A 57,671-nucleotide genomic window follows, 5' to 3' on the forward strand; every position below is an offset into this window, starting at 1 on the left:
CACTTGCCGATGACACCTATGACATCAGCTACACCATTACCGATGCTGCCGGTAACGTGAGTGAAGCGTCTCCTGCGGCCACCATAACAGTAGATACCGTGGCGCCTGGCGGCGAAGCAGATGCCGCTATCGCAGCACCAGTCGTGGTCATTGACGACGAAGCAGATGATGGGGTCAATGCCGCAGAGTTTGCAGATGGTGTTCAAACCCAAGTGACCTTGCCATCTGGCACCGTTGCAGGCGACACAGTGACCTTAACAGTAACCCCTGATGGTGGTGATCCGATCACCGTTGAGTACGAAGTGACTGAAGATGACCTTGATGCCAACGGTGGTAACGGGGTTGCTGACGTGACCATTGCAAATGATGCAGACGATGGCATCACTGCCGATGGTGAGTATAGTGTGACCGCCACCGTAACCGACGCGGCTGGTAACGTGAGTGCGCCTAGTAACGCGGTGAGCTTTACCGTTGACACCACAGCGCCAGGTCAACCAACTGTGATCATTGGTAATGGTGATGATTTAGTTAACGGCTTTGACTTAAACGACGATGGATTGGTTGAAGTTACTGTGGTTTTACCAGATAACGCTGAGGTTGATGACATTGTAACGGTCGATGGTATGGCGACTTTGATTACTCAAAATATGCTAGACAATGGTTATAACTTTGCGGTTGAAGTTCCACCACAAGGGGCAGTACTAACAGTTACCGCGAATGTGACTGATCAGGCGGGGAACGTTGGTTCGATAGGTACCGACAGTGCTACAGTTGGTGATACTACGGTGCCTGCGGTATTGATTCCTGAAGCGCTTGATGGCGTCAATGCGGAAGAGTTTGCAGATGGCATTCAAACCCAAGTGACTCTGCCATCTGGCACGGTTGCAGGCGACACAGTGACCTTAACAGTGACGCCTGATGCTGGTAACCCTATTACCGTCGAATATGAAGTGACCGCAGCTGACCTTGATGTCAATGATGGAGATGGTATCGCTGAAATCACGATTCCAAATGGCGTTGATGGTATCAGTGATAATGGTGCCTATACGGTAGTTGCTACGGTGACAGATGCAAATGAAAATGTCAGTGCTCCGAGTGCTGCTGTCGAATTCGATCTTAATACGACCTTTACTGCCCGTGATGATCTGGATGATCTTGATTTAGGAGCGTTGCAAGTTACGTACTATGATCCGATCAGTGAATCTGACTTAGATGTTTTGGGGGTTGCTGAAGGTACTGGTGGTGCCGATAGCAGTCTTGGCTTTACTGTGAGTGCAGGTACAAATGGCACAGTCAGTATCGAAGTTAGTCAGACGGCATTAGTTACAGTAGCGGATGCAATTAATATAGAGGTTTATAATAGTAACAATGAGCTTGTTTACGTTGGCACTACTGGTAGTGAGCCATTGGTAGGTAATGTTATTGGAATCGAGTTATTGGGATTAACTGGCAATGATACATTGACTGCGACAGTTTCTGGTTTAGAACCAGATGACTATACTATTGTGGTGCGAAATAGTGAGAGCGCATTAGGAGCTTTAGTCGATGGTCTTACCTTAGCCGAGTTGGGTGAAGCAGGAGTTGTACTGGGTCCTGATAACCAAGAAGTTGTTTTTACCACAATCAATAATGCATTAGGTCCAGTTTTAGGAGGCACTGTTAATGGTCTTCTCAATATTGCATTAACTGCGGCTGGGGATGAAGGTTTAGGTCTCGATGCTGTAGTAGATATACTGGAAGATAATGTATTAGGATTAGGTGTTTTAGACCCATTACTTGATGACATTACTGCTGTGCTTCTTAGCAATACCCTAACCCTACTTGAAACCACAGATATTACAGCGACAGTGACTGAGTTTGATTATGCCGATGATACTGTCATTACTGGTAATGTGATTGATCCTGATGTATCGAGCTCAGGTGAGTTGGGCGAAGATACGGTAACGGTGGATACAGTACTGACTGATATCGATAGTAACGATAGCCAATCGGAACCTACCTTTGCGGTAGTCAATGGTACAACGGTGTTTACGATACAAGGTCAGTATGGTGTCTTAGTTATTGATGAAAATGGTGACTATACGTATACGGCAAATGGTGATTTTGCGTCGTCAGGTCAATCGGAGACATTTACTTATACAGTTTCTGATGGCGTTATTAGTGATACAGCAGAGCTGGTGATTAATCTTGATGCAATCGTTGATACGACGCCACCAGAGGCCCCAACGATTGATGAGCCTATCGCTGGCGACAACATCGTTAATGGTACCGAAGCTGCGGCAAGTTTTGCTGTAACAGGTACGGGGGTTTCAGGCGACACAATTACGTTGACTGACGGCTCAAACAATATCTTAGGTACGGCTATTGTCGACGCAGCTGGTGACTGGAGTATCAATGTCGATGAGGCAGAAGTAAGGGCAATGGGTGAGGGTGCTGAGCAATTGAGCGCTACCGCAACAGACCCTGCTGGAAATACGGGCACCGCCGCGACTGCTACTATTACTGTTGACACGACTGTACCAATAGCGTTCGATAATGAGGTGACATTAGATATAGGTTTTGAGTCATCTACCACCAATGCACCTTTACAAAGTACTGAAGTGGGAGGGCTTCTCAATATCGGTGTGCTCGCAGATACCATTAACGTAGGTTTACTGAGTGTTGGTAATGCGCTGTCTTTCACTGTGGCTGACAATACCACTCGCCAAGTAACCGTTGATGGCAGTGGGTCTGCTACACTGAGTCTAGGTGGACTTTTTGATCTCTTGGCTCTTGGAGATAATGATTTTGATCTTTTAGTCTATCGAGTAGAGAACGACAGCTCTGAGGCTACGCTAACCTTTACGCAGGAGAATTGGCTTCAGGGTTCAGGTGTCTTGCCCGCTAGGTGGAGCGCAGATGATCTAGTTTTACCAGAGTTTCAAGATGGTGGCACATATTATGTGACGCTAGGTAACAGTAGCGGACTTTTAGATGCTTCATTATTAAGTAGCCTTACTATTCGTACCACCTCTGATGTCATTACCAACTATACGCCGCCTGATACAGTCAGTGCTTTCATAGGTGGAAATGTTATTACTGACATAGGTTCTGATGGTGCAGATACGATTACTTCTGGTACCGTTGTCTCATTAGTAGATGGTTTGCCTGTCGAGGTTGGTGGTAGTGCCATTGATGGTATATATGGCACACTTACTATCAATCCAGACGGTAGTTATAATTATGTTGCTGACGCGACATTTACAGGCACTTATGGTGATGTAGATAGCTTTGAGTATACGATCACTGCAGAGAATGGTGAGTCTTCTACTGCAAATCTGGATATTACGCTCGATTACAGTACCAATAGTGGAACGTTTGCTGCACGGAGCATATCGTTAGATGAAAGTTTCACACTTGCCATCGATGACACTATAGAATTACCTGATACGCTACTAACCACTTCGAGCGAAGGGATCGATACTCTAAGCTTTGAGGGTTCAGGTCAAATCATTAGCCTCTCTGACATGATGCAGCCTGATATCATTGATATTAGCGGTATTGGTGCGAATACTTTAAATATAGCAGACAAAGATGTTGAAGCCACTATCTATGTCAAAGGTGATAACGATGATACAGTCAATCTAGAAGGTGATAGTTGGACCAATACTGGACAGACTACCTCAGAAGGTGAGGTGTATAACGTATGGCAGTCATCTAATGAGACACAGGTTCATATTGATACTGACATCGTCAATATTATCTAAGACTGGCTGATCTTATTTTAATGCACAGAACGCTTCCAAAATGGAGGCGTTTTTTACGACGTTTTTATAGATATTTTTGAGATAGAGTAAAGTATATTAGGCAATAAATATAATAGCCTGGTTTTTAAATAAGAAAGTAAAAAACCATAAGGCATAATTAAGACATGGACGAACAGAGAGCTACCTGATTGATGAATAGTTATTTCTTTCCAAAAATTGCTATGTTTTATAAAGTACTGCAAACGATCTTGTACAGATTTTTATTCGTCAGCATTCGCTTAGAGAGTCAATCGATGATGTAGAGCGTGATTTATCAGGGATTGTTTACTATCAACAAAAATAGGTGGTACTTATCTTAAGTGAGCAAAGTGAACTCAATGAAAAAGGTAAATTTAAGTAAAAAGAACCAGGTATGACTTAGCTTTATATATGTATGGAAAGCTCAGAAAGTTTCATCTGATATCGCATATGAATTGTTGCCTTATAGACTAAGGTCTAGTAAGGTTTAGTGCATAGATGTTGTATACTTCTTCAAGAGCATATCAATAAGAGCGTTCATTGAAAACTAATATGAAAAAATCGCCAAATATAAAACAGTTAACCAGCCGTCATGCAGTGCATCATCTTATGACTGTTCTAATAACGAGCATGTGTTTTACCATGACGGCCCAAGCAGCAGTAGAGGATTTTCAAATCAACAGTCTGGTCGCGCAAGCGATTCAAACTCATCCGCTGGTAGGATCAGCCCGCGCCAGTCAACAAGCAACGACTGAAGGTATCAACGCAGCTAAATTAAACCTTTTACCGACACCAAGCGTTAGCTCGGGCTATGACAGAGACAATGACTTTGTCTCACAGGTCACTCTTCGTCAGCCTCTATGGACGGGTGGTAAACTCACAGCAGATGTGAACCAAGCCATATTTGATGACAAAGCCGCTGTAGAATATATCTATGAGCAGCAAAACTCGGTGGCCAAAACGACGATCGGTGCTTGGCAGAGCTATATACAAGCTGTCGCCACACAAAGTGTCCATGTTGAGAATCTAGAAGAGCTTGGTGATTTTGAGGCTATGATGCAGCGCCGTGTTGGTCAGGGTGTATCAGCCCGTATTGAGCTTGACCTAGTGACGAACCGGATTTTGCAAGAGCAGACGTCTTATCAAGCAGCAGTTGAGCAGCAACGTATTGCCGCTGCTCGGCTCGAGCAAATTATTGGTCAGCCGTTGTCTCAAATGAGCGTGACGAGCATACCGAATATCAAAGTATTGGTCGAGCAGGCCAAGCGTCAATCTGTTGATTTTGAGAGAATGGCTTTTGATAGGGCAGGATTCTACAATCCTACTGTTGTAAAAGAGCACTATCAAATCGAATCTGCTAAGCAAGGGGTTGAGTCACAACAAGCGGCGCGCTACCCAACGGTCTATGCTCAGTACGAGCAAGCTTATTACCATGAAGATAATGAAAATGATGGGCAGTTTTCTTTGGGGCTAACCTATGAACCAGGTGCGGGGTTTTCCAACTTTGCACTAGCACGAGCATCACAGGCAGAAGTCAACAGTTTGGTGCAAAACCAAGAAGCATCGCGGCGTAACGTGATAGAAAATATTCAAGTACAGTATCAGCAGTTCGTCAGTGCAAAAGACAGAGAGACATCACTGGTGGCTGCTGTAGCTGGCGCTCAGATTGTGGTCAACTCTTATCGCAGACAGTTTATCGCAGGTCGTAAGTCATGGCTTGAGGTACTTAACGCCGTACGTGAGCACAATGATTATCAAGTACAGCTGGTGCAGACCCGAGCAGAGATGTTGGGCGCATTTTATAGTCTCCAAGTAGACTTTGGTATCATGCAGTGGCAGCAGTTTTCTCACAACCGTCAGCCTGTGATTTTGTTCAATCCCGTAGATTCTGTAAAACAGTGGTTCAATAAGCAAGACAAAAGCAGCGACAGTCGTGAGTTTGGTTATGGCAGAAACGATGTAGAAGAAGAGTATATTGAGATTAGTTTGCCGGCAACTGCTGAGCAGGGACTAAATGATGGCGAGTATCTCATGCTGAATGATTACTACAGCATCACGCCGATAACGGAACAAAGAAATATGACAAACCGTTAGATAGTCATTTAAGCGCACGTTATATCTTGCATAGGCAACCATCTAAAATATTAAATAAGTGATTCATATGAGTGCACAATTACAAAAGACATCATCTCAGTCTGTTGGTCACAATGAGTTGCAGCACGCAGAGCAAGTTGATCTGACTGAAACGCTGACCGAGGCTATCAAGCACTTACTTGGTCAGCAAGGCTATCCGGTAGACAATATTCGTCTGCATGATGTTGTCAAGCGCCATAGTGAGCAATCGGACAGGCAAGGTCAAAGCATTCATGAGCTGGGCGGTGTCATTGCTGTGTTACAAGGGATTGGTGTTACTGATACCCCTGAGATATTAGAGCAGCCTGACGCGGCCTTTTTGCCTCTATTGGCATATCGATCAGATTTGGGATGGGGCGTCATCGACGGTCAGACGCCGCAAAAAAGCTGGAACTTTAGACAAGCGGATAAGCAGGTACATACCCGTGTCGATGAGCTAGCTTTGGTATTACGGATTCGTTTAAAAGAAGACCATATTAAGCAGCGTAAAGCGTCATTTTCTGACTTACTAAAGTCTGACTTGGGCAACTATAAAGGCATTCTAGCTGAAGCTGTTATTGCAACCTTTTTGATTAATATGTTGGCACTAGCGGTCTCTCTATTTTCGATGCAGGTGTATGACCGGGTCATACCGACTCGTAGCGAATACACCCTCATTATCTTGGCGAGTGGTGTGTTTTTAGTCATTGTCTTTGAAGCATTCATGAAATTCTCACGATCGAGAATCATGGATAAAGTGGTGGTCGGTCTTGATCAGTACTTATCTAGAGAAGTATTCCAACGATTATTAAAAGTACGTATCGACCAGATGCCAGGGTCGGTTGGCTCTATGGCAGCACAGCTACGCGGCTATGAGCAAGTACGCAGCTTTTTTACGGCAAGCACGCTGTTCGGTTTGGTCGACTTGCCGATGACCATTATCTTTATCAGTTTGATCGCCTTTATCGGATCGCCGCTAGTGGCTGTTGTGCCAGTGGTGGCCGCAGTCATTGCGATTACGATGGGGCTGGTTGCGCGCAAACGCATTGATGCCATTGCGTCAGAAGGTGCGACTGCCTCTTATTATAAAACAGGACTGTTGGTTGAAGCAGTAGAAGGTGTTGAGACCATAAAAGCGGGGGCGGGCAGTTGGAAGTTCCTCTCGCGTTGGCTTGATGTGATGAACGTCACTATCAAAAACGATTTGGATATGAAGCATGCTAATGACAATTTAACGTACTTCACGCAGATGCTGCAGCAAGTCAGCTATGTGGGTATCGTGATTGTTGGCTCGTTTGTAGTGATGCAAGGCGACATGACGATGGGTGGATTGATTGCTTGTTCGATCCTAGGTGGTAGAGTGCTAGCGCCTGTTATGTCTATACCCAACTTACTGGTGCAGTACGCTCATGCCAAAGCTGCCAAGTTGAATATTGAGAGTCTATTTGCATTAGAGCAAGATAATCAAGGCGTTGCCTATCCATTGTCACCCACACATATCAAAGGCGCTTATCAGTGTGATAGTTTGGCATTCAACTATAAAGACAACGACCGTCCAGCCATTAGTGTTCCGCAGCTCTCTATCAAGCCAGGAGAACGTATCGCGATACTCGGACCTATCGGTTCCGGTAAATCTACCTTACTTAAAGTACTGGCAGGGCTGTATGCGCCGACCCAAGGGCGTGTGCTATTAGACGGTCTTGATATCCATCAAATCAGCCGAGAGACCCTCAGTGAACGCTTGGGCTATTTGCAACAAGACCATCGACTGTTTCAGGGTACGCTGCGCGAAAACCTGCTAATCGGTATGGCAGCACCTAATGATGACATTCTACAAGACACGTTAAATAGGACAGGGCTCATCAATTTGGTATCGAGTCACTCAAGCGGTTTGGATTTGCCGATTAGTGAAGGCGGTAAAGGGTTGTCAGGTGGACAAAAACAACTGGTTGCATTTACGCGCTTATTATTGACCAAGCCTGATGTGTTCTTGTTGGATGAACCGACTGCGTCTATGGACAATCGACAAGAACAGCGTTGCCTGCAGGTCCTGCGTCAGGAGTTGACACAGGGGCAGACATTTATCGTCGCCACTCACAAAACCGCCTTGCTAGATTTGGTTGACCGACTCATTATTATGGACAATCAGCGTATTATTATTGACGGTCCAAAACAGGCGGTGCTCGATGAGCTTCGAAAAAACGACCAAGCAAGAAACAAGACAACCGTACAGCAAAAAGACAAAATTATTCACAAAACCAATCAACCATCATCAGAGCATGCTGATAACACCAAACCTGCAGCATCTAGAGTTAGAAATATCAGTATAAAACCGACCAAAGCCAAAAACTCAACAGATGATCAAGGGAAGTAGGCATGTCAGAGTATAAGTACACACCCACCAAGCCCAAGGTTAATCGTTCAAGATTGAGCATTTGGATTGCACTCGTTGGTATTATCTGCTTGATTGTTTGGGCGTCATTTGCCAAGATTGATCAAGTTACCCGTGCTCAAGCAACCGTCATCGCCAGTGCTCGAACCCAAGAAATTCAAGCGTCAGAAGGCGGCGTGTTGACACAGTTGGCTGTCTCAGAAGGCGAAGACGTCAAGGCAGGTCAGTTACTGGTCGTTCTAGAAGAGGAGCGCGCCAAAGCTGCTGTTGATAACTCGGCATCCAAAACAGCAGCATTGACGGCTAAGCTTGCAAGATTAAATGCTGAGATTTTTGAGAAGCCATTAGTATTTCCTGAAGGGGTGCAACAGTATCCTGAATATGTCCAAAACCAAAGAGCGCTATACGATAGACGTCGTCAAGCTATCAATGAAGAAGTCTCTTCTCTTGAAAAAATGCTGGTGCTGGCACGTCAAGAGCTACGTATGAATGAGCCATTGCTAGAGTATGGCGATGTCAGTCAGGCTGACGTTATCAAGCTGAGTCGCCAAGTGGCTGATATTGAAGCGCAAATAAATAATAAACGTAATAAGTACTTTGAAGAAGCACAGGCTGAAATGACCAAAGCTCAAGAAGAGCTGGATACTGAGCTTGAGCAGTTACGAGATCGGGCGCAAGTGCTAGAAGAGAAGCGGCTGATGGCACCAACAGAAGGTAAAATAAAAAATATTAACGTGACCACTATTGGCGGTGTCGTCAAGCCAGGTGAAGTCATTATGCAAATTCTGCCGACCAGTAGTGATTTGGTCATTGATGCCAAGGTCAGCCCTGCCGATATTGCTTATGTCAAAGAAGGTCAAGAAGCAACGGTTAAGCTCGATGCCTATGATTACTCTATCTTTGGTGCGATGGAAGGAACTGTCAACTATATCAGCCCAGATACCCTGATGGAGCAAACGCCTAAAGGAGAAGAGCCTTATTACCGTGTACTTATTGTGATTAATGGCGCAGAATTTAAGGGTCGCGGTGATGAAATTGTTATTAAGCCGGGTATGACCGCTTCTGTTGACATCAAAGCCATGGAAAGAACCGTGTTATCATATCTCACTAAGCCAATTACCAAGACATTGTCAGAAGGTCTAGGTGAGCGCTAATTCATTCATATCAAATCATGACTAACAACAATACAAAAACCCCTAGTTAATCGCTATGGGTTTTTGTATGTGAACGTAACCGCTTAGATGTCTCAAGTATTCACCATATGGTTACTCAGAGTTTCTACTGTTTTGGTTAGACTGATTGATTGGTATCTCGCTATCTTGAATATTTGCCTCACTTCTTAATTGCTGCCGCTCATCGATTCTTTGTTGATTGCGCTTCTTGACTTCGTTGATGGCTGCACTCAACTGATCGTTAACTGCTTCCACTTCAGATTTTGCTGAGAGATAGTCTTTATCTACTTTTATATTGCTCTTTTGTGTGGGAACATCCCGATCTAGCAACCCTGCATTATTTTTTGCTTGCTCCATATTATTTTCAGAGTTCGGGGGTATAGATTGAGGAGTGTTGTCTACTTGGTTTTCTAGAGCTTGGTTTCTTTGGGTTTGTTCTCTTTGGGCAGGAAGCCTGATTCTTTGCGGTGCTTCTACGGTGGTAGTAATAGACTGTTTAGCAGTGTTGGGTTGTCTAGTAACGTTAGCATTGCTATTAGACACCTCAGGCGAGTTGGTTTCTTCACTCTCTACGGTGATGATAGGTTTGCTGTTATTTGCAGTATTTTTTGAAGCGTTACTATTCTCAACGCCGTTATTGTTTACTATATCAACGTTTACTACCTCATCGCGACTATCGGTACCGCTACCTTCGTTGTCCAGCGTTTTAGTGCTGGTGACAGTGGTGGTATAGATTTTATCACTAGGCGCTGAGGGTGTACTGCTGATAGCGGCTGGCTGATCTATATTCATACTACTGTTAGCTATTTCTACCGTATCAGCGTGATTGGTATTGAAATAAAAAACGAGAAAAACGCCCACATGCACCAGTACCGCAAGAGCTAATGCCCAAAACCATTTTTCACGAAATTTCATCATTATATGGTGCTACCTATCTTATATTAGTACCTGCACTGATTACTTTGAGGTTATCAAATAATAAGGGTCATTGGTATAGAGCGTTTATTCTGTTTTTAGCTTAAGCATCTTGCATGGCGTCTTTGGTTTCAAATTCAGCCAGCATTTCTGTAATAAGCTGATCTTTTTTGTGCCATACCTGTTCAACCCAATCAAACATCTGTGCTTTTATCGCTTCATCTGTTTCGTAACCGCCGTTTTTGATCGCCGTAAATAGATCTTCTGGTATCTCGATATGGCGGACATCGACGCCTAGACGTTTGATGTTACCTTTCCATAGGTCACTATAGGTGGGTACGCCATCAGGATAGACAATCGTCATGTCTAGCATACCGTCGATCTCTGAGCCCAAAGCACTCAAAGCAAGTGATAATCCACCAGCACGCGGCTTTAGTAGATGCTTATAAGGCGAGTTTTGTTTGTCCCGTTTGCTAGGCGTAAAGCGGGTGCCTTCTAGATAGTTCAGTAGCGTAAAGGGCTTGTCTTTTAGTAAGGCGCAGGCACGTTTTGCTTCTTCAATATCTTTACCCTTTAACGCAGGGTTTTTGGCGATGGCTTCCTTAGAATGTCGACGCATCATCGGAAAGTCTAGAAAGTAAAAAGCCTGACCAATCACGGGAATATATATAAGTTCAAACTTGGTAAAAAAACGCGTCAATGGTAACCGCTTTTCACTGATATATTGAACGATACTGGTATCGACCCATGACTGATGGTTGCTGACCAGTAAGTACTTACCATCTGTATGTACGTCATCAGGTAAGCTGATGCGCCAGTCTTTGCGCGGCAATACATTATCGATGACGGCATTGTTGCTATTGATCCAATAATTAGTGACATCGATGACGGCTTTGTCAGCGATAGCTGCTCCAGTAATGGCCTTGGCTGCACCCATGATCCATACCGGCGGGCCTGCTAACATACTATTAAAAGTAATGACACCTGTTGCCGTCGTTAGAGATGCCGCTTTGCCCAAGATTGGGGCGCGTTCGTGTAGCTTTTGGACGATTGATTTCAATCGCATAGTAGATCCTTTTGCTCATACGGATGATGAGATGTTAATAGTATTTGAATGATAAGATATTGGTAGTGTTGTTATCAATTTTAGCAGAAATAAATCCCAGTGTACGAGTGCTAACAACAAATAATAAATAGCGTCTTTGGCAAAAAAATTTCATTTCTAACGTAAAAAGAGCGTACCAAGGAATGACCTTGATACGCTCTTTAGAAGCTGTTGCCTATATTTTTTCGTCTATATAGAGTAGGACTGATTAGACATGCATGCCGCGAATAGGATAGTTGTTTTCTGGTTTTCTGACAAATACCAAACCGTTTGCAAGCGCTTCAAGATCAGGTCTAGAAAAAGGTGCATTTGAGATGTCAACAATTTGTATATTGCCTTCACCGTTCACTACAAACACAGCAGGTTCTGCAAATGGATGATCTGTCTCTTTCGCTGAACGTGGATCAGAGATATAAAGTCCTAGCGTATTCATCTGCTCGACAGTTAACCCATAAGCGATAGGGAAGCTGATATCTAAGTCTTCTAAATGAGCTTCTAGCTGCTCTTTACTATCGCCAGATACAGCAATCACATCGACGCCGTTGTCATAAAATGATGGTAGCACAGTCTCTAATGTATTGAGGTACTTAGTGCAGATAGGGCAGTGTTTACCGCGGTATACAACCACCAGCTTCCAGTCATGACCATTCTCAGGTTTGCCAAGTTCTGTCAGCTCTCCATTGAGTACTTGTACTTTCATTTCAGGGAAAGTGGCACCGGCTTTGATTTTTTGAGCATAATTGTCTGACATGTTTTTATCCTTTTGATTTTTTATGATGGTGTGCTATCAGTGAGTGTATTCATTGCTTACTTTAACAACCACTATGGATAAGATGTTGATTTATTACAGTACGTTACAACACCACGTCATAACCGTACCTAACGGTATCAACATCGAGAGTAGAAATGATGAACACTCATTTCTAAAAAATAATATTTAATCTATATAAGTGCCGCTATTTTGCATCAGCACTATCAGCACTATCAGCACTATCAGCGATCAGCTTGTCTTGAGTCTTTAAGTCAAAATCTGAAGCATCATGACGCTCATGAAGCTGCTGGGAGGGCTCACCCCAAGTGCGGTTTACTTTGCGACCGCGCTGTACAGCAGGGCGCTCAAGAATTTCTTTGGCCCAGCGGCGCACGTTTTTATAGCTCTCAACTTGTAAGAACTCACCTGCCTCGTAGGCTTCTCCAAGTATCAGATTGCCATACCAAGGCCAAGTGGCAATATCCGCAATTGTGTATTCATCGCCACCTAGGTAGCGATTTTTTGCCAGCTCTCGATCCAACACATCTAATTGACGTTTGACTTCCATCGTAAAGCGATTGATAGGATACTCAAACTTCTCTGGTGCATAAAAATAGAAATGCCCAAAACCGCCGCCAAGATAGGGGGCAGAGCCCTGTAGCCAAAATAGCCAGTTCATCACTTCTGTGCGTGCCGCTGCATCTTTTGGAAGTAATTTTCCAAACTTTTCGGCCAGATAAAATAAGATGGAACCACTTTCAAATACTCGGCTACCGGTATCGGTATCAAACAAAGCTGGGATTTTTGAATTTGGATTGACATCAACAAACCCTGATGAGAACTGATCTCCCTCACCGATCTCGATCAGATGTGCATCGTACTCAGCTTCTACAACGCCCAAAGCCAGTAGCTCTTCTGCCATAATAGTGACTTTTTGCCCATTGGGCGTGCCTATTGAGTAAATTTGTAGAGGGTGCTTGCCACGAGGTAATTCGCCTTCGTGGGTTGGACCTGCGATAGGGCGGTTGACGCTGGCCCACTTGCCGCCACTTTCAGCATCCCATGTCCAAACGCTGGGCGGCTCGTAATGATTAGAATTTGACATAATTAGGATACCTTTTTGAGTGATATGTGTATTGTGAGACACGAGCTATTTCTATTAAATGCACTTAAGATTTAGTCTGGCATATCTGCTAATTGTTTTAAAATATTTTTATAATTCTCGACGCCTTGAGCACCGCTTACCAGATGGCGACCATTAAATATCACCGATGGCACACTTTGAATGCCTTGCTGTCTTGAATGCTGTACCGATTCACGTATCACATTAGCAAAGCGTTGATCTTCGATGACCGCAATTGCCTCAGCCCGATCCAGTCCAATATCTGCTGCAACATCCGCAAGTACTGTACTGTCACCTACGTTTCGATTATCGACGAAGTGTGCGACAAACAACGCTTGCTTTAAATCATGCATACGCCCTTGCTCATCTGCCCAGTGGAGTAGCTGATGAGTGTTAAAGGTATTGTAGGTACAAAAGTCATCTGTGAACTGAAAATTAAAGCCAACTTCCGCGCCTGCGGCTGTCATTCTAGCTCGGTTCTCTTTAACGCCCTCAGCAGTTGTACCGTATTTTCCCATGATATGCTCACGGTAGTTCCGTCCTTCAGCTGGTGTGTTGGGGTTGAGCTCAAAGGGATGCCAGTGAATCTCATGAGGGGTGTTGGTTTGTTTTAATGCCTCAGCCAGTTGACTGTAGCCAATGGCGCACCAAGGGCATACCACGTCTGACACGATGTCTATTTGTAAGGTTTTCTCTAAATGTTCCATGTCATCTCTCATTAGCGATATATTAAAATGAAAAACTGCTGCCCGAAGATGTTTCGAACAACAGTATGAAAACATCAAATTGACGGTGTCAGCGCTAGGCTGGTGCTGCTATTAACCAGCTTTATGCCACTCAAACTTTTGGAATGGTTTGTCTACAGGTGTATCAGCCAGATGGTTTGTGTAGTTGCTCATGACTTTTTGAGCTGCACCTAGAATAATTTCTAGAATCTGACGTTTGGTATAACCTGCATCCAAGAACGCTTGAACAGCGCTATCGTCTACATTACCACGACCACGTACAACAGAAAGTGTAAAATCACGCAGTGCTTCTAGACGTGCAGTTGGTAGTGGAGTCTCATCACGTAGCGCATCAGTGATAGCATCATCTACTTTCATGCTTTTGGCGATACCAGTGTGAGCAGGAACACAATAATGGCAGGCATGCTCGACGTTGATAGTTTGCCATACGACAGTGGTTTCTTCATCATCAAAGCTACTGTTCAAGAACAGCTCATGAAGACGCTGATAGCCTTCTAGTAAACCTGGTGCTTCAGCCATAACAGCATGTAGGTTTGGGATCATACCAAAAGCATTGATAGAGGTATCAAGCAGCGCTTTGCTTTCTTGTGGCGCGCTGTCTTTATCGTGTAGTGTAAATTCGGTCATAATACAATTCCTAGTAGTCGGTTTAAACTTAATGTATTTTAGGGTTTTAAGATAGCCCAAGAGTAATCGTTGATTTGATATCGATCATTATTTTGAATGATTACTCAAAACTGATGATTTTGCTTAGTAAGCGAATCAATAGAGACTACTATAAATGATATTGAGCAACCGCTCAATAATTATTTGAGTAATCGTTCAATTAAATTGTAATGGTCAAATTACATTTCTATGATCTGCAATGCTTATGGTAATAATATCAATAATTTAATGAAGTAACACTGTGTAAGTAAGCACATTTATAAAGTGAAAAAGTATATTAACGGGTCATAAATAGCAATGAAAAAAAAGATAATTGAGTCATCGCTGCACCATGACAGTATCAGGGCAAAGATGTACCAAAAAATAGGAGTAGAAATAGAAAAAGGAAGCAACTGGTTTTCCTTTTTCTATTTCTTTATGTTGACGTTAATACTTATCGAGTGGGTATGAGCTTTGGAGAGGAGATTAACGAACCTCAGTCATCTCATGCAGCACGAACGACTCGACAGCGCCTTCAGTCGCTGCTGAAAAATCTTTTAGATGCGGGTTTCCCATATGAACCTGCCATAATTCACGCGTTGCCCAACTTTCATGGAACATAAAATGAGCAGGATTGTCGTTATCTTGGAACAGATCATAATGAATACATCCTTCCTCATCACGTGTTATGGGTATCAGTTTTTCAAGTTCAGATTTGACAAGAGCAACGCCATTATCTTTTGCCGTTATATGAGCAATAATCGTTAATGCAGGCATGTTTAATCCTTTTTATTATGAGCTGGTGAGACAGTTAGAGTGGATTGTATGGGTACATAATTTATCATATCAACATATATTGCTACTTGAACGAACGTTCATTTATGGCTATAGTGTTTGCCAGACAATAAGAAAACGCTTCAAATCATGACGCCTATTTTTGTTCTCTCTACTATTTTTTATGTTTTTTCTACTGCCTTTTGTAGTCATCAAACGACTATTTCCCAATAGGATAAGATTATGCTTAAGTTTTATTTTCATCAAACCCCAAACCCAATGAAAGTGGCACTGTTTCTTGAAGAGACAGGTTTGCCATACGAACTCGTCGCTGTTGATACTCTAAAAGGTGAGCAACATACGCCTGAGTACCGTGCCATCAATCCAAATGGTAAAACTCCAGCGCTCGAAGATGATGGCAAACGTGTATTTGACTCTACTGCTATCTTGATGTACTTGTCGGAAAAGACAGGACAATTGGCAGGCAAGCCAGAAGACCGTAGCGAGATGCTGTCATGGCTTATGTTCATTGCATCAGGACTGGGTCCTTTTTCTGGTCAATCAGTTCACTTTAGACACAAAGCACCAGAAAAAATCGCTTATGCCATCAATCGCTATCTTCGTGAAGCTGAGCGTCATTACGAAGTGCTAGACACGCATCTACAAGATCGCGAATATCTGGTTGGGGATGAATATACAATTGCAGACATCTCTGCTTGGGGCTGGATTGATAAGGCAGCGGTCGTACTAGGTGATGCAGGATTGGACAACTATCCTAATCTAAAGCGTTGGTTTGCAAACATTGATGCCCGTCCTGCGGTACAAAAAGCCCGCGATATCCCTAAAGGTATTGATTTTAAAACTGACTTTGATGACGTTGCGGCACGCGCACTTTATCCACAAAATTTTGATAAAAACAGTTAATCAAAGCAAAAGCGGTCAATAAGCCTTATAATATAAAAAGTGATTAAAACCAAGAACTAAGGTTGATTCTACAAACTTTGCCTTAAAATAGGTTTTAAGGCAAAGCTATTAAGGTGAAAATTATGAGTGCTCCGATAAAATTCAATCGTGAGGATGTGATCGAAAAAGCCAAAAATCTCTATTGGGAAAAGGGCTATCACGCAACATCGATGCGCAACTTACAAGACGTCGTCAACATGCATCCTGGCAGTATCTATGCAGCTTTTGGTAGCAAAGACAAGCTATTTATAGAGTCATTAAATCGTTATGCAGCAGAAGGCGCAAAAAGACTGGCCAATTGTATGGCACAAAAAGACACGGTGCTTGGTGGACTAAGACACTTTATTCACACTGTGATCGTGTGTAATAAGGCAACAGCACCAAGCGGTATGTGTATGATCGTCAAAACGGTCGCCGAACTGACTCAGAATGATAGTCCAGAACTACTGGCACACGCGACAGGGATTTTAGAAGGAATAGAGACCTCATTTGCCACTTGGTTTGAGCAAGCTATTGAGAGCGGTGAAATCAGTGCAGAAAAAGAATCGACTGAATTGGCACGCTATCTTCAGATTCAGATCATAGGTCTGAGAACTTATGCTCAAGTGACTAGCGATGATGCTGCGGTCGAAAGGTACATCGATGATATTTTTAAAAATATAGTGTAAAGAAAGATATTTTCTAACAACAGCACCCTTATTACCATAGTGGTAGTAAGGGTGCTTTTTATTGATGATGCCTATATGGCGTCATGACTCAATTGCTTATTGAGAAGGTTTAGATTCATCAGGATTATCACGAATGAATTTGAGAAGCAGCTCAGCCAACCTTTCACCTTGATCTTCTTGTAGAAAATGTCCACCATTAACGATAGTTGTATGCTGCTGACCATTCGTACCAGGGATGAGTTTTTGCAAAATACGATCGCCACCGCCAGTCACTGGGTCAGAATCACTGAACAGCGTAATAAAAGGCTTTTCCCACTTACTAAGCTTTGTCCATGCGGCACGGTTTTTTTCTGAAGCAGGGTCATCTGGCGTAGTCGGCACCAGTAATGGGAACTGCCTAGCGCCTTCTTTGTATGACTCATCAGGGAAGGGCGCATCATAGGCATCAATCACCGCTTGCGATAGCGTCGTCGTGGTACCGCTTTTGATTGTACCTCCTGCATTGAACTGAGGCGTATCTTGTGAGAACTGTTGCCATTTACGAAACCCTTCACCAGGATCATGATCACCAGTTGGGAGCATGGTATTGCCAGCAGCTACTCGAGCAAACCTATCTGGATGCTCTGCTACTAATCGTAGACCGATTAGACCACCCCAGTCTTGACAAAATAACGTAATATTATTTAAGTCTAGCTGATCAAGTACAGATTGCATCCAGTCAACATGTCTTTGATAAGTGTAGTCAGTACGCGATGCAGGCTTGTCCGATCGACCAAAACCAGGGAGGTCTGGCGCAATGACACGGTGCCCTGCAGCCGTCAGTAGCGGAATGACCTTGCGATACAGATAACTCCAAGAAGGCTCGCCATGCAGTAGTAGTACAGGATCAGCATCTCTTGGACCTTCATCGAGGTAATGTACGCGCAGCTCACCGCCCTCGGTGTCATCGACCATCAGGTAGTTCGGGGAAAAATCATAATCGGGTAGATTAGTAAAACGGTCGTCAGGGGTTCTAAGGGTTTTCATATGTCGTCCTTGAATTGAATAAATAACCGTGCGTTCTTGCACAGAGGTTAGACAGTCTATTAGCAATGAGCATCTGCGTGCTATTCGACTATCATTTGTAATATTAGTGATAAAGCTGTCTGCCTATACACTATATTGATTAAACGTTCAAAATGAAAACTATACCCTACAAGCATTCGTTGCTGCAAACACTAATAGTGGATGCGTCAGTAGGCTTGACTATGTATAGGGTAGGCTTTGCATTTTATCTTATAGGGCTAAACTAATCGTGACGCCAATATACCTTAACCACGACATCGGTACGGCTGAGCGCCAGTCGGTCTTTTAATAGTGGGCGCAATGCTTTGGCAGTATTCGCTTCTAATGCCCCCCAGACTTTATCGATCTGTAGAGACTTATGAGTCAAATAATCCGCTAACTGACTGTCAATCAGAGTAGCCAATTCTGCTCCCGAGTTTGCTTGATTGGTCACTATAGGCAATACGGTAAAGTGATCGTCCTTGCGGCTTTCAGTATTGCAATCACTATCAGTGTCACTGTTGTCGTTATCAATACCATCAAGGCTGCTACGCATTTTTACAGCATCAAAATAACGTTGATCGGCTATATGCTGCGTCACACAAACAACCAATGGTGGTTTAGGGTTTTTCCATAGCTCCAGTAGACGAGCGACCGTCGGCATAGACGTTTCATCCGCAATCAGTAACGCCTGTCCGTCACGCAAATGCTCAGTTTTTTCGGGAAACTCTCTTTTGGTCACCACGGTGTCACCTGATTGTAGCGACTGAGCCCAACTGCCGCCTGGCGTATCCCCATGCAAAAACACATCGACCAAAGCCTGCATATCTGTAGACGTTTGCCACGCTTTTCTCAAAGTGTAATAACAATGAGATCGAGCAGGGCGTAGATTGTTTTCTTCACTACTATCAGTAGTGTCAGCTGTTGCCTCCTGAGTCAACGCGTTGTGATCCAAATCAAATAAGTAAGCGTAGCCGGCTTCGTTTGTAGGTACTGAGGCGGCGCGTTCGACCTTACTGGCATTGCTGGGTATGGGCATGCTTAACTGGAGGCGCAGCATATTTTTGCTGACTCTATAACTGTCTTGTACATCAAATACTTGCTTGGTCAGTTTGATTGTTTTTTTGCCCAGTTTTTTATCGGCTTTTTGTTTGAGCGCAATATATTGAACTTGCAGCTCATCAGGATGCGTAATGGAGTCGGCAAAAGCGATAAAAAAAGTCTGACTCTGCTCAAACTGGTTTTGAGCCATAATCGATTGATACTCTACGTTTTTTGGTTGCACTTGTATGTCGATACCTTCAGCGTAAACCGTCGTCAATCGTACCTCTATATTATTTAATTCAGCGGTGGATATAGGAGTGAATACCTGTAAAAACCCTAACAGCTCATCTATGTGTTCTTCATTAATATGACTGATGATGTCTTGTAATTCAGGGGCGTTTAGGGGGGTGTATGGTCTGTCTGTACTATAACTATTACGTTCAGAAGATAAGAGGATATTGGCCATATTGATACTCATCAGAAATTATGGAATAGGGAGTTAAACATTCAATTAGTTAATGATAATTGTTTTTATTATCATTTACGAGTAAAATCATCTTAATTGTCGTTTTCGTTTTGAGAGAGCGATTGCGACTGTCCCTTACTTTTCTCAATTTTGACCAACAACGAGTGCCTATATGTTACGTGCAAACCAACTGACCATCAGACGTCAAGACAATACTTTACTAGACAATGTGAGTTGTGAGATTGACCCCAAGCAGTTGGTGGCGCTAGTTGGGCACAATGGGTCAGGCAAGTCGACTCTGATCAAGGCACTGGCAGGGGAGATGAAGAGTAGTGGGGGTACGATCACATTAGATGAGACCAATATTAGCGATTACGGTAGTAAAGAGCTGGCACGGCAAATGGCATATCTGCCGCAGCAACTGCCTGACGCTGCTGGATTCACTGTTCGTGAGCTGGTGATGCTGGGGCGTTATCCGCATCAAAAATGGCTACAAAAGCCAACTCAGACTGATAGAGATAAAGTCGAGCAAGCGCTAAAGGTTACTCAAACAGAGGCATTCGCGGATCGTATTACGGCAACACTATCAGGCGGTGAGCGCGCTCGTGCTTGGCTTGCCATGTGCTTAGCTCAAGATACTCGCTACTTATTACTCGATGAGCCACTTGCTGCTCTTGATATGCACTATCAAATTGAGGTCATTCAGCTTATTCGTCGCTTGGTAGATGAGCAAGGCTTGAGTGTGGTGATTATCATTCACGACATCAATTTGGCCGCGCAGTATGCGGATCGCATTATCGCCCTAAAAAACGGACACGTGTGTCACAGCGGCGATATCGCAAGCACCATGCAACCTACTGTATTACACGATATTTTTAATGTCGATATGCAGCTGCTCAGTCATCCTATAACAGGACAGCTCGTCGCTGTCGCTTAATATCGCATTGCCTCTCTTCTTTTCTCACTCGTCTAAAAAGATATGCCTTTATGCTTTGTGTTCATTATCAGTATCCATTCTTCAAACGCTTGATAGTCATGTTGATGTTAGTTAAGCCATTAGCATTTGTAGGCTCCATAGCAGTAATACTAATGTTGAGTGCTTGTAGTCACTCAGCATCCGAAAAAAGCATTACCCAACTTGATGAGACTCACTCTGAAGATAGCTTTAAATCCCAGAAAAATGAGCCACAACGTAACAAGTCAAAAAATAACACCAGTGACAGGCTCAATATTGTCTCCCCTGACTGGGGCAATGCGGCGACACTGACCGCGATGGGACATGCACCGATTGCGACAGGTGACGTCAGAGTGTGGGATAGATGGGTTGGTAGTCCTAAGCTACCAGCATCTATCACAGATTTAGGCATTCGCTATCAACCCAATGCTGAGCTAGTCGCGCAGCTACCAGTTGATATGGTCATAGATAATTATTTTTATGAGCATGCTCGCAACCTATATGGCGATGTCCCAGCTGAATCAGTGATGTTTGCAGCGAAAGGCGAGATAGCAACATGGGCTGATTATACCGAACCGACGCGGGAGCTTGGCGTACTTATTGATAATCCCAAAATGGCTGAAGACTATATCTTACAGAGTGAAAAAGAGATACAGCTTGCCAGTCAGCAGTTCCAAAAGCGTTATCCAAAAGCAAAAAAGTTCGCTGTTGTACAGTTTGCCGATGCCAACAACATGCGTATGTATGTGGATAACAGTCTATTCAAAGTGGCATTAGACAAAATGAATAAAGAACTTGTGGTCTTAGGGGAGGGTAATCAATGGGGATTTGTCCCTATAAGAATGGGAGATTTGGCTCAGTTAGACGACGAGACTTGCTTACTTATCATAGATCCGCTTAGTCCGATAACCAAAGCTGAGATCAAAGACAGTTTGGTGTGGCAGCGTTTAGGTTACGGAGCTGATCGCTGTATGGCGGAGCTACCGCCAGTATGGATTTATGGGGGCATGTCGTCACTAGTCAGTTTGGCACATAACCTGTCGGAAGTTTCACTAAAAGGCGGGGCAACACTATGAGCGCCAATACCACGAATCATATCAATAGTAACATCGATAATAACGTTGACAGTGTTCATGCTATGACATCACCTTCTCAAACGGAAACGGTTGCGAATTCGCCATCATCGCTATCCGCGTCGACCTCATCAAAACACGCATCGCCGCAGCTACCAAATCGACCAAAACCTTATGTGACGTCATCGAGCAATACACCATGGCGACTGTGGGTGACCTTTATTGGACTGATAGCTTTATCAGGATGGAGTGGTTGGGCACTACTAGATCGAGATTGGACGCGTCCAATCAGCGAGCTGTTTTTGCCAAGTTTGCAACTGGATATTGCCAGTATGGCGACACAGCTCCACTTAGTCGCCACCAGTGTGGTTGCGCTCTTAGCAGGTGGGTTACTGGGTGTTGTTAGTATTTTATTACAGCAGCTGGTCAAGAACCCTCTAGCATCAGACACCACGTTAGGTGTGGGAGTGGGTGCACAGTTAGCCATGCTTATCGTCACTCTATTTTTACCCAGTCTGGCGATTTATGGTGGACTTTATGTGGCCTTTGTGGGGGCTGTCATCAGTATGGGCTTGGTATTCGCCCTATCAGCACCTAGTCGATTTAATCCCCTTATTTTGATACTGGCAGGCTTGGTGGTCAATATTTTGCTCGTCGCAGTGGCCAATGTACTGGTATTGTTCTTTGCGGAGCGCAGTAATGGTATGTTGTCGTGGGCTGCTGGGTTTTTGGCTCAAAGCAGCTGGGATACGAGTTATGCGCTGATAACAACGGCTGTCCTAGCGATGTTAGTATGCTTGCCTTTGTTAAAACCGCTAACCCTGATGAGTTTGGATGACTCGCAAGCGAGACGTTTGGGCGTACCTATCAATGGTATTCGAGCTCTAGTGGTACTTGTCGTGGCGGTGGTGACGGCACTGGTTATTAGCGAAGTTGGTTTGATTGGTTTTATTGGGCTTGGCGCCGCAAGTTTGGTCAATGCGCTAGGTATTTCCTCTATTGGTAAGCGTTTGACAACCGCATTTGGACTTGGTGCGTTGCTATTGCTATTGACCAGCAACGTTGCGTTGTTGCTTGAACCGATATTGGATATGCAAATTCCAGCGGGTGCGATGACTGGTATTTTGGGAGCGCCGCTTATTATTTGGCTGATTTTGCGTCAGCGCCGCGCGCGGATAGAGACAGTGACACCTATGACCACTGGCCAAAATACAAGCATTATATTTTGGCGATGGGGTTTTGGTGTGATCGCTGTCATTGTAGCTGCTTGTTTATTTGTGCAAGATATCAACGGTTGGGGTCTCAGTACAGACTGGGCGCTCACGCAGCAATATCGTCTGCCTCGTAGCTTGAGCGCTGCGGCAACAGGGTTGATGCTGGCAGTCGCAGGGGTGTTGCTACAAACTCTAACGCGTAACCCTATGGCCAGTCCTGAGGTGTTGGGTGTCAGTTCAGGTGCCGCACTTGGGGTGATTTTAGGGTTTTTATTATTGCCAAGTTTAGGGCTGTCTGCAGGAGCAGGGACGTTACTGATATCAGGTCTGTCCGGTGCGATGGCGGTGTTGTTGCTGGTTATTTGGTTGGCACGTAGAGTCAGTTCAGGTTATCTATTACTGGTCGGTATCGGCATTGCCGCCATGATGGATGGGGTGATGCATATGGTCAAGCTCTCAGGCGACCCACGTTTAGAGGCGATGCTCAGCTGGCTATCGGGCACGACCTATAGCGCCCAGCCCAGTACGGTATGGTACCTCATTGGTATCGCGATTATCTTATTGGTACTGAGCGTGTTGATTATCAAGCCCTTGCGTGTCCTTGGCTTAGGTGCAGGAGTCGCTCGAAACTTGGGTGTGGCAGTGACGCCTGTGACGCTATCGCTATTGGTATTAGTAGCGGCACTTAGCACAGCCAGTACGCTTGCCGTTGGCCCATTGAGCTTTGTTGGTTTAATGGTACCTCACTTAGCGACTTCACTGGGCGCTGTGAAGCTTGAAAGGCAGTTGCCACTAGCAGCACTGTTAGGGGCAGGTGTTATGGTAATAGCGGATTGGATCGGACGTTATGTTATTTTTCCTTATGAGCTACCTGCAGGTACGGTTGCAGCGATCATCGGTGGTGGTTATTTCTTATGGCTCATTCGTAAGGTGCCAGCCTCAGCCAATAGATAACAGCTGTCTTTAGACAGCTATTAACCAACAATATAGTGAGCACAGATAGTCTGGAACTATTTGTGCTCAGTAGCTGTGCGTCACTGATCGGTTAACGGTTTTTGATAGTTTCCTTCATCTTTAAATTCATCATTCTTAACTTCGTGCTAACAGCTCTTTTTATCGTGCTCATTTACCGAAAAATTCTAAAACTGGGTTGACAGTAAGTTATTGGTAGTAGATACTACGCTTCATTAATAATAATGATTATCATTTACATTATCATTCAACATAAATGAGCAGTATTTTAAGAAGTAAGCGTCACAACTTACTTTTTAATGTTTATCCAAGACGACTGACAACAACAAGGCTGAAGCTATGGACACGATCTTATTAGACGAATCACTTGATAATGAATGCTACTTAAATCGTCAAGAACAATTTGAATCGAAGGTTCGTAGTTATCCACGTAAGCTGCCATTTGCGATCCAATCAGCTAAAGGTGCTTGGATTACCGATGTGGAAGGCAATGAATATATAGATTGCCTATCAGGCGCGGGCACGCTGGCACTTGGGCACAATCATCCTGTGGTCATAGAAAGTATCAAAGATCTATTAGACAGCAATTTACCAATGCATACATTGGATATCACCACGCCGTTAAAAGACAAATTTAGCGAATTCATGTACAAGTTACTCGCGACCAATAGCGATGAGTATTGCTTGCAGTTTTGCGGACCGACGGGTGCTGATGCGGTAGAAGCGGCTATTAAATTGGCCAAGCAAGTCACGGGTCGTTCAGGTGTTGTCAGTTTCAGCGGTGGCTATCATGGCATGACGCATGGTGCGCTGGCGGTGACAGGGAACTTAGCACCTAAACAAGGTATCGAAGGCTTGATGAGCTCGGTACAGTTTTTGCCTTATCCTAATATGTATCGCTGCGCATTTGGCTTGCCTTTTGAGCAAAGCATCCACGCCCATATGCGCTACTTCGAAAATTTCCTAAAAGATGTAGAAAGCGGTGTGGTGAAACCTGCCGCAGTCATTTTAGAAGTCATACAAGGGGAAGGTGGTGTCAATCCTGCGCCAATAGAATGGCTGAAGCATGTGCGCCGAGTGACAAAAGAGCTGGGCATCATGCTGATTATCGATGAAGTACAAACAGGGTTTTGCCGTACAGGACGTTGGTTCGCTTATCAACATGCGGATATCGATCCCGATATGATTGTGATGTCAAAGGCAATCGGTGGTGGGCTACCACTTGCGGTATTGGGTATCAAAAAACAATACGATGTATGGCAGGCAGGCAATCATTCTGGCACGTTTAGAGGCAATCAATTGGCGATGGCGACTGGCCTTGCCACTCTCAATTACTTAAAAGACAACAACGTTGCGGATTATGTTTTAGAAATAGGCGCGTGGTTTATGGCGCAGCTAAAAATATGCCAACAGCGCTATCCAAAAATAGGTCAAGTCAGAGGGCGTGGTCTCATGATTGGCATAGAAATCGTTAATCCAAACCTGCCTAAGCAAAATGACGGTAGTTATCCAGCAGACAGTGAGGTGGCTGCCAAAATCCAACAAGCGTGTTTTAAACATGGATTGGTGATTGAAAAGGGCGGACGCGGTGGCACAGTACTGCGGTTATTACCGCCACTCAATATAACCAAAGATGAGCTGCAGCAAGTCTTGCAAAGGCTTGATATGGCGCTAGAAGACAATCAATAGTCTTGCCAGCACCTTAGCATGATTCACACTTTTATAAAAAGCTCTGATAACGACTCTAATAACAAGTCACTTATTTGCGATTTATACCATCGTAGAATAAACAAGTGAGGACATTTTGCATTTATTAAACCAGCAAACCAGTGAGCAATATGTCACGCATATGCAAAAAACCAGCGCTGTCATCAAACAGTGGCTAGACGACAACAACGTATATTTGGGCGGCACACCGCAACAAGTGCAAGCAACCAATGCCTTTAGCATCCATCAGCAAGGCCGAGACATCGACACGATACTCGCTGATATTCAAAGTAATTTTTTACCCAGTTGTGTGTCGACGGCCAATGCGAATTGCTTAGCCCACTTGCATCCACCCACACTAGTCATCGGACAGATTGCTGAGATGATTATCGCGGCCACTAACCAAAGTATGGACTCATGGAATCAAAGTCCAGCAGCGACTTATATCGAAAAAGACTTAATACACTGGTTATGTCAATGTTGTCAGTTTGGTGACATCTCTGGTGCTCTCTTTGATGAACAGATAGGCCATAACGCTGGTGGTGTCTTTACCAGTGGTGGTACGCAAAGTAATCTGATGGGTTTACTGCTGGCACGCAATCGATTCTATAAGGCTAAGGGCGTTGATGTGCAAAAAGACGGCCTGATCGGTCAGCGAAGTGGCAAAATCCTGTGCTCAGCCCAGGCGCACTTTTCTATTGAAAAAAATGCGGCGCTACTAGGTCTGGGTCAACGTTCCGTCATTAAAGTAGCGACTGATGCATCAGGTGCCATGCTGATGTCTGACTTACAACATCAGATAAATCAGCTAGGTGCGGACAATGTGATGGCCATCATCGCAACGGCTGGCACAACGGACTTGGGTGCGATTGATCCTCTAATGTCTATCGGAAAGATCTGCCGTGATGCACAGATATGGCTACATATCGATGCAGCATGGGGCGGGGCATTGCTATTGTCACAGCGCTATCGACACTTGATTGAGGGGCTGAATCAGGCTGACTCTATTACCTTAGATTTTCACAAACATTTCTTCTTGCCGATCAGCTGCGGCGCTTTTCTTTTACGAGACAATCGGAATTTCGAGAGCATTCGCCATCATAGTGAGTATCTAAACTCTGCTGATGATGAACAAGACAATATCCCAAACTTGGTGACGTACTCTTTACAGACCACACGCCGATTCGATGCCTTAAAGCTGTGGATGGCGCTGGACTTACTAGGAACAGATGACTATGCAGCCTTGATTGATAACTGTCTAGATACCGCCAAGCAAGCGGCACAGCTGATTGATGCAAATGAAAATTTTGTACTGGTACATAAGCCTATTATCAGCAGTGTTTTGTTTTACTTTACACCCAAAGATACCGCGCTGTCTGATGACCAACTCGCACAGCTTAATCGTCACATTGCGCAAGCATTATTGGTCAATAATATTGCCAATGTGGCCACCACCCAGTTTGAGCAGCGCCTTTGCCTTAAATTCACCATTCTAAATCCCAATACCCAAATCAATGATATTGCAGACATCATTGAGCAGATGGATATTGCTGGTTTTAACCGACTTAATTCTGAAAGACTAAAAGCTGATGGGAAAAAATAATATGATGCAGCATAGAACGCTTGATCGACTCACACTACAAAATCTAATCAATGCTTACTGTTTTGAGACTGGGCGCGGCGATATTATTGCCTTAGCGCAGCAAGACGATATACAAAAGCAGGCCTCACAGAATAAGCCACTATTAGTTCTAAAGCTAGCGCCTTTAAACACGGTAATGGTTGTACCTATTGATAGAGTGAGTCAATTAGGTCAGCATCGTTTGGCAGACATGCCGCTTATATTAAATAAGCAGCTATCAAACAATCAAACGGATGTCTCATTACAAAATAGCCAATGGACAAAGTCCTCTGCTATGAGTTTGGCATCTTTGATTATTGAAGATATTGTGCATCGTTATAAAGATAAAGCGACGCTAGATGCCAATGGCGTATTAAAGCGCTGGATTGAGAGTTATGAGGGGCTGCAGACTATCTTAGAGCATCGTAATGATGAGATTGATGACATCGTTGACTATCAGCAAGACTTTATTCAAACCGAACAAAACCTTATTTACGGTCATGCTATGCACCCCACACCCAAAGGCCGCGCAGGATTTTATGGTGATGAGTGGGCGAAGTATGCGCCCGAGACCAGTAGCAAAACCCAGCTGCATTATTGGCTAGTGCACCCCAGTTGCATTGCAGAAGAATTCGTAGATGGCGATAGCATTACCACAGCGCTCAAATCTAAATTACAAGCTGATATGAGTGGCTATCAACAGCAGCTTGTGGCTGAGCATCCTGACTATAAGCTGTTGCCATTGCACCCTTGGCAAGCAAGGTTTTTGCAGCAGCAACCTTGGTACCAAAAGCTGTTAGAGAGTGGTCAGTTGTTTGACTTGGGTGAGCTTGGTTGGTATCTGCATCCAACGACATCAGTACGCACGCTAGCGGCCTTCGATGCGCCTTGGATGTTTAAACTGTCGTTGTCTGTGGCGATTACCAATTCGGTGCGGATTAACCTGCCCAAAGAATGTAAGCGCGGTATGCATGCCTGCCGAATCTGGCGTAGCGACTATGGTACTCAGCTCAAAACCGAGTACCCTACGATTGCGGTATTGAATGACCCCGCTTGGATTGCCTTACGTGTGGATGGAAAAATCATTGATGAAACCATCTGTATCTTACGTGACAATCCTTTCACAGAGGATACGCAAGTCACCAATCTTGCCAGCTTAAGCCAAGACCATCCCACTCGTCTCACCAATCGCTTAGAGACACTGTTTAAGTCTATCCATAAACGGACAGATGAGTCTTTAGAACAGGTGGCTGTCCAGTGGTTTGACACTTATTTGCAAGTTGGTTTTATACCGCTTATTCATATGTATTATCAGCATGGTATTGGTTTTGAGGTACATCAGCAAAACAGTCTCGTTGAGCTAACAGGCGGCTATCCTAGCAAATTTTGGGCCAGAGACAATCAAGGATTTGGCTATATTGCTGAGTATGCCACGCCGCTCATTGATGCTTACCCCGAGCTTATTAGCGAAGGAGAGTGTGTCATTCCAGAAGACTTTGCCGACTCAAGATTTGCCTATTATCTAGTTGGTAACAGTATATTTGGTCTTATCACTGCTATTGCTCGTACTCAGCTTGTGAATGAGGAGGCATTAATCACGATGTTTAAAGCGTGTTTAATGGCATTAGAGCAACAATACCCACATCGTCCGTTATTTGACTTGCTATTGCGCAGCCCTACATTGCCGTTCAAGGGCAATCTACTCACCAGACTCTATGCGCTCGATGAGCTGACCGCACCTGTTGAGACCCAGTCTATTTATGTCGATATCCCAAACCCTATGATGACGTAGCAAATCATATTGTGATGGCAAAGATAAGCACACGATATAAATTGGGGTTCGATAGAAACGAGCACCAGAATTAACGTAACTATCAAAGCACTACTACCAAATCACTAAGGGGCGACCGTGTCAGATATTATTGGGATTGGCGTAGGGCCGTTTAACTTAAGTTTGGCGGCATTACTGACAAAGACCGACGTAACCGCCAAGTTTTTTGAGCAAAAGGCTGAGTTTAATTGGCATAAAGGCATGATATTGCCGAGCACCACACTGCAAGTGCCTTTTATGGCAGACTTGGTGACACTGATAGACCCAACCAGTCCGTATTCTTTTTTGAATTATCTGCATACTCAGCAGCGATTGCTTAAGTTTTACTTTTTAGAAGAATTTAAAATTTATCGTAAAGAGTATAACCACTATTGCCAATGGGTAGCAGAGCAGCTAGATAGTCTGAATTTTGATGCGGCAGTGATCGACGTGGCGTTTGACGACAATAATGATGGGTTTTTAGTGACCGTCTGTGAGCAAGGCACGCAAAACACCTATCATGCTAAAAATTTAGTCATAGGAACGGGCACACAGGCCACGTTACCACCATCGCTGCAGGACATTGCCAAGCAAGCGCCTAACCGCTGTATGCACACCGCTCATTTTGCAGACAATTTTGACTTGGACAGCCTCAATGCGAGTAGCCTTGATGTGAATAGCACCAAGACTGAAGGCAAACTGACCAAAGTGTTAGTGTTGGGGTCTGGGCAGTCTTCCGCAGAGGTATATCGAACGCTGTTTGATCAACAGTTTGATGGCGATGATAGTACTAATGACGACCCTAAGTTTCAGCTAGATTGGATGACTCGCTCGGCAGGGTTTTTCCCCATGGAATACTCTCCATTAGGCTTGGAGCATTTTAGCCCGGCTTATACAGATTACTTTTATCATTTAGACTCAGCAACCAAGCCCCAAGTCACTGCCAAGCAAGACCTACTCTATAAAGGCATGGGATTTGAAACCATACGCGATATTTATCATCGTCTCTATGAGCGCAGTATTACCAATCAAGATCTGCATTCGACGTTGCTGTCGAACTGTGAAGTAATTGAGTCAACTCTGACAACAATGCTAGAAGAGCAAGAGCCGACAGACACCATAAAAATGGTGGTTAGACAGCGTGAACAGAATCAATCGTTTACTGCTGAATATGATTGTGTGATTGCTGGTACAGGCTATCGTTACGGTCTGCCTGAGTGCTTAAGTACGCTACTGCCTAGCATCGCACATGATGCGTTTGAGCAGCCAGTCATTGATCGAGACTATGCACTGAAATATGTGCTGACGCATCAAAAAGATATTGTGACTAATGGCAAGATTTTTGTACAAAATCAAGAGGTGCATACCCATGGTGTTGGGTCACCAGACTTGGGGCTGGGTGCTTATCGAGCAGGGTGCATCATCAATCAGTTGACAGGTGAGCAGACTTACGACACTGATGCCTTAAAAGTGTTTCAAAAATTTGGCACGTAGTGTTTTATAAAACTTATATTTAACAGAAACGATATTAAAGAACACTAACCACATAGCAAAATAATAACTAGGAGCAAGTCATGCCGACCATCACCCAAAACCTGCCCGACACTTTTAGCATTGAGGCTTATCAAAAGACGTTTGCGTTGAGACCTGTCAAATACCCAGATGATATGCCATTGCTGTATAAATGGATGCATGCCGAGCATGTGGTTGATCAGTGGCAGCTTCATCTTCCAATGCCGCAATTAAAAACCCATTTTGAAAAAATGCTGGCCGATGATCATCAGCGTCTCTACCTGATACTTTGTGATGATAAGCCGATTGGCTATACAGAAATTTATGAAACGGCTCGTGATCGCTTGTCTCAGTATTACAAAGCCAAAGAGACGGATATGGGTTGGCATATTTTACTTGGGGATCCGGCGGTGGTTGGCAAAGGCTATTTAAAACCAACGGGTATGATGATCAGCAAGTTTATATTTGAGCATACTGAAGCCAAGAAAATTGTGGTCGAGCCGGATAGTAAGGTTGAGGTATATCAGTGGATTGCTGATAGCTTCGCTTATCGCGTACAACGTCTGATTGAGATGCCAGAAAAGACCGCCTCATTGTATTTCTGCAATCGCGATGAGTTTTTGGAATCTAGAGGTTATCTGAATTTCTACGGTACTACGGCTTAATGAGCGACGCTCCTATAAATAGGGTATTTACCAATGAGTCGCCTATAAACGAAGCCTCTAAGAGTAGCAGTCATGGCTTGAACGATAAAAAGGTGCAGCAGGTATTACTGACATTACTACTCGGCGGTACGGTGGTGAGTTTTAGTAATAGTGCGCTCAATCCAGCAATTCCTGTTTTTATGTCGGTGTTTGACGTCGATATTGTGATGGGCGGCTGGGTGCTAAATGCGTATGTCTTAGCCATGAGTCTGGGGCTGATGCTGAGTGGCTATTTAAACAAAAAGTTCCCTTTTAAGCATGTTTATTTGGCGGCAATTTTTGGGTTTATGCTGGGCTCAGCCATTGGCATGCTGGCATCTAGTATGAGCTTTGTTATCATTGCCAGAGCCATACAAGGGCTGAGTGGTGGTCTGATTATTCCACTATCTATTGGTATGCTGTATCAGATTTATCCGAAGCAGCAGCATGGCAGAGTAATGGCGCTATGGGGCATTGTTATTATGATGTCGTTGGCCTTTGGCCCTTTGGTAGGGGCTTATTTGGTTGAGCAGTTTGCGTGGTGGACACTGTTTGCCATTACCTTGCCACTCAGTGCGGCAGTCATGGCGATGGTATGGCGCCTAATTCCTGACATACGCTCAAATGATAAAAAAAGCCCTTTCGATACTATCGGGTTTGTCAGTTTGCTCATTTGGCTGCTGGCCATGATGGTGTGGCTGAGCACGCTGAAAATAGATTTTACTGGTGGGTTACTCAGCAGTGACGGCTTATTAAAGATAGCCACATTGGGTTTATTGTCTGTCGGATTTTTACTATCTGCAATGGTTTGGTGGGCATATGAGCGTCGTCAGCGTCACCCGTTATTGAACGTGCGCTTGTTTAATAATAAAACCTATTTGCACAGCAATATCATCAGCATTAGCCAAACAGTCGGTTTGATGCTGTGTCTCTTGCTATTACCCGTTTTGATACAAGATGTGATGGGCGAAAGTGCGTTATGGACAGGTATTGTCCTGATGGTCGCGACGCTCATAGCCAGTATCACCACGCATTACGCTGGCAAGAAGGTAGATAAGCAAGGTGCCAGAGGGATTGGCATCGTGGGCATTGCGATTAGCGCTCTATCTACCTTGATGCTGGCATGGTGCTTGTATCAGCCAACGCTTTGGCTATTAATGCTAATTATGAGTATGCGCGGTATTGGAGTGGGTTTGGCGTATCTGCCGACCACGACGGTTGGTTTTAGTAGCTTACCCAAAGAATCAGTCACTGAAGGTGCCGCACTTAATAATATCAGTCGCCGCATCATCTCTACCATATTTATCACGCTGTCCACCATTTATATAGACAGTCGAGGTGCGCAGTTATTAGCAGCAGGCAGTAGCCAAGGTATGGCGAGAGCGATCCAAGAAATACTGGTAGTAATCGCGGTGCTTTTATTGCTCACGATTCCTTCAGCGTGCAAATTACCACGATCCCCATAAATAAATACCCCGTATAGGGGTTTACTTTAACTTATTAATGTAAATAATTATCATTCGCTTTAAATTTATACTTTTATTTGATTCGATTCGATTTTTAGACAGGAAGCTTATATCTATGACCAATAATCTAGCAAACTCTACCAAAAACAATAATAGCCATCATAGTACTGACGTTACTTGTGCGACTAAACCGTGGCAAGTGCCTGTCGATTCTAAAATTATGGCACGCGCTGAGCAACGAGTGATCAAGCAATTGCTACAGGCATTGTTATATGAAAATATTATTGATTTTGAATTTGAAAGTGCGAACAACGCTCATGACAGTGCTGATAATGAGACGCTGCTGAATTTTATTATAAAAGTAGGTAAAGCAGGTAATGATGTCCGTTATACCGCGCAAGGCTATATACATTATAGTTTTGACATCATACGTTTGAATGAGCTAAATGTGCAGCGAGTGGTTAATGGTGTTGCCCAAGACGCCATTCTTGAGCATGTGATTAGTGATATCTTGCTCAATATTGAAAGTGCAGAGCTCAGAGACAGCTTTATCAAAGAGCTGCGCCATACCTTAGTGAACGAAACACAATCTCAGATACTGGCTTCCAATATGCCTGTGCCTATTGATACGCTCACTTACGAGCAACTCGAAGGCTATTTGACGGCAGGGCATCCTTATCATCCGTGTTTTAAGTCTCGTATTGGTTTTGATTTGCAAGATAACTATGACTATGGCCCAGAGTTTGATCAAAACATCGGCGTAGTATGGTTGGCGGTCAAAAAAGAGCTAATGGTGAGCAATACCACTACTGGTATCGCTGTAAATGAATGGGTAAAAGATTATATAGGTGCGGATGAATTTTCTGCCCTCAATGCCAAACTCACAGAAGTATTTACAACCAAAAATAAGCAAGACGAAGGTACAGCTAGTAATGAAGTAGACGAGACGGCTAATAACTATTGCCTGATACCTGCGCACCCTTGGCAATGGCAAAACACCTTGATTCAAGCATTACAACCATTACTTGCCACGCAAGAGGTTATCTATTTGGGTGATGCAGGTCATCAGTACCGTGCTCAGCAGTCTATTCGCTCATTGACGATGCTTGGTAATGCTGATGGCAATGTTAACGGTGATACTGATGCCATTAATAATAAAGCCTACCTAAAGCTAAGTATGCATCTGATTAATACCTCAAGCACACGAATATTGGCAAAGCACACCGTGATGAATGCCGCTGTTGTCACCACTTGGTTGAATCAACTAATTGCAGATGATAAGACCGCCCAAGCATTACCCATTGCGTTTTTAGGTGAGACCGTTGGCGTTAGTCTAGACCATGAGGCGTTACGCGCGCGTGGCTATCAGCATCCAAATATGTATGGCGGGCTAGCTGCCGTTTGGCGAGAAAACGTGAACCAATATTTATCAGAAGGTCAAACAGCATTTCCGCTCAACGGTGTAAGCTATATTAATGCTGATGGCTCGCATCTGATAGCTCCTTGGCTTGATAAATATAGCGTAGAGACATGGATTGCGCAGTTAATTAAGGTCACTGTCACCCCTTTATTGCATATCTTATTTGGTTATGGTGTGGCACTAGAATGCCATGCGCAAAACATCGTCTTGGTACATGAAGATGGCTATCCTGTAAAAGTCTTATTAAAAGATTTGCATGACGGGGTTCGCTATTCACCTGAGCACTTAACCCAACAACACTTACGCCCAGATTTTTATAGCTTGCCACCTGCACATGCAGCCTTGAATAGAGGCTCATTCATCGAGACCGAAGATACCGACGGCATTCGGGATATGACGGTTGCTTGCTTATTCTTTGTGGCGTTGTCAGACATCGCAATTTTTATGCAGACGCATTATCACTATTCTGAAGTTGCATTTTGGCAACAGGTTGCTGACTGCGTGACCGACTATCAAACCTCCCATCCAGAGCATCAAGTGCGGTTTGACTTGTTTGATGTATTCGCCGAACAAACGCGCATTGAATCATTGGCCAAGCGCCGATTATTCGGAGACAAAGCATTCCCGATTAAATACATCAATAACCCACTGTTTAAAAATCGGGGGTAAGACGATGCATACATTATTCCCTGTGCAGAATTCTGCGAAAAACAGCCACCTTGATGCAAACCCTGAGCTAGATGTCGAGGCTGTTCAATGGTCGCTGATTAATCATTTGGTAGAGTGTTTCTTATTAGAGCAGTGGATGGATGAGCATTTTATTCAAGTGACAACCACCCATGAGTATTTAGCAAATCATCAGACGATTCAAGCGTCTCAAGCTCAAGACGCGCATCAATTTTTAGCGTCGCTACCACAGCAGTATCAAGACTTCTTTGACCAAGATAACCCATTGATGGTGATGCAGGTTGACCAAGAGAGACAGTTATTACTATTGGTAGAGCCTGCTTACGCGTCACCATGGCGACTGTCTAAATCCTGTCTGCCTGTCGTACATAACCATAAGGGCAATCTCAATAAAAACCATCATGTAGATGGCGCTTTGCTCCAGCCAGTAAGCTCAGCACAGCACTTGTTAGATACTTTTTTGTCAATGATGGCTAGTGACAGCTTATCTGACGTCGGTGTATTAAAGCTAAAAGAGAGCTTAGAGGCTTCTTTTATAGCTCAGCAACAATCAGCCACGGCAAATATCACAACGGCAGTTTGTCAGTATCCGCATTGGCATCAAACCTTGATTGCGGCGGAGCAGTGGGCATCACTCATGGATCGTCCGTTTCATCCATTGGCTAAAGGCAAGTTAGGCTTTACGGCAATAGAATACCAACGTTATATGGCAGAGTTTAATCAGCCTATCACGCTGGTATGGGTTGCCATTGCCAAAAGCCATGTCATGATGGCAGAGCATGTCAAAGACATGACTATACAAAATCCAGCGGCCTACCTTTTGGACACTACGCAGCAGCAGAGTTTGATGCGAGAGCTAGATGACAAAGGAATAGCGGATACGCACATTGCGATGCCCGTACACCCTTGGCAAATGACTCATGTGGTTGATGACATGTATGCCGACGATCTTGCCAGTGGCACAGTTGTCGCCCTGACTTTTGAAGCCCTCATCACTTATGCCAGCTCATCCATGCGTAGTATGCTGATTGATACTAATACGCCAAATAGTATTAAGCTGCCTATAGGTGTGTACGCACTGAATTCAAAGCGCTACTTACCAGCCCTCAAGCTGATCAATGGTGAAAAAAACCAAGCCATATTGATGCAGGCAAGAACAATAGACCCTGTATTATCAGCACAGCTACGGTTATGGGATGAACGTCTGTGGTGGGGTTACATGTCGCCCACTCATTTGCATGATAAAAGCGCTATCAATCCTTACTTTTATCAAGAAAAGCCCACGCATCTAGGCGCGATGCTACGCCAACTACCAGCAGATCTGTGTGACGATTCGATTCGACTGTTTCCTATGGCAAGCTTGGGTATGTTGGTTTACAAGCAGGGTGTCAGCCATCACATTTTTGACGGGATTGTTCAGAATAGTGGTGGTCAAGACAGCTTTCAAGAAGGTTCGACACAAGACAAAACACTTGCTGTCATAGCGTGTTTTAAAAATCTTTGTGATATATTTTTGGGTACGATGCTGCGCTGTTTACGCCTAGGGTTCGCACCTGAGATGCACGGGCAAAATATTGTTATCGTATTAAAATACAATCATTTTACCAGTCTGTTATTGCGTGACCATGACTCCGTACGCATTCATCTACCATGGCTGGCACGTCATCAAATAGCAAATCCTGAGTATCTTAGCCCACCAGATTTTAAAAACCGTTTATATCGAGAGACGCCGCAAGCGCTGATATTTTATCTACAGTCGCTAGGATTACTGGTTAATCTTCGGGCGATTATTGAGTCATTGGTTGAGCACTATCATATCAATGAAGAGACGCTGTGGCACGAGGTAATGACCAGTATTGAGGAATCCTTGGTGACTATCGATTTTGATGACGATCAACGTCAGATACTTCGTAATGAGCTACTGAACAGTTCACATTACCCGCATAAAACATTGCTATTGCCCGTTATTGCCCGTGGTTCTGATCCTCATGGCAGTATGCCAGCTGGAGAAAGCAAAACGATCAATCCGTTCAAGCGTGTTAAAAAATCAGCTAGCCAACGAACCCATTTAACTAACTAATAGCTAATTAGCAATTAGCAATGCGATAAAAGTTATCGAGAAACAAAAAAGCTAAAAAGTGCGATAGTGAGAACATTATGACTGAAATCGATATTCACGACCTTATAGATAGCTATAAAGAGATAGGTACTTCAACTATTGGTCATCTGACTGAGGAAGGGTATTTACCAGATATCAAAGCACTCAATCCCTGCACGGCTACCATAGTCGGCCGAGTGTTAACAGTCCAACTAACCTCGGACAACACGGATGTGATCAACCAGGCATTGATTCAAGCAGCGCCTAATGATGTGTTATGTATTGATGCTCAAATATTAGGCATCAAGGCATGTTGGGGAGCACTGCGTACTTGCGCAGCTATCTATGAGAAGCTATCCGCCGTCATTGTCATTGGACAGGCAACGGACTCGGTACAAATTCAACAATTGGGATTTCCTGTATTTGCACAAGGTATCAGTGCTGTGACCACATTTAAAAGCGATCATATACAAGGCACGCTAGCATCCGATATTGCCTATCATTTTGGTGAGCAGACCACGACGATTCATTCAGGCGATATCGCCATTATGGACAATGACGGGATCTTCGTGTTGCCCATTAATGTCGCACAGCAGCTATTACCAGATTTCCAAAAAAAGCATAGAGAGGATGAGGTAAAGTTCCAATTATTTTTTGAGGCATATAGTAACGATGAGTTAGATAAACTGTTCAATAGCTCATCAAATTCCTAACGGGAAGTTGTACAGTTAAACTTATGATAGCCATAATCTTCACCCGCTAGTAGTGTAAAAATACATATGGAAATAAAAATGATTATCATTTAGAATATCATTCACAAAGTTAGTACATGCAGTAATATTAGCTAAATATGACTCATACCACTATTTATCTATCAACTCATTGAAATAATCTAAGTGAAACAATCATGAAAAGCCATCATCAAGTCGCTCTATCTGTTCTTACCCTCTGCATTAGCCAACAGTTATATGCTCAAACCAATACTAGTGAAGCGGATACCGTATTAGATACGCAGATTTTGACAGAACTAACGTCAAATTCAGCATCAGATGAGACACCTAATGTGACTTTAGACACTATCAATGTTACGGCTAAAGCGAGAACAGGTACGGCACTGGCACAAAAAATCAGTGAGATGCCATCAGTCACCCAAGTAATCACCGAAAACGAGATTCAGGTGCAGGCAACAGGTGACCGTACGACTGGTGATATTTTGGCACAGCTGATTCCAAGTCTAGGTGCTAGTAGTGGCTCAACCAGTAATTATGGCACCACTATGCACGGTCGTCCTGTGCAGTTTTTGCTAAATGGTGTACCTCTGAGCAGCTCACGCAGTCTTTCACGCGAGTTAAACAGTATTGATCCTGCGCAGCTTGAGCGAGTAGAGGTACTCTCGGGCGCTACCAGTATCTACGGTGCTGGTGCAGCAGGTGGTTTGATTAATTTTGTGACCAAATCTCTCGTAGGTTACGGTCCCATCAGACAGACCAGAGTGGGTGTCAGTAGCAGTCGTGATTTCGAGTCTGACTCATTGGGTTATCATGTGGGGCAGACGTTAGGATATGGCGGTGAGCGGATGTATGGTCGCCTAGACGTCGACTATGATAGCAAAGGCGGCAAATTCGATAGCCATGGCGATCGTATCAGTCCAGATGTGAACCAAACGGATCAACAAGATACTGAATCGCTGAGTGTGAATGGTAGCCTAGGTATAGAGCTAACGGATACCCAACGTCTTGATCTTGCAGCGACTTATTACAAAGATAAGCAAGATACTGACTATGGCCCAGACTACGGTGATGGCTTGGCAGTATTATTTGGTGCCAGCCCGTCTTTAGAAGCCATTGATGGTGCCAATGTGGAAAATGAGCCTTATACCGAAAAAAGCTCGATAAATTTAAATTATAGTGATGATGATTTTGTGGGATCAGGGTCTAGCTTAAGCTTGACGGGTTACTACCGAGATGAAAAAGGCCGTTTTTACCCTTCTGGTAAAACCGCAGGAGACCAAGCGACTGAGGTATGGCAAGCCAATGGCCTAACTGATGAAGACACGTTGAAGAAACTGGCAAGTGCTGCAACATTTGTCACTCAGTCAGAAGCTGATATTGAAGTAATGGGTTTGCGAGCAGCCATGCAAACCGAAACGGAAATTGCAGGACAAAAGACACTATTTAGCTACGGTGCTGATTTCGAACGCGAAAATAGTGCGCAAACTTACTACGGTCAAGACCTAAATACGTTCCTTGCTAGTAATGGCTTGACCGCCCAAACCAATGGGCTTACTTATAACGGTGGACCAGATACGACCATCGATAAATGGGGCGCTTTTGTCAATGCAGACGTAGACATAACTGACAAATGGCATACCAGTGCTGGCGTACGTTACCAAAAATTGAAGTCTGAGACTGATACCTTTACGCCCATCTATGAGCAGCTGCTTGAAGAGTATTTTAATAGTTCTGCTATCAGTGCGACAAGCGCAGCTTATGGCATTGAGTATCAAGCAGGCGACGTAGAAAAAGGCAGTACCGACCATGACAAAACCTTGTTCAATCTTGGTACCAGCTATCAGATAACCCCAAATGATCAAGTATTTGCCAATTTTTCACAAGGGTTTACGACAGCAGATATACAACGCGCGCTGCGTGATGTGCGTGCAGGCTTTGTGGTCAACTCAGACAACGTACAACCGATTGCGATCAACAACTACGAGTTTGGCTGGCAAGGCAAGCATGGTGATACAGCAGCACGCTTGAGTGGATTCTATAACGAATCAGACAAAGTCGTGCGCTTTACTGATAGCTATACCGTAGAAGTTGTCGATACCGATGAGCGTATCTATGGGGTAGAGGGCTCGCTGAGTCATGATATCAATGATAAGTGGCAAGTGGGCGGTAGTGTCGCCTATACCCGTGGTCAGTATGACAAAGATGGCGACTGGTTGGAATTGGATGCAGTACGTCTAACCCCGCTCAAAGGTACCGCATTTGCCCAGTACCAGTTTGATGAAGGCAGCAATATTCGCCTGCAAGCATTAGCAATTGGCGGTGATGATGAAGCTTTTAAAGACCAACAACAAGACCCTGACTCTAGTGCATTGCCAGTTACAGGTTACATGACTCTCGATGTATTGGGACAAGTAAAAATGCCAGTCGGCCGAGTAGACTATGGCGTTTATAATTTGCTCAATAAAGACTATCTAACCGTCTATCATCAAACGACCTTTGGTGATTTGAACCGCCTACCTGCCTCAGGTACGACTTATGGTTTGAGCTATACCGTTGATTACTAAACAGTAATATTGTCCAAGAAGTATCAATATTAAAAACCTTTCGTGCTAATTTTTAGTATGAAAGGTTTTTCAGTATAAAAAATTAAATGTTGATAGCGCTTTAATAGGTGTATGTAGCCAGTAAGTATTTACTAGCGCTATATGTTTTTAACCATATCAGGTCAAACACTTGCTAGGTTGATATTTTATGATTGACTTATAGCGTATAGATGGTAGTCTAAGCGTTCTTTGGGGAGTAGCCTGTTTTCGTTCTACGAAAGCGTCCGTATCAACATACTTGGCCACATGCCATGGTACGAACACCTCTCGGTTGGCGAGACCATCGATATATCTACACTGCAGGTCGAGGGTGTGGCTATGTCGTGGACTCTATACTCGACCAGAGATACTCAAATGAACCCTATTGCTCTTCTTTTACTTGCCCTTTCTATGTCTACTGATGCCTTTTCTGTGGCAATTGGTAAAGGCGCAAATCTAAAAAATCCTCGTTTTACCGAAGCTCTGAGAATGGGTGTTATCTTTGGCACTATTGAAGCCATCACACCTATCATTGGCTGGCTTATCGGTCGTTCTGCCACCTCTTTTGTAGACACTGCTTTCATTGAAGCATGGGATCACTGGGTCGCCTTTGTTATTCTTGCTGCTCTCGGTATGCATATGCTGTATGAGGGCTTCAAGCCAAGTAACGAATCAATAGAAGCACCGCGTAGACATTCGTTCTTTAAACTTGCTATAACGGCATTTGGTACCAGTATCGATGCGATGGCTGTCGGTGTGAGCTTGGCGTTTATAGAGGTCAATATTTTCTTAGCGGCAGGTCTCATCGGCTTAGCCACCACGGTAATGGTCACGCTGGGCGTGATGTTAGGCAGGATATTAGGCTCACTAATCGGTCATAGAGCCGAAGTGTTTGGTGGTTTTATGCTGATCGCTATCGGCACGTGGATCTTATTAAGCCATCTTCAATAACCACATAAAAACTGCCAACTGCGGACAGATAGTGATGATATCAATCTATTACTGACTTGCAGAAGCAGAGCGCTTGCTGACCTTAAAAAGCTTGTCTGAATCAATGGTTAGGCTTTTTTTGGGTCTAAAACTAACACATCACGCTATAGCTATTGGTGAAAGGCCTGAAAAACTCAGCACCACAAAAGTTGTTGATGATAAACAGTATGGTCATAATGACGATAAGAATGCCTATACCCCACATAGGTAATGTTAACTTCCAATTCGTCAAATTCTGATGACCGCAGTGTTTACAGCGCCAATCAGAGCGCTTTAGTTTGGTATCGCATTTCGGGCACTTGCTATGATTAATAAACAATTTAATCTCCCTTATAGATACATTCTCTTATAAGAGTATATATCCCTGGCACCGAATCAGCAATTGCCTATCAACAATTAGTCGTTGCTAGCGAAGAGGCCTGACTCAAGTGTTTGTGCTTACGCTTATACATAGAGTTCTGGTATGCCAACAAAAAACAGCAGACAATAAAAAAGACCTTCAATCTCTTGAAGGTCTTTTTTATTAAAACTTAAATGTGGTGGGCCCAGTAGGACTTGAACCTACGACCAAAGGATTATGAGTCCTCTGCTCTAACCAACTGAGCTATGGGCCCTAACGTTAGACGCACAATGATACCTGAATTTTTTAATTTTTCAAGTAAAAGATAAGAAGTAATCGAGAAATTATTTATAAGTGATGGTCTTAGTTAAAAACCACTACCAGCCATCGTGAGGCTACGCCCACCATCCACAGTGATAATCTCGCCAGTGACATAATGTGCCTGTATCAAGTACAGCACACTATGCGCAATATCTTCAGGCTTGCCTATTCTTTGCATAGGAATTGAGTCAATAATCTCTTGTTGCTGTGTGAGATCGAGGGCTTGGTCGCCATTAGGATCAGGTAAGATATTCACACCAGGTGCGACACCATTGACGCGTATATCTGGTGCGAGCTCTAGTGCTAGCGATTGCACCATCATTCGATGGGCAGCCTTTGCCATATTATAGACTGTATAATTGGTAAATGGTTTATCCTTCGCATGAATATCCAATAAGCTGATAATGCAGCCTTGCTGGTGTTTGAGATAGGGCAGTAGCGTTTGGCTCAATAATAAAGGTGCCTTAGCATTGGTCAAAAACAGCTCATCCCACTGTCCATGATTGATGCCACCAAGTGGACTAGGATAGAATCTTGACGCATTATGCACCAGTACATCGAGCTGTCCAAAGGCGGACATGATATTTTGGACAAATTGGTTCAATGCCGTGTCATCATTGACTACTGCCAGATCAGCAACGATAACGATGGCACTATTATCACGCATATCGTTGAGTTGAGCTGCTAAACGGTTCGCTGCTGTCTCGCTATGATGACAATGAATAATGACGCAGTAGCCTTGGCTGTGTGCTGCTCTAATAATCGCTGCACCAATACGCTTGGCGCTACCCGTTACCAGCATAACAGGTGCTTGAGTATTCATGCTTGTTCGCTGAAATGCATTAGGTTCTTTGTTCATAATGAGAATACTGTTTTGAGTGCGTTCTAATATTAGCCGTGTGCCTGTAAGTGATCAATCCTACTTTGGCGTAAGGCTGCCCCAATAGCGGGGCCTTTAAGGTCTGAGGCAATGTCAGTCATACCGATAGCATGAAAGCTATTTAGCGCTAGCATCATTTGACGATGTTGTATGGCCAGTTGTAAGACATGACTACACACAAGTAATTGCGATAGTTTATCTGGCTCCTTGTGAGCGCCGCAAGTTTGCAATAGGTCAATCTTGTCAGCAGCGCTTAGACTGTTTATTGTGCATAGTTTATTGGCTTGCTGCGCAAATAGGGTAGCGAACTGAGTATGTGTTTTGGGTACTTTGGCTGTGTTACCGATACTATTAATGCTTTTTGTAGCAGTTGATACGTTAAAGTCAGATTCAGAGTTTTCGCTCTTAAATAGTGAAGGGGCAAGACTTATCATCAATAGCGTCCAACGCTGTGATAAGTTTAAGCGCATTTGACCTGCAAAATACAAGGCAGTCTGAACCGTCTCTCGTATACAAGTGTCTTCCCAAGCATCATGCAGTGGGGCAAAATGCTCTATGAGTCCACCAATCTCAAACAACTGCTGCCAGTATACTTGCGGTGATAGTTGCATGGTGGCGCGACTCGATTCTTGCCAAATGCGTTCTGCACTCAAGTGAGCAAGCTCTCCTGAACTCACTAAGTGATGCATCAGCGTTAAAGTATCATCCGCGATAATAAACCCTAAATCGTAATAACGTCCATAGAATCGAGCCGTTCTTAATACTCGTAATGGATCTTCGCTAAAAGCACTGGACACGTGACGTAAGATTTTATTGTCTAAGTCTTCCAATCCACCATAGTAATCGATGACGTTGCCGCTGATAGGGGTGTCATCCGTGAGACTAGTGACCTCGATAGCCATGGCATTGATGGTTAGGTCACGACGTTGCAGGTCTTCTTTTAAGGTGACATCGGGACTGGCATGTACGCTAAAGCCTTTGTAGCCTGAGCCTTGTTTGCGCTCCGTGCGGGCTAGCGCATATTCCTCATGACTGCGAGGGTGCAAAAAAACAGGGAAGTCAGCACCTACTTGCTGAAATCCAGCATCAAGCATCTCTGCGGCAGTAGCGCCAACAACAACGAAGTCTTTATCTTTGATGGGACGCTTTAGCAGTTGATCACGTACCGCACCGCCGACAAGGTAGATTTGCATAAAAGCCTCTTTGTATTGCACTGTAAATCATCAGTTCAATAGCGAACCATAATAAAACCAGTCAATGCTATGAGAGAGCACTGACTGGTTTTATTATAACAAAAGAGCCCTGCCAATAAATGACAGAGCCCTTTCTAATAATGTATTTGTACTAAGTGCAATGTATGGTAACTAAGTACAGTATACGACTATTTTTCGTTTTCTAGGTCTTGCGCTTCAGTCACAGTCAATGCAGTCATGTTGACGATGCCACGTGCAGTAGCTGATGGCGTCAAAATATGTACTGGCTTATTAGTACCTAATAAAATAGGACCAATAGACGCACTGCCTGTTGCTGTTTTGAGTAGATTAAAGGCAATGTTTGAGGCATCAAGGGTTGGCAAAATAAGTAAGTTTGCAGCACCTTTTAGTGGGCTTGATGGCATATCGTTCAGACGAATATTCTCATTCAACGCTGAATCACCCTGCATTTCGCCTTCAAATTCAAAGTCTACATTCATGTCAGTCAGCAGCTCATGAACCTTACGCATTTTGACAGCGCTGGTGCGGTTTGAGGCACCAAAGTTAGAATGAGACACTAGCGCAACGCGTGGCGTGATACCGAAGCGGCGTAACTGATCTGCTGCCAATACCGTCATTTCAGCCAACTGCTCAGCGGTTGGGTCTTCATGGACATAGGTGTCAGCAATAAATATATTACGATCTTGCATCAATACCGCATTCATCGCATAGAAATCATTCACGCCCTCTTTTTTACCAATGACGTTTTTGACATATTCTAAGTGCATCTGATAATCACTGAATGTACCACATACCATGCCATCAGCATCACCATTATCAACCAACAAAGAGCCGATCAGAGTGGTTTTACGGCGCACATCACGACGGGCAAGTTCAATGCTTACACCGCGACGTTTGTTCTTCTCGTAGTAGCCCTGCCAGTAGTCTTTATAGCGTGGATCATCATCTTGATTAACGATAGTGATGTTTACACCATCTTTTAGACGCAGACCAAGCTTTTCGATATTGGCTGAAATAACCGCTGGACGACCAACCAAGATAGGCTGAGCCAGTCCTTCATCGACAACGACCTGTACGGCTAATAGGATGTTGTTGTCTTCACCTTCACAGTACACGATACGTTTTGGCGCAGATTTAGCACGTGCAAAGATAGGCTTCATCACAAACGCTGAGTTGTAAACAAACTCAGACAGACGCTGACGATACGCTTTCATATCTTCGATAGGCAGTGTCGCCACCCCTGAATCCATAGCTGCTTTGGCAACAGCAGAGGCGATTTCAATGATTAAGTTTGGCTCTAGAGGTCCTGGGATCAGGTATTCGCGACCAAAGCTTTTCATGGTTTCGATATTTCTGACGTTGGTGGTTGGTGTTGCTTCAACGTGTGCCATCGCAGCAATTGCTTTTACACAGGCTACTTTCATCTCTTCGTTGACGGTAGTTGCACCAACATCCAATGCACCGCGGAAGATGTACGGGAAGCACAACGCGTTGTTTACTTGGTTTGGATAATCTGAGCGACCGGTCGCCATGATCACATCTGGACGCACAGCGTGCGCTAGCTCAGGCATGATTTCAGGTGTTGGGTTGGCAAGTGCAAAGACGATAGGGTCTTTTGCCATACGGCGAACCATATCTTCTGATAAGGTACCTGGCATGGATAGTCCAAGGAACATATCAACATCGTCCATGACTTCTTCGATAGCAGTAGCTGTCGTGTCACGAGCGTAGCGTTGCTTGGTTTCGTCAAGGTTTTCACGGCTAGTACTGATAATACCGCGAGAATCTGACACCAAGATATTGTTTTTATTAACGCCAAGCGCACAAATGATATCTAAACAAGAAATAGCAGCAGCACCTGCGCCTGAACAGACCACTTTGATGTCTTCGATTTTTTTACCGGTGATTAGCAAAGCGTTCAGCATTGCTGCGGCAACAATAATTGAAGTACCATGTTGGTCATCATGGAACACAGGAATGTTCATACGTTCACGTAGTACACGCTCAATTTTGAAACATTCTGGTGCTTTGATATCTTCTAAGTTGATACCACCAAATGTAGGCTCAAGCGACGCAACCGCTTCGATAAACTTGTCTGGATCGTTTTGATCAATTTCAATATCAAAAACATCGATACCTGCGAATTTTTTGAATAAAACGCCTTTACCTTCCATAACTGGTTTTGATGCCAATGGACCGATATTACCCAAACCGAGTACAGCAGTACCATTAGTAATGACACCAACTAAGTTGTTACGTGCCGTATATTTAGAGGCAAGCTTTGGATCCTTTTGGATCTCAAGACACGGTACAGCGACACCTGGAGAGTAGGCAAGTGCTAAATCGCGTTGGTTAGCCAACTGCTTAGTAGGGGTTACTGATATTTTACCTGGGCGTGGAAACTCATGGTAATGTAAGGCAGCTTGTTCAAACTGCTCTTTTTCTGTACTAAGGTTATCCGTATTCGAAGTGGTATCGTCATTCATAATAATTGCCATGGTTGGAATAAATTGGAATAAATTAAATGGTGATGAACATAACGTCTAACCCTCAAAAATTACTATAAGATAATAATTAGAGGGTACAAAGACATTAGACGACTAGCGACCATAGGCATCATGATCGGTGATCAAAGATCAAGTCAAAAAAGCAATCTAGCAAAAATAGTCATTCTAGCACTATTGGCAATTCACTGCCTAGTCAACAGCGGTGAATTGTGTGAATAATATAATAAAATGATATTCGTTATTTAGCTGGTTGATAATGCCAAAAAATATAGTCTAATATCAACCATAATTTTATAATGTTTCAAAATATTACAGTATATGTATCCACTAAGATGAACAGCTGATAGGCATCTGCGGCGTGTCAGGCGCAGGTGCATTAGTATCTAAATCGGACGCAATATCCTGAACGTCATAAGGATTGCTTAATAAGCGGAAGACTCGATCAACTTCTTCAAATTGCCCTTGTTCTGCGGCAGTAATAGCCCGCTGCGCCATGCTGTTGCGCAGTACGTACACTGGGTTATTGGTCTCCATATCGTTGATGGCTTGCTCAACTGGTAGCTGCTCGATATGTGCCAGATAACGCATCGACCAGTCCTGCCAGACCTGCTGCGCATCAGCGCTCAATTCAGTGGTCATTTTAGCCAGTAGGTCTTGCTCATATGGATGATCATTTGGTGCAATTAGACCGAGTAGAGCGCGAAAGCTATTGGTATAGTCGAGTAAGTTATCTTCTAGTAGTGTTAACCATTCAAAAGCCAAACCTAGGCTTTCGCGTTGGTGTGGTAACCCAAGCTTGCGGCACAGGCCTTGTTGGTAATGCTGCATAAAGGTTGATTCGTAAGGACCTAGGCAGTCAGCAAGCGTCTCACGAGTCACCCCCTCTAAGCGCATAAAGTGTGGCAGCCAAACATTCATATTCCAATGTCCGATAGCAGGCTGGTTCTGGTAGGCGTAGCGACCCGTGTGATCAGAGTGATTGTTGATCCAAGCTGGATTAAAGCGCTCCATAAACCCAAAAGGCCCAAAATCCAAAGTGCTACCCGTAATAGACAAGTTGTCTGTATTCATCACGCCATGCGCAAAGCCAATCAGTTGCCAGTCAGCAATCATACGTGCCGTACGCTCAACGACTGCGGTCAAAAACGCCAGTACAGGTGTCTCGCTATCCCGGCACTCTGGATAGTAAGTATCAATCATATAGTCCGTAAATTCACCGAGTAAGTCAGGCGCAAAGCTTGCAATCCATTCAACATGACCAAGACGGATATGGCTATCAGCGACACGCATCAACGCGGCGCCTGCTTCGATACGCTCGCGGCGTACTCGTGTATCAGAGACCACAAAACCCAGAGCATTAGAAGAAGGAATACCAATCTGGGTCAATGCATGACCACACAAATATTCTCGAATCGTACTACGCAGTACTGCACGTCCATCTCCCATGCGCGAGTAGGGTGTCAGTCCTGCTCCTTTGAGGTGTAAGTCTTGTGGTTGTCCGTCATTATCCAGAACCTGAGCCATGAGTAAACCGCGCCCATCACCTAATTGTCCTGCCCATTGCCCAAACTGATGGCCTGCATAGGCCATGGCTAATGGTTTAAAATCAGCTGGCACGTATTGACCACCTAAAATATCCACCCAGTGAGTCATCAGCTCGTCATCCTCTGTCCAGCCCAGTTGCTGAGCCACTTGTGCATTGAAGTGTCCAGCACGTGGGTTGTCGAGTGGTGTCGGCGGCTGCTCATGATAAAGGCGAGTGTCGAGGTTGGCATAGGTATTTTGATAATGCATACAGGCCGTTTCCATTAAAATATAAAAGTAAGAGTTTCACTATAACATAGCTCTTATATGTCATCATTGCACTCTGTCCATCTCTTGTAATCTCTGCCTCAAAAATTAACCTTGCCTACTATTTTTAGTCTATATCGTTCTTAGCTAGCAGAACGGAGCGATCGCACTTAATCGCCTTATTGCATTCTGTCATCTTTGTTCTTGGGAGCGCATTGAATAAAAAGTATAAATCACAGACAAAAAATTCCCCCTATCTATGAGATAGGGGGAAGGAGAAATATTACTATTAATGATAATCAGCCAGTATCCATTCAATATCGATTACTCGGTGATTGGTTGGCTAAAATTTAAGCGGCCTTTTGACTGATACCGATAGAACGAAATGCTGTCTTAAGGTTGCTGTTATGTTCAAGGATTTTTTGTTCAATCTTGGCATAATCATGCTTCAATTTATCATCAGCTTCGTGCAAGCGATCAGCGAATTCTGTCTTTTTAAGCTCGATTGTTTTGGCTTTTAGCGCTTGCCATTCTTCAACGGTTTGCGTGAAAGCATCGTATTCAAACTTAATGCGATCTTGGAAGCTCTTCATCGCATGAGGTAGGTCAATACCGCTTACGGTTGCTGTCTCAATTTGCTGTTGCGCCGTTTTGAACTGCATTTGAACTTCAGCATGCTTGATCGTCGTGTCATCCACGGTACGAAGATCAGAAGTCAGACCAATCTTTGACAAACCAGCAATCAACCATTTGGTTGGATCATACTGCCACCATTTCACGCCATTACGATAGTCGTATTGGAAGAAGTGATGATAGTTGTGATAACCCTCACCCCACGTAAAGATAGCCAAGAAGAAATTGTCACGAGCCGTATTGGTATCGGTATAAGGACGAGTACCCAGCATATGGCATAACGAGTTAATAAAGAACGTAAAGTGATGCGTCAGTACTAAGCGTAATAGCCCTGCGATGACCAATGTGCCCCAGACATCACCCAGTAGCCAACCAACAGCAGCAACCATGCCGACATTCATAGCCACGACCCACAGACCATAGTATTTATGCTGAATCTGTAGCACTCTGTCTTTGGTCAAGTCAGGGATGTTTCTATAATCAAACTTGCCGCTCGGGTAGTTACGTAGCATCCAGCCAATATGACTGAACCAAAATCCGCGCTTCGCTGAATACGGATCATCCAAGCGATCATCGACATGACGATGGTGGACACGGTGACCTGAGACCCAGTCAAACGCAGAGCCTTGTACTGCTAAAGTAGAACCTAGCAATAAAAAGTTTCTGACAATTGGATGCGCTTTGTAAGCACGGTGCGCAAGCAAACGATGGTAACCCGCTGTGATACTCATGCCAGTCCATACCATAAAGGCACCAAACACACCCCATACAGGAGCACTCACGTCATGAGTAAATAAGTACCATGGCGTAATGATAGCAGCGGCAATTGGTGTCGCTACCAAAATAGTCGCCGGAATCCAATTGATCGGTGCTTTGGTAAATTCAAACTCGCGCATGTCGATGCTTTGCTCTTTTGTCATAGCATTAGTTTGCTCAGAATCTTTAGCATAATTGCGCTTTGCAACAGGCTGCTCATCCAAAGCCATTTGCGCTTTTTTCTCATCAAAACGAGTTTTAAAACGCGTTACTTGAGTGCTGGCAGTCTTTACAAACGTATCACCAGATTTGATAGCGAAACGTAAGCCTTTAAGCGGTAAGCCAAGTGCTTTTTTTGCAATCATATAATATCCCTAACGGTATTAATTTAAGTCCCCATAGTACCTGAAAAAATAGATAAAGTGAACACTTATACACTATAAAAATATTGCTAAATAACAATAACTTGTATGAATTATAGACGGTATTGTCCAAAAATAAGAGTGACTTATCAGACATGAATGAGAAGTGTAACTAATACGAAAGATATGTATTGGCTGTATAGATTGTTAAAAACCACCCATAAGGGTTTAGATAAAATAAACAGACAGTTTAAGGCAGAAGCAAGTGACTAGGAAAGTCTGTGATAATAACGTCGGTATCCCATTTTATGAGCTGCTCGATAGTATTGATATCATTGACCGTCCAAGCACTCACAGGCAGACCATAGCGATGGCTATGCTGGATGACGGCTTGAGTTAAGAGCGGGTAGTGAATGCCCAGTTGAATACAGCCAAGCTGTAACGCGGTATTGGTCGCTTTTGTCAAGGCCTCTGAGGTGCGGATAAGAAGTCCTCGAGGCACATGAGACAATAACTTATGACGCTGCAACCGATTATGCAGCTCCATATCAAAGCTAGTTAACACGATAGGCAAGTTTGCAAAGGTGGTATTAATAAGCTCTCGCGCCAGTGCTTCAACCAATACTGCATAGTTGGTTCGGTTATGAGTTTTAATCTCAAGCTCAATTACACTAAACCCGCTAAGCACTGGTGCGATATTGGCCAAAGTCATGATGGGCTGCCCAAACTGTAGCCGACATTGAATCTCTGTTAGTCCAAGCTGATCCACACGTGACTGTTGACCGCACATTCGTTCCAAATCATCGTCATGAAACACAATTAAGTGACCATCAGCGTTTAGTTGTATATCAAACTCAACCCCTGCTAGGCCCTTTGTTTTCAGATTTTGAGAGTACTCAAAACCTGAAAACGTGTTTTCTAGGCTCTCACCACGTGCACCGCGATGACCTAATAGACGGGTATTTTTAAAATTTACCATATCAAATGACTACTGATGGATCTTACGAGTCATCATATATCGTCATACTAGCAGCGTCTAACAAAATCTTTGATATGACCAATACTGGTTGCATCTATTATCTATAGCGAAAGACAACGTTGGCATTTGTTATGTTTTTGCAACAAAACACAGGTTTTACACACAATGAGGGGCGCTATTTGTATAGCCATGGGCTACACTAATGACCATTTCAACCAAACACCGTATAATGATGTGGTTTTCAACGCGCCAACGTGATTGGTCTACATAATTAGTCTATAGAGTCACGCTGTCGTCTGAGTGTTAAACACTGTCCATCAGTGGCGGTAAGAACCAGTAAATTGGGAGTAAAGTAACTATGAGCGTAGCAAATGTAAGTTTGAGCAAGTGGCATAAAGTAGCTGGAATCGGGTTGGTATGTAGTTTGGCGCTTGCCGGTTGTGATCGCTCAGAGGTAGAAGAGACTGACGATGCAGCAGAGATGACGGAGCAAGAGCCAGCAGCTACCGATGCTGCAGTTGCCCCTGCAGTCAGCTGTGATGACCCAATGGTACAAGATCGCCTCAAAACTGCGCTCAGAAATACGCTCAACCAACAGGCGCAAGCGTTGGCTACCAACTACGCAAATGATGCTGAGATCAGTCTAGCAAGCGGTGTTGTCAGTGATAAGACCAATGGTATCGTCATCGATGTGCAGAACGCAGCTATCTTGCAACAAGCCAACGATAATGGAATGACAACTTGCCAAGCAAGTGTCAGCATGACGCTGCCAAGCGAAGATTTGTACCAAGCCAGTCAGATACAAGCAGCCAATAATCAGCCAAGCCTACAGTCACGCTTAGCGCAAGATAATATCCGTATCAATAATAATATGCTCGTCGATGATGCCTTTACGTATGTCGTTGGTACACAAGGCGGGCAAGTTCGAACTCGTATTGCTGGACAGCCGGCGTTACTGACGGTCGTTGCAGATGTAATGGCAGGGTCTGTATTAAAAACTGCTATGGACGAGCAACGTGCCCAGCGCGCCGCTGAACGTCCTGCACCTGCACAGAACACGCAGCCAGCGCCCGCTCGTCAGCAGCCAAGAACGGTAACACCCGTTGAGCCGATCCGTCCGACTCAGCCTGCCACGCCGCCGACCATCAACAACCCTACTAGCAGCCAAAACAGCTCAACAGAAAACAATCAGCCTGCCGCTCCTACTGAGACGAACAAACCAGTAACACCAACGACGCCAAAAGTAGTGCCTAAAGATGAAACTATCGACATGGTCATTATCGAAGACGAGAGCGCTACGTACTAAGCAGTCTGATTTATCCCTAATTTTATCAGTAGTTTACAACAGGTAGTTAATAACTATCGTTGAGTAAAAAACCCCGAAACATTATTGTTGCGGGGTTTTTTGTGAGTATTCAAATACTAACCTGAGGGTCGGTCTAATTTATTAGTGATGGCTAATGATTTTCAGTGGTTTTCATTAATTTTCAGAAAAATGCTGCAACACTTTACTGTCCCACAGTACTTCAGATATTTGTTCTGGATCCGTACAGAAGCGCGCGGCGACGAATAGCCAATCCGATAGGCGATTGATAAAGCTAATGGCAGTGTCGCGTATAGCAGACGGGCGCTGCTCTTTTAATAATACTGCTTGGCGCTCAGCTCGGCGACAGACACTACGTGCCACATGCAGTTGGCTCACCAGTACAGAACCTGTCGGCAAAATAAAATCTTTTAGCGGTGGTAACGTGCTATTCATCGTATCGATTTTTTGCTCGAGCCATTCGATATGCGTGGTACTGACACCTTCATACTCCGGCATAGCAAGCTCACCGCCGATATTGAACAACAAGTGCTGGATAATGACTAGGGACTGAGAGAATTCCTCGCTAATGGACTGGTCTTTATTTTGTTGTAATTGTGCGCGTACCAGACCGATGTGTGAGTTGAGCTCATCGATATCACCCATAACACTGAACAGGTTGTCAGCTTTGCTGAGGCGACTGCCATCAGCCATACCAGTGCTGCCGTCATCTCCAGTACGTGTATATATTTTGCTCAAGCGATTGCCCATCTTTATATCCTTAGTGGTTTTTATCATTGAAGGGTGGTAGTTGCATGCTCATTGTAGTATTTTACGCCTGTTTTCGCTAAGATAATGGGTTACGTTTTATATTTCGATATTAACCGTAGTTAATTTTTGACAATTATAATTATACTATCGCTATGGCTGAATTTGTTCGCTGCAGCTGATATCTTTAATTTTTCTATTTTATTTATGCTAAAAGGCTCTTTTACTATGACCACACCACTTACAGATGCGATGTCTCAGCTGTCCATTTATGACTCACTGACTGGCGGCAAACGTCAGTTTGAACCGCTCAAAGCAGGGCAGGTGGGTATGTATGTGTGTGGTATGACCGTCTATGATTATTGTCATATAGGGCATGCGCGAGTGATGGTCGGGTTTGATATGGTGGTGCGTTGGTTGGCGCAATTGGGTTATGACGTGAACTATGTGCGCAACATTACCGATATCGATGACAAGATCATCGCGCGCGCCGCTGAGAATGGTGAAGAGATTGGCGTATTGACGCAGCGTTTTATTACGGCTATGCATGAAGATGCAACGGCGCTCGGCTGCGAGATGCCAGATGCTGAGCCACGCGCGACTGATCATATCGATGACATGCAGCAAATGGTTGAGACGCTCGTCACTAGCGACTATGCGTATGCAGGTGATAATGGCGATGTCTATTATGCGGTTGATAGCTTTGCAGACTATGGCAAACTATCGAAGCGTAATCTCGACGATATGCAGGCAGGATCGCGAGTAGATGTCAAAAACGATAAGCGTAACCCATTTGATTTTGTACTGTGGAAAGCTGCCAAGCCTGACGAGCCGCAGTGGGCTTCACCGTGGGGGCAGGGGCGCCCAGGGTGGCATATTGAATGCTCGGCTATGTCGACTAAATGCTTAGGTAATACTTTTGATATTCATGGTGGTGGCCATGACTTGCAATTCCCGCATCATGAAAACGAGATCGCGCAGTCTGAGGCAGCAACTGGTTGCGAGTATGCTCGTAATTGGATGCATGTTGGTTTTATCAATGTCGATGGCGAAAAAATGTCTAAGTCATTAGGCAACTTTTTTACCATTCGTGATGTGATGGCAAAGTACCTGCCAGAGACGGTAAGGTTCTTTTTGTTGTCTAGTCATTACCGTAGCCAAGTCAATTTCTCTGATAGTGCTTTGGATGAAGCACATAATAGCCTAAGCAGACTATACAACGCATTAAAATTGGCTGAACAACGAAAAGAGCAGACAATCGTAGTGGATGCAGGTTTGGTTGCTAGCGCATACGGTAGTGACGCGGGTCAACACTTTATCAAAGCAATGAATGATGACTTCAATAGCTCGACGGCAATCAGCGTCTTGTTCGGTCTCGCTCGCGATATCAACAAAGCCATCAAAGCGGAAGACATAGACACAGCATGGCAGTTAGCGCAGCAATTAAAAACACTAGCGCAGGTATTGAATATCCTGCAACAGCCAGTGCAGCAGTTTTTGCAAGCGGTGATTGGTGATCAGGTAGAAGATGATCTGAGTGATGCGGTTATTGATGGGCTAATCATCGAACGTGCAGATGCCAAAGCGGGCAAAAATTTTGCACGTGCTGATGAGATTCGTGAGCAGTTAAAAGATGCTGGCATTGAGCTTGAAGACAGTCGCGCTGGGACGACGTGGCGCCGTGCCTAAATTGAGCAGTTACCATTTATAATTTAAATAGTGAGAATATAGTTGTAAATTAAGTCAGCGCTGTGCTGGCTTTTTTTTGTACACTACATTAGGTTAAAGCATATCAAATGCAACTTTTATACTCACTTCCATTTTAGACTACTGGCTTTGAAATATGACTACTCTAAAAAATACTACCGTTGATGCTCATGTTGCTGCACCGGCTGTAAGCCATAGGAGTCGACATATAGAACACCGCAATATAGATTGGCACAATACAGAGCGTCCTAGTGCTCACCATCATGCACTAAAAACTATATTAGGTTTTTTTATTATAGCCATCAGTGCCCTTCATACACCTGCCAATGCAGCAGGCACTAATGCTGAAACAAGCGGCAGTGAACAGAATCATTCGCAAGAAATTAGTAAGCCGGACAACTTAGCTGAGTATGCTGTTCAACAAGTAAATACGATCAAAAGTACTAACGTTAATCTCTCTGATATCAGCGAGGAGATATTTGACCCTACCGAGCGTAGCGCGGTAGAGCAAGCGGGAACACTACAAGGCGATACTGGACTGACAGGCGAATATAATGCAAATTATTATCTGCTCAACACCATCAATGAAGGACTACCACCTCTAGACAAGCCGCCCAATCTGGCGACACCACTCGCAACCTTGGAGTTTTTCCAGTCGGCAGTAATGAAGCAGCAGTATGACTTGGCAGCTTACGCACTCAACATGAATTTGATTGATGAGCAAGATCAGCGCAGCCGTGCGCTTGATCTGACCAAGCAACTGGATTATCTGCTCACTCAAAAAGAGCTATACGTGTTCGATGATATGCCAGATCGCCCCGATGGTTTGATTGAGCCGCCGCTTGGCAATGGTAGCAGCGTCATGGGTATTCCTAGGCGCTCGATTCAACTTGGCTATATTGAATATCGAGAGCGCCGAGTGCCCATTCATTTGGAGCGGGTACGAGTAGAAGATCAAGCGCCAACATGGGTGTTCTCTGCGCAAACCGTTGGCAATATCGAAAATCTGTATGAACAGTATCATCCAGCAGAGTTTGAGCGCTATCTACCTATTTGGTTAAAACTAAAGTTTTTTGGGATTGCGCTATGGGAGTTTTTATCGCTAGTGCTCTTTTTCTTATTGACCATGGGTTTAGGGTGGTTACTGAGTAAAGGTACAGGAAAGCTCATCAATCGATATGTCGATGAGGAGAAATATAACAAGTACACCAATAGTGCTAATGGTGTGACTGACTTGGTCAACAAGTTAACAGTACCATTGACATTTACCATCAGTTTTTCACTCGTTTTTACCTTAGTATCTGGTGGATTTCCTTATCTAGATGCCGTCGCATCTTCCATCCGCCCTCTAATTTGGACTGGACTGGTACTGAGTGCCATGTGGCTTGGTATACGTGTTATCAATTTTTTTGCAAATCGCTATCAAGACTTACAGATCGAAAACTTGGCAGAGGAGCACTTTGACAAAGTTCGTCGTCGTCGCACCTATGTATCGATATTTCGGCGCGTCTTTATATTTGTCATGGTATTAGGGAGTATTTGGATAGGTCTGAGTGAATTTGCCAATATGGAAGGGCTTGGCAAGACGTTACTGACCTCGGCTGGTATAGCAGGCGTGGTGCTTGGTATCGCTGCACAGCCCATACTGGGCAATATCATCGCTGGGGTACAGGTAGCGGTGACGCAGCCTGTACGTATTGGCGATAGTGTGATCATGGAGGGTAATTTTAGTACCGTTGAAGACTTGCGTTACACTTATGCGGTGCTCAAGACTTGGGATGAACGTCGATTGATCGTACCGATGCGTGAGTTGATCACCGAAAAAGTAGAGAACTGGTCCCATACCGAAGTGCATCAGACTTGTCCAGTATTCTTATACATCGATTATGGCGCAGATATTGATGCCATTCGTCAGCACTTTATATCAGTGACCAAAGAAAATGAGCTCTGGGATGGAGATACTGAGCCTGAAATATTTGTCGTTGATGTGACAGAGAATACCGTTCAGCTGCGCGGTGCAGTTGCAGGAGTAGGTCCTATAGAGGCATGGACGCTTGCTTGTGAAGTACGAGAGAAAATGCTTGGTTACTTATATGAGCAGCAAAACGCGTACCTACCGACAGAGCGTTTTACCTTAAAATCAGGTGAGTAGCTTTAGAAAAAACTCATCGAGGGTATACAGTACTTATTGATAGGCAAATGCTGCACAGTTTGTCTATCAATATAAAAAGACTCATTTATGTAAAATAATCTGACAAATAGACTATGTCAGAGAGGTGCTTATTTGTTATAATATGGCGTTATTTTTATAGGATAACTGAGTGGTTAGCGATGAGTCGACACTGCGCAGGCAGCTGCAACGACTGATATGTTAAGCCATGAATTCCTACCCATCAAAATAACCACCACTAGGGGTCTGTATGTTGCGAATTGTCGATGAAGCCTTAACCTTTGATGACGTTTTACTATTGCCAGCCTATTCGGAAGTTCTGCCAAAGACTGCTGATCTTTCTACTCGTTTGACCAAAAACATCACGCTTAATCTTCCGCTTATCTCTGCGGCGATGGATACCGTGACTGAGTCTGAAATGGCGATTACAATGGCACAGCTTGGTGGCATGGGTATCTTGCACAAGAGCATGGATATTGAAAAGCAAGCCACACAAGTACGCCGTGTCAAAAAATTTGAAGCGGGTACCGTTGTTGATCCTATCACTGTACACCCAGAGATGACGATTGGTGAACTACTGCGTTTGACACAAGATAATAATATCTCAGGTGTCCCTGTCGTCGAAAAAGGCACAGATAATGTTGTGGGTATCGTCACTCACAGAGACTGGCGCTTTGAAACCAACCTCTCACTACCAGTTAGCCAGATCATGACGCCAAAAGAGCAGCTGGTAAC

At 44.1% G+C, this 57,671-nt stretch carries 40 protein-coding genes, 1 tRNA gene and 1 riboswitch (1 of these 42 running past the window's edge); of the genes, 24 read left to right on the forward strand and 17 right to left on the reverse strand.

The window, feature by feature from the left end:
• The 4 genes from ACTXGL_RS11525 to ACTXGL_RS11540 all read left to right on the forward strand — a co-directional run.
• The coding region (locus ACTXGL_RS11525; protein WP_443526912.1) for a beta strand repeat-containing protein at positions 1–3,746 on the forward strand (3,746 nt) is incomplete at its 5' end.
• Positions 3,747–4,316: 570 nt separating this feature from the next.
• On the forward strand, positions 4,317–5,858 hold the full coding sequence (locus ACTXGL_RS11530; protein ID WP_443526913.1) for a TolC family protein: 1,542 nt from the start codon (positions 4,317–4,319) through the stop codon (positions 5,856–5,858).
• A 67-nt stretch (positions 5,859–5,925) separates the two neighbouring features.
• Positions 5,926–8,250: a type I secretion system permease/ATPase gene (locus ACTXGL_RS11535; protein ID WP_443526914.1), complete on the forward strand. Its 2,325-nt coding sequence runs from the start codon at positions 5,926–5,928 to the stop codon at positions 8,248–8,250.
• Between the two features lie 2 nt (positions 8,251–8,252).
• The gene (locus ACTXGL_RS11540; RefSeq protein WP_319051487.1) at positions 8,253–9,422 is read left to right on the forward strand and encodes an HlyD family efflux transporter periplasmic adaptor subunit; all 1,170 of its coding nucleotides are present in this window, start codon (positions 8,253–8,255) and stop codon (positions 9,420–9,422) included.
• 111 nt (positions 9,423–9,533) lie between these two features.
• On the opposite strand, the gene ACTXGL_RS11545 is transcribed toward ACTXGL_RS11540, so the two are convergent.
• The 7 genes from ACTXGL_RS11545 to ACTXGL_RS11575 form a co-directional block, all read right to left on the reverse strand.
• Complete coding sequence (locus ACTXGL_RS11545) at positions 9,534–10,358, reverse strand: hypothetical protein (RefSeq protein WP_443526915.1); 825 nt, start codon at positions 10,356–10,358, stop codon at positions 9,534–9,536.
• 100 nt (positions 10,359–10,458) lie between these two features.
• Positions 10,459–11,421 (reverse strand): acyltransferase, encoded by a 963-nt coding sequence (locus ACTXGL_RS11550; protein WP_443526916.1) that lies wholly within the window; start codon positions 11,419–11,421, stop codon positions 10,459–10,461.
• Positions 11,422–11,668: 247 nt separating this feature from the next.
• Complete coding sequence (locus tag ACTXGL_RS11555; RefSeq protein ID WP_319051490.1) at positions 11,669–12,211, reverse strand: peroxiredoxin-like family protein; 543 nt, start codon at positions 12,209–12,211, stop codon at positions 11,669–11,671.
• Between the two features lie 205 nt (positions 12,212–12,416).
• Positions 12,417–13,316, reverse strand: coding sequence for a glutathione-dependent disulfide-bond oxidoreductase (gene yghU / locus ACTXGL_RS11560; protein ID WP_443526917.1), 900 nt, complete (start codon positions 13,314–13,316; stop codon positions 12,417–12,419).
• A 71-nt stretch (positions 13,317–13,387) separates the two neighbouring features.
• Positions 13,388–14,041: a DsbA family oxidoreductase gene (locus ACTXGL_RS11565; protein WP_443526918.1), complete on the reverse strand. Its 654-nt coding sequence runs from the start codon at positions 14,039–14,041 to the stop codon at positions 13,388–13,390.
• 111 nt (positions 14,042–14,152) lie between these two features.
• The gene (locus ACTXGL_RS11570) at positions 14,153–14,707 is read right to left on the reverse strand and encodes a carboxymuconolactone decarboxylase family protein (protein WP_443526919.1); all 555 of its coding nucleotides are present in this window, start codon (positions 14,705–14,707) and stop codon (positions 14,153–14,155) included.
• A gap of 504 nt (positions 14,708–15,211) precedes the next feature.
• A complete protein-coding gene (locus ACTXGL_RS11575; RefSeq protein WP_443526920.1) occupies positions 15,212–15,502 on the reverse strand; it encodes a putative quinol monooxygenase in 291 nt (96 codons plus the stop codon).
• A 240-nt stretch (positions 15,503–15,742) separates the two neighbouring features.
• Here ACTXGL_RS11575 and ACTXGL_RS11580 point away from each other — a divergent pair, with 240 nt between their 5' ends.
• Both ACTXGL_RS11580 and ACTXGL_RS11585 read left to right on the forward strand, forming a co-directional pair.
• On the forward strand, positions 15,743–16,423 hold the full coding sequence (locus tag ACTXGL_RS11580; RefSeq protein ID WP_443526921.1) for a glutathione S-transferase family protein: 681 nt from the start codon (positions 15,743–15,745) through the stop codon (positions 16,421–16,423).
• 122 nt (positions 16,424–16,545) lie between these two features.
• Positions 16,546–17,130: a TetR/AcrR family transcriptional regulator gene (locus ACTXGL_RS11585; protein WP_443526922.1), complete on the forward strand. Its 585-nt coding sequence runs from the start codon at positions 16,546–16,548 to the stop codon at positions 17,128–17,130.
• Positions 17,131–17,226: 96 nt separating this feature from the next.
• On the opposite strand, the gene ACTXGL_RS11590 is transcribed toward ACTXGL_RS11585, so the two are convergent.
• Positions 17,227–18,156, reverse strand: a complete 930-nt coding sequence (locus tag ACTXGL_RS11590) for a haloalkane dehalogenase (protein WP_443526923.1) — start codon at positions 18,154–18,156, stop codon at positions 17,227–17,229.
• 262 nt (positions 18,157–18,418) lie between these two features.
• The gene (locus tag ACTXGL_RS11595) at positions 18,419–19,684 is read right to left on the reverse strand and encodes a siderophore-interacting protein (protein WP_443526924.1); all 1,266 of its coding nucleotides are present in this window, start codon (positions 19,682–19,684) and stop codon (positions 18,419–18,421) included.
• A gap of 172 nt (positions 19,685–19,856) precedes the next feature.
• On the opposite strand from ACTXGL_RS11595, the gene ACTXGL_RS11600 reads away from it, so the two are divergent.
• The 14 genes from ACTXGL_RS11600 (at position 19,857) to ACTXGL_RS11665 (ending at position 41,166) form a co-directional block, all read left to right on the forward strand.
• Positions 19,857–20,621, forward strand: coding sequence for an ABC transporter ATP-binding protein (locus ACTXGL_RS11600; RefSeq protein ID WP_443526925.1), 765 nt, complete (start codon positions 19,857–19,859; stop codon positions 20,619–20,621).
• 50 nt (positions 20,622–20,671) lie between these two features.
• The gene (locus ACTXGL_RS11605) at positions 20,672–21,715 is read left to right on the forward strand and encodes an ABC transporter substrate-binding protein (protein ID WP_443526926.1); all 1,044 of its coding nucleotides are present in this window, start codon (positions 20,672–20,674) and stop codon (positions 21,713–21,715) included.
• Positions 21,712–23,880, forward strand: a complete 2,169-nt coding sequence (gene fhuB, locus ACTXGL_RS11610) for a Fe(3+)-hydroxamate ABC transporter permease FhuB (protein WP_443526927.1) — start codon at positions 21,712–21,714, stop codon at positions 23,878–23,880. The genes ACTXGL_RS11605 and fhuB overlap by 4 nt, the downstream gene beginning before the upstream one ends.
• A 357-nt stretch (positions 23,881–24,237) precedes the next feature.
• A complete protein-coding gene (locus ACTXGL_RS11615; RefSeq protein WP_443526928.1) occupies positions 24,238–25,587 on the forward strand; it encodes a diaminobutyrate--2-oxoglutarate transaminase family protein in 1,350 nt (449 codons plus the stop codon).
• Positions 25,588–25,702: 115 nt separating this feature from the next.
• On the forward strand, positions 25,703–27,208 hold the full coding sequence (locus ACTXGL_RS11620; RefSeq protein WP_443526929.1) for a pyridoxal phosphate-dependent decarboxylase family protein: 1,506 nt from the start codon (positions 25,703–25,705) through the stop codon (positions 27,206–27,208).
• Position 27,209: 1 nt separating this feature from the next.
• On the forward strand, positions 27,210–29,018 hold the full coding sequence (locus ACTXGL_RS11625; protein ID WP_443526930.1) for an IucA/IucC family protein: 1,809 nt from the start codon (positions 27,210–27,212) through the stop codon (positions 29,016–29,018).
• A gap of 117 nt (positions 29,019–29,135) precedes the next feature.
• On the forward strand, positions 29,136–30,530 hold the full coding sequence (locus tag ACTXGL_RS11630; RefSeq protein WP_443526931.1) for a lysine N(6)-hydroxylase/L-ornithine N(5)-oxygenase family protein: 1,395 nt from the start codon (positions 29,136–29,138) through the stop codon (positions 30,528–30,530).
• Between the two features lie 80 nt (positions 30,531–30,610).
• Positions 30,611–31,213, forward strand: coding sequence for a GNAT family N-acetyltransferase (locus tag ACTXGL_RS11635; RefSeq protein ID WP_443526932.1), 603 nt, complete (start codon positions 30,611–30,613; stop codon positions 31,211–31,213).
• Positions 31,213–32,697, forward strand: a complete 1,485-nt coding sequence (locus tag ACTXGL_RS11640) for an MFS transporter (RefSeq protein WP_443526933.1) — start codon at positions 31,213–31,215, stop codon at positions 32,695–32,697. The genes ACTXGL_RS11635 and ACTXGL_RS11640 overlap by 1 nt, the downstream gene beginning before the upstream one ends.
• Positions 32,698–32,812: 115 nt before the next feature.
• Positions 32,813–34,786 carry an IucA/IucC family protein gene (locus tag ACTXGL_RS11645; protein WP_443526934.1) on the forward strand — a complete coding sequence of 658 codons (1,974 nt, stop codon included), beginning with the start codon at positions 32,813–32,815 and terminating at the stop codon, positions 34,784–34,786.
• A gap of 4 nt (positions 34,787–34,790) precedes the next feature.
• A complete protein-coding gene (locus ACTXGL_RS11650) occupies positions 34,791–36,884 on the forward strand; it encodes an IucA/IucC family protein (protein ID WP_443526935.1) in 2,094 nt (697 codons plus the stop codon).
• 77 nt (positions 36,885–36,961) lie between these two features.
• Positions 36,962–37,615: an RraA family protein gene (locus tag ACTXGL_RS11655; protein WP_443526936.1), complete on the forward strand. Its 654-nt coding sequence runs from the start codon at positions 36,962–36,964 to the stop codon at positions 37,613–37,615.
• A gap of 194 nt (positions 37,616–37,809) precedes the next feature.
• Positions 37,810–40,197, forward strand: a complete 2,388-nt coding sequence (locus tag ACTXGL_RS11660) for a TonB-dependent receptor (protein WP_443526937.1) — start codon at positions 37,810–37,812, stop codon at positions 40,195–40,197.
• A 218-nt stretch (positions 40,198–40,415) separates the two neighbouring features.
• Positions 40,416–40,584: riboswitch (yybP-ykoY riboswitch) on the forward strand.
• Positions 40,555–41,166 (forward strand): manganese efflux pump MntP, encoded by a 612-nt coding sequence (locus ACTXGL_RS11665; protein ID WP_443526938.1) that lies wholly within the window; start codon positions 40,555–40,557, stop codon positions 41,164–41,166. (Overlaps the previous riboswitch by 30 nt.)
• Before the next feature lie 576 nt (positions 41,167–41,742).
• On the opposite strand, the gene ACTXGL_RS11670 is transcribed toward ACTXGL_RS11665, so the two are convergent.
• The 7 genes from ACTXGL_RS11670 to ACTXGL_RS11700 all read right to left on the reverse strand — a co-directional run bounded on the left by ACTXGL_RS11670 (position 41,743) and on the right by ACTXGL_RS11700 (position 50,988).
• Positions 41,743–41,819, reverse strand: a tRNA-Ile gene (locus tag ACTXGL_RS11670).
• A 93-nt stretch (positions 41,820–41,912) separates the two neighbouring features.
• The gene (locus ACTXGL_RS11675; RefSeq protein WP_443526939.1) at positions 41,913–42,689 is read right to left on the reverse strand and encodes a pteridine reductase; all 777 of its coding nucleotides are present in this window, start codon (positions 42,687–42,689) and stop codon (positions 41,913–41,915) included.
• Between the two features lie 68 nt (positions 42,690–42,757).
• A complete protein-coding gene (locus ACTXGL_RS11680; RefSeq protein ID WP_443526940.1) occupies positions 42,758–43,939 on the reverse strand; it encodes a tRNA nucleotidyltransferase in 1,182 nt (393 codons plus the stop codon).
• A 188-nt stretch (positions 43,940–44,127) separates the two neighbouring features.
• Positions 44,128–46,446 carry an NADP-dependent malic enzyme gene (locus ACTXGL_RS11685; RefSeq protein WP_319051507.1) on the reverse strand — a complete coding sequence of 773 codons (2,319 nt, stop codon included), beginning with the start codon at positions 46,444–46,446 and terminating at the stop codon, positions 44,128–44,130.
• Between the two features lie 348 nt (positions 46,447–46,794).
• On the reverse strand, positions 46,795–48,261 hold the full coding sequence (locus tag ACTXGL_RS11690) for a protein adenylyltransferase SelO (protein ID WP_443526941.1): 1,467 nt from the start codon (positions 48,259–48,261) through the stop codon (positions 46,795–46,797).
• A 347-nt stretch (positions 48,262–48,608) separates the two neighbouring features.
• Positions 48,609–49,787 (reverse strand): acyl-CoA desaturase, encoded by a 1,179-nt coding sequence (locus ACTXGL_RS11695; protein ID WP_443526981.1) that lies wholly within the window; start codon positions 49,785–49,787, stop codon positions 48,609–48,611.
• Positions 49,788–50,259: 472 nt separating this feature from the next.
• A complete protein-coding gene (locus tag ACTXGL_RS11700) occupies positions 50,260–50,988 on the reverse strand; it encodes a glycerophosphodiester phosphodiesterase (protein WP_443526942.1) in 729 nt (242 codons plus the stop codon).
• Between the two features lie 358 nt (positions 50,989–51,346).
• Here ACTXGL_RS11700 and ACTXGL_RS11705 point away from each other — a divergent pair, with 358 nt between their 5' ends.
• Positions 51,347–52,294, forward strand: a complete 948-nt coding sequence (locus ACTXGL_RS11705; RefSeq protein ID WP_443526943.1) for a hypothetical protein — start codon at positions 51,347–51,349, stop codon at positions 52,292–52,294.
• 174 nt (positions 52,295–52,468) lie between these two features.
• Here ACTXGL_RS11705 and ACTXGL_RS11710 read toward each other — a convergent pair whose 3' ends face one another.
• Positions 52,469–53,062 (reverse strand): cob(I)yrinic acid a,c-diamide adenosyltransferase, encoded by a 594-nt coding sequence (locus ACTXGL_RS11710; RefSeq protein ID WP_443526944.1) that lies wholly within the window; start codon positions 53,060–53,062, stop codon positions 52,469–52,471.
• A 225-nt stretch (positions 53,063–53,287) separates the two neighbouring features.
• Between ACTXGL_RS11710 and cysS the strand changes: the two genes are divergently transcribed.
• The 3 genes from cysS to guaB all read left to right on the forward strand — a co-directional run.
• Positions 53,288–54,748 carry a cysteine--tRNA ligase gene (cysS, locus tag ACTXGL_RS11715; protein WP_443526945.1) on the forward strand — a complete coding sequence of 487 codons (1,461 nt, stop codon included), beginning with the start codon at positions 53,288–53,290 and terminating at the stop codon, positions 54,746–54,748.
• A 154-nt stretch (positions 54,749–54,902) separates the two neighbouring features.
• Positions 54,903–56,918, forward strand: a complete 2,016-nt coding sequence (locus tag ACTXGL_RS11720; RefSeq protein WP_443526946.1) for a mechanosensitive ion channel family protein — start codon at positions 54,903–54,905, stop codon at positions 56,916–56,918.
• 268 nt (positions 56,919–57,186) lie between these two features.
• Positions 57,187–57,671, forward strand: partial view of an IMP dehydrogenase gene (gene guaB, locus ACTXGL_RS11725; protein ID WP_443526947.1) — the 5' end (the start) only. The gene runs 988 nt beyond the window's last position; 485 of the gene's 1,473 nt are visible here — the first part of the coding sequence; the start codon lies at positions 57,187–57,189; the stop codon falls past the right edge of the window.

This window comes from Psychrobacter sp. T6-6, from assembly GCF_052258185.1.
In the GTDB taxonomy this organism is placed as follows: domain Bacteria; phylum Pseudomonadota; class Gammaproteobacteria; order Pseudomonadales; family Moraxellaceae; genus Psychrobacter.

Excerpts from the sequence above, each read along its gene's own strand:
- ACTXGL_RS11530 (WP_443526913.1), top strand. The coding sequence starts at position 4,317 with ATGAAAAAATCGCCAAATATAAAACAGTTAACCAGCCGTCATGCAGTG.
- ACTXGL_RS11535 (WP_443526914.1), top strand. The coding sequence starts at position 5,926 with ATGAGTGCACAATTACAAAAGACATCATCTCAGTCTGTTGGTCACAAT.
- ACTXGL_RS11540 (WP_319051487.1), top strand. The coding sequence starts at position 8,253 with ATGTCAGAGTATAAGTACACACCCACCAAGCCCAAGGTTAATCGTTCA.
- ACTXGL_RS11545 (WP_443526915.1), bottom strand. The coding sequence starts at position 10,358 with ATGATGAAATTTCGTGAAAAATGGTTTTGGGCATTAGCTCTTGCGGTA.
- ACTXGL_RS11550 (WP_443526916.1), bottom strand. The coding sequence starts at position 11,421 with ATGCGATTGAAATCAATCGTCCAAAAGCTACACGAACGCGCCCCAATC.
- ACTXGL_RS11555 (WP_319051490.1), bottom strand. The coding sequence starts at position 12,211 with ATGTCAGACAATTATGCTCAAAAAATCAAAGCCGGTGCCACTTTCCCT.
- yghU (WP_443526917.1), bottom strand. The coding sequence starts at position 13,316 with ATGTCAAATTCTAATCATTACGAGCCGCCCAGCGTTTGGACATGGGAT.
- ACTXGL_RS11565 (WP_443526918.1), bottom strand. The coding sequence starts at position 14,041 with ATGGAACATTTAGAGAAAACCTTACAAATAGACATCGTGTCAGACGTG.
- ACTXGL_RS11570 (WP_443526919.1), bottom strand. The coding sequence starts at position 14,707 with ATGACCGAATTTACACTACACGATAAAGACAGCGCGCCACAAGAAAGC.
- ACTXGL_RS11575 (WP_443526920.1), bottom strand. The coding sequence starts at position 15,502 with ATGCCTGCATTAACGATTATTGCTCATATAACGGCAAAAGATAATGGC.
- ACTXGL_RS11580 (WP_443526921.1), top strand. The coding sequence starts at position 15,743 with ATGCTTAAGTTTTATTTTCATCAAACCCCAAACCCAATGAAAGTGGCA.
- ACTXGL_RS11585 (WP_443526922.1), top strand. The coding sequence starts at position 16,546 with ATGAGTGCTCCGATAAAATTCAATCGTGAGGATGTGATCGAAAAAGCC.
- ACTXGL_RS11590 (WP_443526923.1), bottom strand. The coding sequence starts at position 18,156 with ATGAAAACCCTTAGAACCCCTGACGACCGTTTTACTAATCTACCCGAT.
- ACTXGL_RS11595 (WP_443526924.1), bottom strand. The coding sequence starts at position 19,684 with ATGGCCAATATCCTCTTATCTTCTGAACGTAATAGTTATAGTACAGAC.
- ACTXGL_RS11600 (WP_443526925.1), top strand. The coding sequence starts at position 19,857 with ATGTTACGTGCAAACCAACTGACCATCAGACGTCAAGACAATACTTTA.
- ACTXGL_RS11605 (WP_443526926.1), top strand. The coding sequence starts at position 20,672 with ATGCTTTGTGTTCATTATCAGTATCCATTCTTCAAACGCTTGATAGTC.
- fhuB (WP_443526927.1), top strand. The coding sequence starts at position 21,712 with ATGAGCGCCAATACCACGAATCATATCAATAGTAACATCGATAATAAC.
- ACTXGL_RS11615 (WP_443526928.1), top strand. The coding sequence starts at position 24,238 with ATGGACACGATCTTATTAGACGAATCACTTGATAATGAATGCTACTTA.
- ACTXGL_RS11625 (WP_443526930.1), top strand. The coding sequence starts at position 27,210 with ATGATGCAGCATAGAACGCTTGATCGACTCACACTACAAAATCTAATC.
- ACTXGL_RS11635 (WP_443526932.1), top strand. The coding sequence starts at position 30,611 with ATGCCGACCATCACCCAAAACCTGCCCGACACTTTTAGCATTGAGGCT.
- ACTXGL_RS11640 (WP_443526933.1), top strand. The coding sequence starts at position 31,213 with ATGAGCGACGCTCCTATAAATAGGGTATTTACCAATGAGTCGCCTATA.
- ACTXGL_RS11645 (WP_443526934.1), top strand. The coding sequence starts at position 32,813 with ATGACCAATAATCTAGCAAACTCTACCAAAAACAATAATAGCCATCAT.
- ACTXGL_RS11650 (WP_443526935.1), top strand. The coding sequence starts at position 34,791 with ATGCATACATTATTCCCTGTGCAGAATTCTGCGAAAAACAGCCACCTT.
- ACTXGL_RS11655 (WP_443526936.1), top strand. The coding sequence starts at position 36,962 with ATGACTGAAATCGATATTCACGACCTTATAGATAGCTATAAAGAGATA.
- ACTXGL_RS11660 (WP_443526937.1), top strand. The coding sequence starts at position 37,810 with ATGAAAAGCCATCATCAAGTCGCTCTATCTGTTCTTACCCTCTGCATT.
- ACTXGL_RS11665 (WP_443526938.1), top strand. The coding sequence starts at position 40,555 with ATGTCGTGGACTCTATACTCGACCAGAGATACTCAAATGAACCCTATT.
- ACTXGL_RS11675 (WP_443526939.1), bottom strand. The coding sequence starts at position 42,689 with ATGAATACTCAAGCACCTGTTATGCTGGTAACGGGTAGCGCCAAGCGT.
- ACTXGL_RS11680 (WP_443526940.1), bottom strand. The coding sequence starts at position 43,939 with ATGCAAATCTACCTTGTCGGCGGTGCGGTACGTGATCAACTGCTAAAG.
- ACTXGL_RS11685 (WP_319051507.1), bottom strand. The coding sequence starts at position 46,446 with ATGAATGACGATACCACTTCGAATACGGATAACCTTAGTACAGAAAAA.
- ACTXGL_RS11690 (WP_443526941.1), bottom strand. The coding sequence starts at position 48,261 with ATGCATTATCAAAATACCTATGCCAACCTCGACACTCGCCTTTATCAT.
- ACTXGL_RS11695 (WP_443526981.1), bottom strand. The coding sequence starts at position 49,787 with ATGCGCGAGTTTGAATTTACCAAAGCACCGATCAATTGGATTCCGGCG.
- ACTXGL_RS11700 (WP_443526942.1), bottom strand. The coding sequence starts at position 50,988 with ATGGTAAATTTTAAAAATACCCGTCTATTAGGTCATCGCGGTGCACGT.
- ACTXGL_RS11705 (WP_443526943.1), top strand. The coding sequence starts at position 51,347 with ATGAGCGTAGCAAATGTAAGTTTGAGCAAGTGGCATAAAGTAGCTGGA.
- ACTXGL_RS11710 (WP_443526944.1), bottom strand. The coding sequence starts at position 53,062 with ATGGGCAATCGCTTGAGCAAAATATATACACGTACTGGAGATGACGGC.
- cysS (WP_443526945.1), top strand. The coding sequence starts at position 53,288 with ATGACCACACCACTTACAGATGCGATGTCTCAGCTGTCCATTTATGAC.
- ACTXGL_RS11720 (WP_443526946.1), top strand. The coding sequence starts at position 54,903 with ATGACTACTCTAAAAAATACTACCGTTGATGCTCATGTTGCTGCACCG.